Here is a 57,671-nt window from a genome sequence, read left to right on the forward strand (position 1 = left end):
GCGCCCGGACAGGTACCGCACCACCCCGGCCGGGTCCACCTGCGAGTCGCCGCAGTCGACGACGTCGGCGACCGCCTCCAGCGCGCGGCGCCGCCCGGGGTCCGCCCCGGTGGTGGTGAAGACAAGGGGGCGGACCGGCGCCGCGGAAAAGACGCCGGATTCGGGGTCAAGGCCGAGCGAACCGGAGATCAGCGCGATGGCGGGATGGTCCGCCCGGCCCGCGGCCCGGCGCGCGGCCTGGGCTCCGGGATCGATGAGCTCGCCCTCGTAGCCTTCCGCCCGGACGGTGCCAGCACCGACGACGATGACGTCGGCGAGCCGCCGCAGGAGGGCGAAGATCCGCCGGTCGCCGTCGTTGCCCAGCCCTCCGGAGCGGCCGGCGGAGGCGGCGGCACCGTCGGCCGAGGCGATGAAATTGAACCGCACGACGGGCCTTCCGGACGGCGGGTAGGCGTACGCGGCCAGCAGGTCCGCCTCCGTCAGCGGGTCCGGGGCGCCGGGGAGCAGCGAGGTGATCATCGCCCGTCGGGTCCGTTCCGCTCACCCATGTTGTGCCGCAGGTATGCCGGGGCCCGGAAACCCAGGACGGCCTCGGTGAGGCGCAGGGCCGACCGGGCCGCGGCGACGTCGTGCATCCGCACGATCCTCGCCCCGCCCAGGATGCAGATCACCGCCGCCGCCAGGGAGCCCTCGGTCCGGGCGTCCCTGGGCAGGTCGAGGGTCTCGCCGATGAAGTCCTTGTTCGAGACGGCGGCCAGGGTGGGGAAACCGAGCCCGGCGATCTCGGCGAAGCGCCGGGTGATCTCCAGGGACTGCAGGGTGTTCTTATTGAGGTCGTGCCCGGGGTCGAGGAGGATGCGCTCCTCGGGGATGCCCCGGGACACGGCCGTGTCCACCCGGCGCAGCAGGAAGTCGGCGACCTCCCGGGCGACGTCGGCGTAGCGGGGCCGGGGGTAGTTCGTGCGGGGTTCGGCGAGGCTGTGGGTGATGATGAGGTGGGCGCCGGCCTCCGCAACCACCGCCGCGAGGTCGGGATTCCGCAGGCCCGTCGTGTCGTTGACGACGTTGGCGCCGGCCGCCAGGGCCGCGGCCGCCACCGAGGGGTGGAACGTGTCCGCGGAGATGATCACATCGCTTGCCTCCCGCACCGCCTCGATCACCGGGACGATCCGCCCGGCCTCCTCCGCCTCCGGGATCGGTTCCCCCGGTGCGAAGGGCGCACCGCCGATGTCGATCCAGTCGGCGCCCTCGGCCACCGCCGCGAGGGAGGCGTCGATGGCTGCGCCGAGGCCGAAGGTCCGGCCCGCGTCGTAGAACGAATCGGGGGTCCGGTTGATGATGGCCATGAGGGCCACCTGCCGGTCGAAGTCCACGGTGCGGGACCCGAAGGCGTGGACCGGATGCCGGAAGGCCGGCACGAAGATTCCCGGTGGCTCCGAGGCCACGGCAGTTCTGTCCACGTGCTATTTCTACCAGACCCACTCCCGGCCCGGGCGGGGCGGGAGGCGCCCTGTGCCGGGCGGGCCGGGACCGGCCCGGCCGCGGCGCCGCCGGCGGGGTACCCGCAGCCTTTGCTGAGCCGGAAAAGGGAACCCCTGCGGCCTCCTAATTGCCCGGCGGATTCGTTGCCGAAATGTCACCGAATTGGCGCATGCTTTTTACCGTGTTCCGCAGGATTCCCCCTCGGCGGTCCATTTATGCTTGGCGGAATTCGGGCCCGTTCACGGTCCGCTGGTATTACAATTCCAATGGGGGAAATAAATGGCTGTACTCCGCCGCGCGGTTTTTCCGGTCGCCTGGCTTCTCATCTTCCTGATAATCGCCGCGGCGCTTGTCAAAATTGCTTTCTTTTCGGGTGCCGAACCTCCCTCGTCGGGTGAATTCCCGGCGGCGGAGGTGCTGACGCCCACGGTCCCCGTCACGGTGGGGACGGTCGCCAACACGGTGGAGCTCACCGGCACGGTGGCAGCCGACGACGGGGTACCCATCCGGTCGACGGCGGCCGGTGAGGTTGTCTTCCTGTTCGTCGGGGAAGGGGAGGACGTGGCAGAGGGCGATCCGCTGTTCCAGGTCCGCACCCCCGCCGAGGTGCAGCCCGCAGCGCGCACGGAAGCCGAGCCCGAGGGGGAGGAGCCGGAATCCCGCACCCCGGTCCAGGCCCCCGAGCCGGTCTACGAGTATTTCGACGTCGCCGCGCCGGCGTCGGGCACCGTGACGTCCTTTCCGCCGCTGATCGGCGAGGCCGTCTCGATCGGACAGTCGCTCGGCTCGGTTCGCCCGGGCACCTACCACGTCAGCGGTACCCTGACCGCGGCGCAGCAGTTCCGGCTGCTCGACCGGCCCTCCTCCGCCGTGATCACCATCGCGGGAGGATCGGCTCCCTTCACGTGCAAGGACCCGCAGATCGGGGACCCGGCGCCGGCGGCCGGCGGTGCTCCGCCCGCCTCGGAGCGCACCGCCATGGCCGGACCGATGGGCGAAGGAGGTCCCCCGGCGGCCGGCGACGACGGCTCCGCCCCCGCGGGGGAGCTGACGTGCGGCATCCCGGTGGAGGTGCCGTCGTTCGCTGGGCTCTCCGCAACGATCAAGCTCAGCGCCGGCGTCGCAGAGAACGTTCTGACCGTGCCGACGACCGCCGTGCAGGGCTCCATCGCCAAGGGCATCGTGTGGGTGCTGGGGACCGAAGGCGGGCAGGAGGAACGCGAGGTCGAGCTCGGGCTCAATGACGGCTCCATCGTCGAAATCGTCTCGGGCCTCACCGAGGGCGAGAGCGTCCTCGAATTCGTGCCGGGGGCCGAGGCCCCCCTCCAGCCCGGCCCGCAGCCGGCCCAGATGGGCGGTTGAGGATGCCGGGAACAGAACACACCCCCGCGGCAGGCGCCTGGGTGCCGCTTGTATCCCTCCGACAGGTGACGCGGACCGTGCGCATCGCCGGCACGGAGGAACTCCACGTGCTGTGCGGTGTCGACCTCGACATCCACCCGTCGGACTCCCTGTCCATCGTTGGCCGGTCCGGGTCGGGGAAGTCGACCCTCCTGAACCTGCTCGGGCTGCTCGACCTGCCGACGGAGGGCACGCTGTCCTTCCGGGGAATGGATGTGCGCACGCTGGGGGGCGATGCCCGGGCACGGCTGCGCGGGGGCGCCATCGGGTTCATCTTCCAGCAGTTCAACCTGCTGCCCGGCCGGACCGCCCTCGAGAACGTCATGACCCCCCTGCTGTATGCCGAGGGACGGCAGTTCTGGAAGCGCGAAAAGCTCGCCGCGGCCATGCTCGGCCGGGTGGGCCTGGGCGACCGGATGGGGGAGGTCCCCTCGAACCTCTCCGGAGGCGAACAGCAGCGCGTGGCCATCGCCCGGGCCCTGGTCCGCACCCCCGAACTGATCCTCGCCGATGAACCGACCGGGGCCCTCGATATCGAGACGGGCACCTCCGTGATGGAACTTTTGGACGAGGTCGCAGCTGAGTCTGGCGCCGCGCTTGTCACCATCACCCACGATGCCAACGTGGCGGTCCGGGCGCGAAGCCACTACCGGCTGGACGCCGGAGTGCTCCAACCCGAGGCGGCGGCGGCATGACCGCCCTGGTCGGGGCGGTCATCGAGGCGTTCTCGGAACTGCGCATCCACAAGACGCGGGTCCTGCTGGCCCTGCTGGGGGTGATGCTCTCGGTTGCGGCCCTCACCTCGGTCGTGGCCCTGGGAAATATGGCCTCGGCCGGCATGATCCAGTCCTCCGAACGGATGAGCGGGAGGGCCGCGACCCTGGGCGTCTCCGCGTCCGCGCCCGGGTCCGACCAGTCGGCCGTCGTGGCCGCCTACGCCGAGGTGGTGGAGCGTTACAGCATCGAGTTCAGCTCGGTGCGGGTCGACACCCTGCTGGGGATCCGCACCCCCGCCGGCCGCATCGACGCCCCTGGCACGCTGGTCGAGCCCGACTACGGGACGATGCGGCGCATGAACGTTGTTGACGGACGCTGGTTTACCGACGCGGACGCGCAGCGCCTCGCCCCCGTGGTGATCGTCAATGAAGCCTTCCACACGATGATGGGCTCGCCGGATATCGCCGCCGACCCCGGCGTGGAGCTGCTGGGGGAGCGGCCCGTCCGGGCGGTCGTCATCGGGATCCTCGCCAACGACTACCCGGAAGCGCAGCCGCAGGCCTACCTCCTGAAGGACCAGGCCGATCGGTGGGATGTCGGGGCCGCGCAGGGGTCGACGCCGATGCTCGAGGCCTGGGTGCCCACCGTCATGGCCGATGAACTGACGGCACGGATCACCGCCGACCTGCAGGCGGAGTTCGGACCCGGCGCCGGGGTGTACCGCCAGGACTACGCCGCGCAGGGCGATCCCTTCGGCGGCATCACCCTCGTCATCGGCGGGGTCGCGGGACTCGTGCTGCTGCTGGGAGCCGTGGGACTGCTCAACATCTCGATGGTGACCGTGAAGTACAGGGTGCGGGAGATCGGGATCCGGCGGAGTTTCGGCGCCACATCGGGCCGCATCTTCTTCGGCGTGCTGATGGAGTCGGTCGTCGCGACCTTCGTCGCGGGCGTGGCCGGGGTGATGCTCGCCGTCGCCGTGGTCAAGCATCCGCGGGTCGCCTCGCTCCTGGCGGGGGGCGCGACCGACCTGCCGGCCTTTCCGGTCGGGGCAGCGCTGCTGGGGGTCGGCTCGGCCATCGCCGTCGGCGCCCTCGCCGGGCTGATCCCGGCGCTCGTCGCCGTCCGGGTCAAGGTGATCGACGCCATCCGGTACTGAGGAATCCGCCTCCCGGCCCGTCCGCCCGGCAGCCGCCGGACGGGCGGGCCGGCGCCCTCCGCCGCGCCGCCGAATCGGCGGATGCGGGGTCCGCCGCTAGAATCGGTGTATGCCCGTGTACCTCGATCACGCGGCGACCACGCCCATTTCGGCGCCAGCGCTCGCCGCATTGACCCTCGAACTCAGCCGCAGCGGCAACCCCTCCTCGCTGCACGGCTCCGGCCGGCGTGCCCGCCGGGGCGTGGAGGACGCCCGCGAAAGCCTCGCCCGCGCCGCCGGCGCCCACCCCTCCGAGGTGATCTTCACCTCAGGCGGAACGGAGGCGGACAACCTGGCCGTCAAGGGCCTCTACTGGGCCCGCACCTCCGAGGACCCCCGCCGCACCCGGATCCTCGCCTCGCCTGTTGAACACCACGCGGTGCAGGACACCGTCGAATGGCTCGAGCGCCATGAGGGGGCGCAGGTGACGTGGCTGCCCGTCGACGGCGCCGGCGTCGTCTCCCTGGAGGCGCTGCGCAGCGAACTGGCGGCGCACGCGGACACCACGGCCCTCGTCACGGTCATGTGGGCCAACAACGAGGTGGGCACCGTCCAGCCCATTCCCGAGATCACCGCCCTCGCCGCCGAGCACGGGGTGCCGGTCCACTCCGACGCCGTCCAGGCCTTCGGCTCCCTCCCGGTCTCGTTCGCCGGCTCAGGCCTGGCCACCATGGCCGTCAGCGCCCACAAGATGGGAGGGCCGGTGGGGGTGGGCGCGCTGTTCGTCGGACGGGCGGTGAAGCTCACACCCGTCCAGCACGGGGGCGGGCAGGAGCGCGATATCCGCTCCGGTACCCTCGATGCTCCGGGGATCGCGGCGTTCGCGGCGGCCGCCGACTCCGCGGTCGCGGGCCTGCCGGAGGAGTCGGCGCGGCTGTCCGCCCTGCGGGACCGCCTGATCGAGGGCGTCCAGCACGCGGTGCCCGAGGCCGTCCTGCGCGGGGTCCGCCATCCGGCGCCGGCCGGTGCGCGGCTGCCGGGCAACGCCCACTTCACCTTCCCCGGCTGCGAAGGGGACTCCCTGCTGTTCCTGCTCGACCTGGCCGGCATCGAATCCTCGACCGGCGCGGCGTGCACCGCAGGGGTGCCCCGGCCTTCCCACGTGCTCCTCGCCATGGGGCTGACCGAGGACGAGGCCCGCGGCGCCCAACGCTTCACGCTGGGGCACACCTCCACCGCGGAGGACGTCGACGCCCTCCTTGCAGCACTTCCCGAGGCCTACGCGCGCGCCCGCAGGGCGGGCATGGCAGGCTCCGCATCATCAATCCAAACGGCAGGAACAGGTTTTTCACTATGAAGGTACTTGCAGCTATGAGCGGCGGGGTCGATTCGGCGGTCGCCGCGGCGCGGGCCGTCGAGGCGGGGCACGACGTTGTCGGGGTACACCTTGCACTCTCCCGGATGCCGGGGACGCTGCGCACCGGCAGCCGGGGCTGCTGCACCATCGAGGACTCCCGGGACGCCTGGCGCGCCTGCGACATCCTCGGCATCCCCTACTACGTCTGGGATTTCTCCGAGCGGTTCAAGGAGGACGTGGTCGATGACTTCATCGCCGAGTACGCCGCCGGGCGCACCCCCAACCCGTGCATGCGGTGCAACGAGCGGATCAAGTTCGCCGCGCTCCTCGAGAAGGCGCTGGCGCTGGGCTTCGATGCGGTGTGCACAGGGCACTACGCCAAGGTCATCGAGGACGCCGACGGCAACCGCGAACTCCACCGCGCGGCGGACTGGGCCAAGGACCAGTCCTACGTGCTCGGCGTGCTGACCCACGAACAGCTGAAGCACTCGATGTTCCCGCTGGCCGAGACGCCCTCGAAGGCGGAGGTGCGCGCCGAGGCCGAACGCCGGGGACTGTCGGTGGCCAACAAGCCCGACAGCCACGATATCTGCTTCATTCCCGACGGCGACACCCGCGGTTGGCTCGGGGAGCGGATCGAGCTCACGGAGGGCGACATCCTCGACGTCGACGGAACGAAGCTCGGAACCCACCCCGGCGCCAACGCGTTCACCGTCGGCCAGCGCAAGGGCCTGAAGCTGGGCCGGCCCGCCCCCGACGGCAAGCCGCGCTTCGTCCTGGAGATCCGGCCCAAGGACAACACGGTGGTGGTCGGCCCGGAGCAGCTGCTTGCCATCGACTCGATGCGCGGCATCAAGGTCTCGTGGGCGGGGAAGCCCATCGCCGAGGTCGCAACCGGTGAGGAGTTCGAGTGCATGGCGCAGGTGCGCGCCCACGGCGACCCGGTGGATGCCCGCGCGCGCGTCGAGGCGGGCCCCGGGGGCCGTCCCGAGCTTCTCGTGCAGCTGGTCGAGCCGATGCGCGGGGTGGCCCCCGGGCAGACGGTCGTGCTGTACCAGGGCAGCCGCGTGCTGGGGCAGGCCACGATCGATTCGGCCCGCTCCGCACTCCGCCCCGAACTGGCCGGCGCCGCCGGCTGAGGTTCCGGCGGGCCGGGCCGACGCAGTTCAGGGTGCCCGCGGAAGTCTGCTTAACTGGGTTCATGAGCGAAGAGACAAGTGGGTTCGACCCCGGGGCGAGTTCCCTGGCCGGAGCGGTGAACCCCGAGGTGATGGCCGAGTTGTTGTCGGTGCGCAGCAGCATCGACAATATCGACGCGACCCTTGTGTACCTGCTGGCCGAGCGCTTCAAGGCCACGCAGCGGGTCGGGCACCTGAAGGCCGAACACCGCCTCCCGGCCGGCGACCCGGCCCGCGAAGCGGCGCAGATCGCGCGCCTGCGGGCCCTCGCAGCGGAGGCGCACCTCGACCCGGCCTTCGCCGAGAAGTTCCTGAACTTCATCATCTCCGAGGTCATCCGCCACCACCAGGCGATCTCGGAGACCCGCAACGGGGAATCCCCGGCCCCGGAGGGCTCCGGTGGCGCCTGAGCCCTCCGCGCAGGCCCCCGCCGGTGCATCCGCCGGGAACCCCGCGGAAGCCCCGTCCGGCGGCCCCGCCGGAGACCCCGCCGCGCAGGTCACGGCCACGGCCCCCGGTGAATGGCCCGGCACCGACCCGCTGGAGGCCCACCGCGCGGTGCGCGGTGAGCTCGGCGGCCCGCACCTGCCGTTCCTGGCCTCGCTGCCGCAGCGGGGGCCCGGAAGCGACGCCGTCGGACGCACCCTCGGCATGCTCGTTGAACTGCCCTTCGATCTCCAGCCCCACGGCTGGCGCCTCGTGGCCCGCCCGGGGAAGGACCAGCGCCGGGCCGAGTCCGCGCTCTCCTCGGACCTGAACGCGCTCGGGGATGTCGCCGGGGCGGAGGAGGTGCCCGCGGAACGGGTCAAGGTGCACCTGCGCGGCCCCCTCTCGGTCGCCGCCAACGTCCACCTCCACTCGGGGGAGCGGGCACTGCTCGACGCCGGCGCCCGGCGCGAGATCTACGCCTCCCTGGCGGCCGGAGCCGCCGACCTGGTCCGGCGGACCGCCGCGGTCGCCCGGGGCGCCGCCGTCGAGGTGCAGCTCGATGAGCCCGAGGTCGACGCGGTGCTGGCCGGGCGGATCCCGACGGCCAGCGGCTACCGGACCCTGCGCGCCGTGCCCCGGCAGGAGGCCGCCGACGCGTGGGCCGGCCTGCACGCCGCCGTCCGGGATGCCGGCGCCCACCGCCTGGTGCTGCGCGTGCCCGGCGGGGACGCGGTGCTCGAGGCCGCCCTCTCAAGCCCCGCGGAGACGCTCGGGCTTCCCTTCGGCGCGCTGACGGACGCGCAGTGGGAACGGCTGGCCGAGGCGGTGGAGTCCGGGCGCCGGCTCTGGGCCGAAGTCCTGGCCCCCGGCAACACGGTGCCGCAGGTCTCGGCCCTGGTGGCGGCGGTCTCCCGGCCCTGGCAGCGCGTCGGCCTCCCACCGGCACGCCTGGGTGCCGTGACAGTGGCGCCGTCGGACGGGCTGGCGGGGCTCACCCCCGCCGCCGCGCGGCAGACCCTGGCGCGGCTCGTGGCGGCCGCCGATGCCCTGAACCAGCTCGCGGCGGACGACTAGGTCCGCTCCTCCCACCGCCGCGGCCGGGCGTCCGCGGGCAGCACGCCGTCGAAGGCCTGCAGCTCATAGTCGAACGCCCCGGCGTACACGAGCAGCGTGCCGAGCTGGCGGTGCACCACGCGGGTCTGGATGCGGAAGCGCTGCCCGTCCCACCACTGTTCCATGTAGGCGCGGGCTCCGAGGGCGTCGGGCAGGGGAAGCCGGATTCCCGCGAAGACGCGCGTCCGGGTCGAGAGCATGCGCATGTGCCCCTCCGGGGTCACCGAACAGGCCAGGGCGGTCGCCATGCGGCGCCGCGAGCCCACGTAGTCGGTGAGCCGCCCGTCCTGCAGCGCGGTGGTGTCCTCGAACACCCGGTCCGCCGTGCTGAACCGGATCACCCGCCGGGCGGTGAGCGCCGGGCGCCCGAACGGATCGACATGCGGGTAGTTCGCGATGGTGAACGGCACCCCGGTCCCGTATTCGGGGAAGAAGGCGTTGTCGAGGGCGGTGAGCCGGAACGCCGGCCGGGCGAACCACGCCGGGCAGCCGGCGACGTCGAACACCCCGGTCCCCACCCCCGCCAGCCCGCTGCCGGCGTGCAGCCCGAAGTACTCCCGCAGTTCGGGTTGGAGCCGGTCGAAGTCCCGGCCGAGGACCTCCTGGTAGATGGATCTCATGATGGTGTTCCTCCCTGGTGGACTCCGTCCGCGGGTGGTGCCGCGGCCGCGGGGCATGCCCCGGTGCGGGGCTTCACAGCCGGCCCGCCGCCTTGAGCCGGATGTAGGCGTCGGCGAGTCTCGGCGGAAGATCCAGCGGCTGCTCGTCGACCACCTCGGCCCCGAGCTGCTTCAACCGCGCGCTCACGGCCTCCCGGTCCAGGAGCGCCCGCTCGGCGGCGGCCGCCCGGTAGGTGTCGGCGGCCGTGCCGCGCTCCGCCCGGAGCTCTTCGAGCCGCGGATCACGCACGGAGGCGATGACGACCAGGTGCTGCGCCGTGAGGCCGGGAAGCACCGGCAGCAGCCCTTCCTCCACGGCGCCGGAGTCGAGCGAGGTCAGCAGCACCACCAGCGACCGGTGGGGGGAGACCGAGCGGATCTGCGCCGGGATGCGGGAAAAATCGGCTTCGATCAGTTCCGGCGAAAGCGGCGCCATCGCCGTCACGAGGGAATTGAGGAGGTTCGCCTTGGCCCCGGAGTCGACCCGGGCCCGGAGGCGGCGGTCGAAGGCGAGGAAGTCGACCTTGTCACCGCCGTGCTGGGCGAGGACGGCCAGCAGCAGGGCCGCCTCGATGCCTGTGTCCAGGCGCGGTTCGTCGGCGATCCGCGCGGCGGAGGTCCGCGAGGTGTCGAGGACAATCACGACCCGGCGGTCCCGCTCTGGGCGCCAGGTGCGCACGACGGTGTCCCGCCGGCGGGCGCTGGCACGCCAGTCGATGGACCGCACGTCGTCGCCGCGCACATAGTCGCGCAGGGAGTCGAACTCCGTGCCGGCGCCGCGGATCTGCACCGCCGCCCGCCCGTCGAGCTCCCTCAGCCGCCGCAGCTTCGAGGGGAGATGGCGCTTGGACAGGAACGGCGGGAGGACGCGCAGCTCGGCCGGCGCCGGAAGCGTCACCTGCCGCGCCGCGAGGCCGAGCGGACCGTGGCTGCGGAGGGTGACCGAGCCGGTGGTGAGGATGCCGCGGCGCGCCGGCAGGAGCGGGACCTCCATGCGGTGCACCCGGCCGGCCGCCACCTGCAGGCGCTGTTCGGGGTCCGCCGCGCCGGCGGAGGGCTGCCAGGGGTCCCGCACCGTCGCCCGCAGCGTCCGCCCCGTCCCGTTGTGCAGCAGGACGGTGCCGACGCAGCCCTCGCCGAGGCGGACGGAGGCCGGAAGCCTCCGGCTCACCCCGACTTTGCGGGGGGAGGCGGCGAGCAGCAGGTCGGCGGCGACGCCGACCGCCAGCAGGCCGGCCCAGATCAGTGCCGGCAGGATGCCGGGGAACAGGACGATCGGCACCGCGCCAAACAGGGCCAGCAGCACCAGGCGTCCGCTAACGGCCACTGCCGGCCTCCCCCGGGGGAGGCCCGACGCGCCAGTAGGGCGCGGCGGGGCGGCGGCGGCTCACCGGGGAACCGGAACGACGGCGAGGATACCGGCCAGGACCTCATCCACGCTGACGCCGTCCATCTGGGCCTCCGGGCGCATGGCCACGCGGTGGCGCAGGGCGGGCATGGCCAGGGTCTTCACGTCGTCGGGGGTGACGTAGTTGCGCCCGGAAAGCCACGCCCAGGCCCGCGAGGTGGTCAGCAGCGCCGTCGCTCCGCGCGGGGAGACCCCCAGCTGGAACGACGGTGCCGCGCGGGTGGCACGGACCAGGTCGACGATGTAGGCGATCACCTCCGGGGCGATGGACACCCGGCCGACCGCCTGGCGGGCCGCGGCGAGGTCGGAGACCCCCGCGACGGCCCGGACCCCGGCGCCGCCGAGGTTGCGCGGGTCGAAGCCCTCGCTGTGCCGGCGGATCACCTCGATCTCGTCCTCGCGCCCGGGCAGGGGAAGCACGAGCTTGAGCAGGAAGCGGTCGAGCTGGGCCTCGGGCAGCGGGTAGGTGCCCTCGTACTCGACGGGGTTCTGGGTGGCGGCGACGATGAAGGGGTCGGGAAGGGCGCGGGAGACCCCGTCCACCGACACCTGGCGTTCCTCCATCGCCTCCAGCAGGGACGCCTGGGTTTTCGGCGGGGTCCGGTTGATCTCGTCCGCGAGCAGGATGTTCGTGAAGACCGGCCCTTCGCGGAAGGTGAATTCCGAGGTCCGGGCTTCGTAGATGAGCGAGCCGGTGACGTCGCCGGGCATCAGGTCGGGGGTGAACTGGACCCGCTTGGTGTCGAGGCTGAGCGCCGCCGACAGGGTGCGGATCAGCAGGGTCTTGGCCACCCCGGGTACGCCCTCGAGGAGCACGTGCCCGTTGGCGAGCAGGGCGATGAGCAGCCCGGTCACCGCCGCGTCCTGCCCCACGATGGCCTTGCCCACCTCGGCGCGCACGTCAAGGAGCGCGCGGCGGGGGGAGTCGTCGGCCGGCCGCCCCGGGGGTGCCTGCTCGGGTACCGTCCCAACAGCCCGGTGCGCCGCGTGCGCGCCGGAACCCTCCTGCTGCCATCCACTCGATCGGTTCATGAGTTGTGAATCTCCTTTTCAAGGTCCAGAAGTCGGTGCGCCCAGCGCGCGAGGTCCTTCTCGGTGGAGGGGGCGGGGCCGTCCAGGAGGGCCCGGACCTCTCCGGCCGGGCGGCCGGTCTTCCGCGCCACGGCCTCCACGACGGCGCCCCGCGGGCCCGACGGCGGGAGGCGCAGCCGGACCGCGGCGCGGCTGAGTGCGGCCGCTCGCAGGTTCTCCGCGGCGTGCGGGACGGACCGTGCCCCCTGGTAGAGGCGCGCCCGGCCCTCGGCGGTCTCGGCGGCGCTGACGGCGACCGGAAGGGGCTCGACGGCGAGCGGGCCCATCCGCCGGCCCCGCCAGAACATGCCCAGGACGGCGCACCCGAGCAGCCAGAGCATGAGGGCGTTGACCCAGTCCGGAAGCAGCTCCAGCGGGTTGGCCGGCGGGCCGGTGGCGCCGGCGAGGTCCGCGGTGGTCGGCTGGTACCAGATGAGCGATTCGCCCGCGCCCAGGGTGGACAGCGCGAGTGAGGCGTTGCCGGCTTCGTCGATCGTTCCGTTGGAGAGGATTCCCGGGTTGCCCAGGACGACCGTCCCGTCGACGGCGGCGTACGAGGCGCCCATCCTGCCGTCGGAGGCGGGGGAGCTGAAGCATTCGACGGGCGCCATGTAGAGCTGGCCGCCGCCGGTGATTTCGCCGGCGGTCCGGGCCTCCTCCCGGGCGCAGCCGGCGCGCACGGTTCCGCCCGCGTCCTCGGCGGGTCCTGCGGCCAGGATCTCCGGGGCCAGCACCCGCAGCTGGCGCTCGGAGGGTGCGGCGAGGACTCTGCTCGGGAACGAGCGGTTCAGCGACGACAGCTGTTCCTCATTGAGCCACCCGTTGGGATCGGCGAGGAACAGCGTGGTTTCGCCGGCGCCGGCCCGCGCGGCCTCCGCCTCGGCCAGGGTGCGCGCATGGACCACCTCGACTCCCTCGTCCTCGAGGACCTGCGCCAGGGCGCGCGCCCCCGTAGGGGAGGCATTGCCCGGCGAAAGGGGCATGGCGTCGGCGTCGGCGCGCGTCAGGAGGCCGAGGACGACGGCGGCGGCGATGACTCCGGCGAGCAGGAGCGCCGGCGCCGCCCGCCGCAGCCTCCGGCGGCCGGTCGCGGTGGCGCTCCCGCCGTCGCCGGTGACCTCCGGGCTCCCCGCCCGGTCCGCAGGCGCTCCGGGCCGGTCAGGGGACGCCACTGCGGCGGCCGGCGGAGTCTCCGCCGGGCCCGTCGACGCTGCGGCCGGCGGTCCCGCCGGGGCCCGGCGGGGCCCGGAGTGCCGGCTCATGGCGTGGCTCCGGGCACGCCGGCACGCGCGGGAACACCCCGGGCGAGGGCCGCGTCGAGGGCGGCGGCCCGCGCCGCGTCGGCCTCGTCGGCTTCCGCGGCGGCGCCGCGGCCGTACTGGACCTCGTTGAACCTTTCCCCCAGCCAGTGGATTTCCCCGGTGGATCCCGGGAAGGCCGGTGCGAGGCCGTCGGCGGCCTCGGTGGCGGTGCGGCTGGGCCGTTCGTCGAGGACCCCGCGTTCCTCGGCGTCCCGCACCACCGCGCGGAGGCGTTCGGCCAGGGCCTCGTTCCACCGGCCGGCGTCGGCGGCGGCCCCCGCCCGGAGGCGGTGTTCAGCGGCAGACAGGGTGGCTCCGGCGGTGAACACAGCGCGCGCCGTCCGGGCTGCACGGGCGTTGAGGCGGGGCCGGATCAACAGAACCGCCACCACGATGAGAACCACCGCCCCTGCGGCGAGGAGCAGCGTGCCGGGTCCGGCCCCCACCGACCGGATGCCCGAGAGTGCCTCGACCACCCAGTCCACGGCGGCCTGAAACGCGCGTTCGAGCAGGGACGGCTGGGCCTCCTGGTAGACGGGCTTGGCCAGCTCGTCCACCAACCGCTCCCGGGCCTCATCCCGGTCGAGCAGCTCCTGCCGGATCACCGGCGGCACGCCGGAACGGGGGGCGTCACCGCGGGCCCTGGAGGGGTCCGGATCCGTAGGGCGGGGTTCCCGAACCCGCGGACTTCTCGTGTTCCGCAAGGAGCACGACGTCGAAGCCCTCCCGGCGGATCCGCAGGTCGATGTACAGCAGCGAGGTCACGCCGGACTGGAAGGCGTAGCCGATGGCGGCGAAGAACGCCGAGACTCCCTGCGTAATGAACAGGATGGGGAGGGAGTCGAGCGCATCCGCGGTGCCGGCCGCCGGTGCGTCGGAGAAGCTGAACAGCAGCGTCACGAGGAAGCTGATGGGTGTGGCCACCACCGAGGTGATGATCGAGACCATGAGGCTGGTCAGCAGGAGAATGCCGAAGGTGCGCCACCAGTTGCGTCCGGTGAGGACCCAGGACCGGCGCGCCGACTGCACCGGCCCGGTTCCTTCAAGCATGAGCGCCGCAGGGGCCAGGACAAGCTTGACGCTGATCCAGGTGAAGACCGCGAACACGGCGAAGAGCAGCGGAACAATAATGAACAACGACGTTTCCTGCAGGGCCGCGACCAGGGCCACGGCGATGAGGACGACAACGCCGAAGCCCACGACGGCCGCGCCGGCGAGCATCAGCCCGAGCAGCAGCAGCGGCGGGATGCGGCGGGCCGAGAGCCGCCACAGCTCGGCGAACCCGGTCTTCTGGTTGAGCACCGCACGGGCGACCGGAACCACGAGCACGCCCTGGAGGATGAGCAGGGCCCCGCCCGCCACCACCGTGACGACGGAGGCGAAGGAGGCCACCGAGGCCAGGGTGCCGCCCAGCTGGTCCTGCTCAACCGTGCCCATGGCGAGCTGGTCGAGGCTGGTGAGCAGCCCGGCCGACATCAGGACCGTCACCACGGCGACGATCGACTGGAAGAGGATGGCCGTGCCGAAGGTGGCCAGCGGATTCCGGCGGCAGGCCTGGAAGGCGCCGTCGAGGATCTCGCCAAGGCCCAGCGGGCGGAGCGGGATCACCCCCGGCTTCGGCGGGGCCGCGTAGGCCGGGCCGCCCCATCCCGGCGGAACGCCCCAGGGGTTGGGGTCCGCGTGACCCTGCACGCCGTAGGGGGCGGGCCCGCCCGGGGCGGTGCCATAGGGGCCGGGGTCCGCCCAGCCGGCAGCATTCCCGGCGGGGGAGGAGGCCTCCGGCGCGGCGCCGGACGGCGGCAGGAAGGCCGGGTACTGCTCGGGTGCGGGGCCCGTGGGAGGGTGCCAGGCGGGGCCCGGCCGGGACCCGTCGGATGGATCGTTGCTCATGCTGTCCTTCTCCAAGCGGGCGCCGTTGCGGTGATGTCACGTTGAACTATAGTTACCGCCGCCTCCGGAAGGCAGTATGCGCGCAGGCGGGTGTTTCCTCCGGTGTCCACGGCCGGAAAAACGTCCAACCGGCGGGCCCCGGGCCGGGGCGGCGCGCTGACGGATCGCCCAATGGGACATTAGAGACCGGATGGGAGATTATTGAGCTATGAAGGCACGCATCCTGGTGATTGACGACGACGAAGCCCTTTCCGAGATGATCGGCATTGTGCTGCGCAACGACGGGTTCGATCCCGTGTTCTGCGCCGACGGCGCGGCGGCACTCGGGGTGTTCAAGTCGGCCCAGCCGGATCTCGTGCTGCTCGACCTCATGCTTCCCGGCCTCGACGGCATCGAGGTGTGCCGGCAGATCCGGGCCGAGTCCGATGTCCCAATCGTGATGCTGACCGCCAAGTCCGACACCTCCGACGTCGTGCGGGGGCTCGAATCCGGTGCGGACGACTACGTGCCCAAGCCCTTCAAACCGGCCGAACTCGTGGCGCGGGTGCGTGCACGGCTGCGCCCGGGCGACACCCGGGCCCCGGAGACGCTGAGGATCGGCGAGGTGAGCATCGACGTCGCCGGCCACGCGGTGACGCGCGGCAACGACAAGGTCTCCCTGACGCCGCTTGAATTCGACCTGCTCGTGGCGCTGGCCCGCAAGCCATGGCAGGTCTTCACCCGGGAGCTGCTCCTGGAGCAGGTCTGGGGTTACCGCCACGCCGCGGACACCCGGCTGGTCAACGTCCATGTGCAGCGGCTGCGCTCGAAGATCGAACGCGACCCCGAGGCACCCGAGATTATCCTGACGGTCCGCGGCGTCGGATATAAGGCGGGTCAAGGCTGAGGTGAACACCCGGGCAGCCCGCGCCGCCGAATCGACGATCCAGGGTGCAGGACAAGCGCTGCGGCAGGTGCGCCGGGCGGCGTCCTTCGTCGCCGGGCGCTGGCGCCGCTCCCTGCAGTTCCGCACCGTCGTCGCATCGCTGCTGCTGACCTCCCTTGCCCTGGTGGCGGTGGGCGGATTCCTCTCCAACCAGATCGCCAACGGGCTGTACAAGGAGCGGTTCGGGCAGTTCCAGAGCGAGGCGAGCAACGGCCTGCGCGACATCAAGGAAATCTTCCGGGACACCACCGCCACCGACCGGGATTCGACCGACCGGCTGGCCCGTGACACCCTCGACCGGCTGGGAGCGCGCGGCGCCGACGCCCCGCGGCAGTGGCTGCTCAGCCCGCTGCCCGGCCAGCAGGGCTACTGGGTGCCCGCCCGGGCCAGCAATGCGGCGATGACCGAGTCGGCCCTGATCCCCGCCGACCTTCGGGCCGCCGTCGCCGAGGGCGACGACCAGTACTGGGCCCCCATCACGATTCCCCGCTCCGAGACCACCGGCGACCTGCGCGCCCCCGGCGTCGCCTTCGCCACCAAGGTCACCCTGCCGCCGGACAGCACCGCCTACGCCGTCTACATCATCTACGACCTCTCCTCCATGCAGCAGACCCTCGACTACATCCACCGGGTGCTGTGGATCGCCGGGACGGTGCTGCTGGCGATCATCGGAGCCATCGCCTGGTTCGTGACGCGCAGCGTCGTGCGGCCGGTCAGCCACGCCGCGCTCGTTTCGGAGAAGCTCGCCGCCGGAGAGCTGCAGGAGCGGATGGAGGTCAGGGGCGAAGACGAGGTGGCACGGCTGGGGGCGTCCTTCAACCACATGGCCACGAGCCTCCAGGACCAGATCACCCAGCTGGCGGAGCTCTCGAAGATGCAGCAGCGGTTTGTCTCGGACGTCTCCCACGAGCTGCGGACCCCGCTGACGACGGTCCGCATGGCCGCACAGATCCTGCACGATGCGCGGAACGACTTCGACCCGGTGAACAAGCGCTCGGCGGAGATCCTCTACGACCAGGTGGAGCGGTTCCAGTCGCTCCTGGCCGACCTCCTCGAAATCTCCCGCTTCGACGCCGGTGCGGCCGTGCTCGAGTCCGAGCCGACCGACATCTTCCAGGTGGTCAAGCACGTGATCGACGGCGCCCAGCCGCTCGCGGACAACTTCGGCTCCGACCTTCGGATCCTCTCAACGGAGACCAGCTGCATTGTCGACGCCGACCCGCGCCGGATCGGACGGATCCTGCGCAACCTGGTCGTCAACGCCCTGGAACACGGCAAGGGAAAGCCCGTGCACATCCACATCGCCTCGAGCCCCGACGCCGTGGCGGTCGCGGTGCGCGACTACGGCATGGGCATGACCGAAGACGAGGCCTCGAGGGTGTTCGACCGCTTCTGGCGTGCGGACCCGGCCCGGGCCCGCACCACCGGCGGCAGCGGGCTGGGACTGTCGATCGCCGTCGAGGACGCACGCCTCCACTCGGCCTGGCTCGAGGCCTGGGGCGAACCCGAGAAGGGCTCGTGCTTCCGCCTCACCCTGCCCAAGCAGCGCGGCGGGGAGCTCAAGGTCTCCCCGCTGTCCCTGCCCCCGCGCATGCGGCTGCCCCTTCCCCTTGCAGCGGGGACGTCCGACGCCGGGCCGTCCGGGGCGGCGCCCGCCGGCGCCACCGCGCTGCCGGCGGCCCCCGGGCGCGCCCCGGCCGTCGGGGACGGGCACCCCGGCGAGCAGCTGAAGGAGACAAGTGAAATCCAGTAGGCCGGCGCGGCCGCGGGCTGCCTTCGCTGCGGCGCTCGCGGCCCTGCTCCTGATCGTCCCGGGCTGCTCCGCCATCCCTCGGAGTGGACCGGTGGCCACCATCCCGGCGCCCGCCGCCGAGGAGGACACGGTGTCCCAGGTCTTCTCCCCCGAGGGCCCGCAGCCGGATGCCTCCCCCGAGGTGCTGCTGCAGGAGTTCATCACCGCAGGCACCGGAGCAGCCGACGGGTACAAGGTGGCACGCCAGTTCCTGACCCCCGAACTCGCGAAGACCTGGCAGCCCGAGGAGCGCATCGTGATCTTCCGGGCGGATCCGAGGATCATCCAGCGGGAGGCCGAGGGCGCCCTGCAGGTCCAGCTCGAGATCACCGGCATCATCGACTCCCAGGGCATCCGGACCGACCCGCCGAACCCGACCACCGAAAGCGTCCGCGCCGAGATGGTGAAGATCAACGGTCAGTGGCGGATCAGTGAAATCCCCAACGGCATCATGGTCACCGAGAGCAACGCCTCCCTGCTGGCCACGGCCCACCACCTGTACTTCTACAGCAGCGGCTACCGGTACTGGGTGCCCGACGTCCGCTGGTTCGTCCGGCGCCCCGGCATCGCCGCCCGGGTGGTGCAGGCACTGCTCGCCGGTCCCGCCCCCTACCTCCAGGGCGCCGTCACCAGCGCCTTCCCCGAAGGAGTCACCCTGGCCCAGGAATCGGTGCCCATCACCTCCGGCGTGGCCTCCGTCGAACTGTCCGAGGAGGTCCTCCAGGACGCCACGGATCTCCGCCTGCAGCAGATGGAGCAGCAGCTGCGCGTCAACCTGACGACCCTCAACGACGTCACCTCGGTGGAGATGAGCGCAGGGCAGCCGATCGACCTCGGCAGCCCCGACCCGGCGCTCATCATCCCCGACTTCAACCCGCCGGTGGGCAATGAGCAGGTCGTCATCGCCAACAACGAGGTGCGCATCGTGCGGGACCTCAGTGTGCTGCCGGTCGAGGGGCTGCCCTCGGCGGCCGGCTACGACCCGAAGGACCCGGCACGATCCCTTGAGGGGAGCAACTTCGCCTTCCTCAACGGCAGGGCGACGGCGCTGCTCGCCACCGCACCCGGCAGCGAGGTCCGCACCGCCGTCGAAGGCGCCGGCCTCACGGCCCCGAGCTTCGACCCCAGCAACTGGCTCTGGACCACGCGGAGCGTGCCCGGTGGCCCGAGCGGCCGGGGGACCGAGGTTGTCGCTGTTCCGCCGGGCGGCATGACGCGCAACGCCGTCGTGGTTGCGGCGTCGTGGCTCGCGGACCGGACGGTGACGGAATTCCAGGTCTCCCGGGACGGGGCCAGGGCCCTGCTCGTCGTGGATGAGGCGGGGGTCTCGGAAGTGCTGCTCGCCGGCATCACCCGCAGCGCCCAGGGCATTCCGCAGAGCCTGGGGAACCCCATCGCCCTGAACGCCGGGGAAAACATCGGCACGGCCAAGTGGGCCGGAGAGAGCACTGTGGTCGCCTCCCCGGTGTCGGAAACAGCCGAGGTGACCCCCCTCATCGTCGAACTGAGCGGGGAGACCGAAACGCTGAAGGCGCAGAAGGGCGTGCTGAACATCAGCGCCGGAAGCGATCCGCAGGAGGACTTCTACATTCAGACCGCCGAGGCCCTGTTCGCCCGGGTGGGATCCAGTTGGATCCGGAGCATCGAAGGAGTACGGGACCCGGCCTTCCCGGGGTGAGGCCGGCTCGGGACGTCCGGTTCCCGTCGGCTTATCCACTTGTCCGCCCGCCCGCGTCCGGCCGGGACCGCGCCGGGGCACCCTGACTCCATGGCGGACACGGTTCGCGGGCTCCCGGACGGGGGCGGAGACCGGGGAGGCCAGGGTGGTGCGGTCCGGGCCTCGGCCCTTCGAAGTTTCTGCGCGCTCGTCCTGCCGACCTCCTGCGTGGGGTGTGGCAGGGACGACGCCTCCCTGTGCCCGCCGTGCCGGCGCGCCTTCCGGCGTGCCACCGTGCGGCCCTTCCGCGCCGAGGCCGCCGCCGAGGCCCTCCCGGAGCGCGATCCCGCCGGCCCGGCACCCGTTCGGGGCAGTCCGGGATCCGAGGCCGGTGCCGGGTTCGAGCCCCTGCCCGTTGTCGCCGCCGGCGTCTACGGGGGAGTGGTGGCCCGTGCCGTGCTCGCCTTCAAGAACACCGGCCACACCGACCTCGACCGGCACCTCGCCGCGGCCCTGGGCGGAGCCCTGCTCGCGGCGCGCGGTTCGCTGCTCGGGCGGGAGGATCCCTGCCTGCTGGTGCCCGTTCCCACCCGCGGACGTTCCCTCCGCCGGCGCGGCTACGACCCGCTCGGGCTGCTGCTGGGCGGGCTCCGCCGGCGCGGCGGGCTGCCCGCAGGCTCCCGGCTGGCCGAGCCCGTGGGGCACCGGCCGCCGGTGCTGCGCCCGGTCGCCCGGCTCGCCGGCTTTCCCCGGCCCGCCGCGTCCCGGAGGGGTGGACAGAAGGGACTTGGGCGGCGGGGCCGGCAGGAAAACGTCACCGGTTCAATGCAGGTCCGGCGGCGGTACCGGGGCCGGCTCGACGGTGTTCCCTGCCTGGTCGTCGACGACGTCCTGACCACCGGAGCGACGATTTCCGAGGTCGTCCGGGCGCTGCGCGCCGAGGGCGCCGTGGTGGCCGGGGCTGTCGTTTTGGCGGCCACTCCTCCGCCGGCCAGGAGGTAGTTGGCTTACAGCGAATATCGGAGAAATTGGCCCGGGGAGGGATGAATTACGGGGTGCCGTGATCTACCGTGAGGTATGGGTGTTAGAAAGCAGACAGGCACCCATCGGCAGCGGACCGGGGCAGCCTGACCGGCCGTTGTTGTGTCACCTTAGCGATTTGGAGGGCACCATGGAATTTGTGATTAACGGCCGGAACCTTGCAGTATCGGATCGGTTCCGCGAGTACGCCGCAGAGAAGATCGACAAGATCGAACAGCTCGGCGATAAGGTCCAGCGGGTGGACGCCAAGATCACCAAGGAAACAAGTGCCAGGGACGCCGACACGGCTCTGACAGTCGAGCTGACCGTGCTGTGCAAAGGCCCGGTCATCCGGGCGGAGGCCTCGGCCGGCGACAAGTTCGCCGCCTTCGACCTCGCCTACAACAAGCTCCTCGAACGCCTCCGCCGGGCCCGGGACCGCCGCAAGGTCCACCACGGACGGCACACCCCCGTAGCGGTCGGCGCAGCCACCGCCGGGCTCGAACCGGTCAGCACCTCCCAGCCGATCTACGCCGCGCTTGCCGCGGATTCCGCCAACGGGACGACGGCGCCCGCCGCCTCTGCGGACCCCTATGAATCCCCGGACGACGTTCCCGCAGGGGACTCCCCGGTCCTCATCCGGCGGAAGGTCTTCTCCGGCGAACCGATCACCCTCGACGATGCCGTCGACAATATGGAACTGGTCGGCCACGACTTCTACCTCTTCGTCGACTCAGCCACCGGCGCGCCCTCTGTCGTCTACCGGCGCCAGGGCTGGACCTACGGGGTCATCACCCTCGATTCGAAGTGCGCCGAAGGAACGCAGGACCCCCAGGAGGAGCTCCTCGCGTACCGGGCGAAGGAAGCCGCCGCAACCCAGTGACACTCCGACCCACCGGCCCCCGGGTCCGCGCCATCGGGTGCGGGCCCGGCGGGCCGCATCCGGCCCGTCCCCTGCCCCCGGCAGGGCCATGACCGTTAACCTCACACCGTCCCAGGCCCGCAGGGCCGCCCTGCTGGCCCAGGGACTCTCGAAGACCCGGCCCACGGACCCGCCCACCGCGCGGTCCGTGGGCCGGATCCTTGATCGGCTCCACCTGCTCCAGATCGACTCGGTGAATGTGCTGGTGCGCTCCCACTACCTCCCGGTCTTCTCCCGGCTGGGGGCGTACGATCCGGCGGTCCTCGACCGGTTCGCCGGCAGGCATCCGCGCCGGTTGACGGAGTACTGGGCCCACGAAGCGAGCTTCATCGACCCGTCGCTGTTTCCGTACCTGCGCCCCTGGCAGCGGCGCACCTGGAGCGGGGCGTCGGGGATGGACCCGGTGCTCCGCTCCTCCCTCGAGGACCGGATCCTCACCCTCCTCGCCTCGAGCCGGGCACTGACCGCCGGGCAGGTGCAGGAGCGCCTGGGCCACGCCGAACAGCGCAGCACCGACAGCTGGGGGTGGAACTGGAGCGCCGTCAAACGGGTCCTGGAGGACCTCTTCGCCCGGGGGGAGATCAGCTCGGCGGCCCGGACCGCCTCCTTCGAACGCCGGTACGCCCCCTCGGCGCGGGTGCTGCCGCGCTCCGGGCTCGCCGCCGAAGAGGCGGACCCCCGGGAGGCGATCCTCGTGCTGACCGAACGCGCCGCCGCGGCGCTCGGCATCGGCACGGTGCGCAGCCTCGCCGACTACTTCCGCACCCCCGTCCGCGACACCGCCGAGGCGGTGCGGACCCTCGAATCACGCGGGGTCCTGGTCCGTGCCCAGGTGGGCTCCCTGAGCCGGCCGGCCTATCTGCACCGGGACGCCGTGATCCCGCGCCGGGCCGCCGGGCGGGCCCTGCTGAGTCCGTTCGACTCCCTGGTCTTCGACCGCCCGCGGCTGGAGGAACTCTTCGGGTTCCACTACCGGATCGAGATCTACACCCCGGCGGCGGCACGGCGCTACGGGTACTACGTGCTGCCCTTCCTGCTCGGAGAGGTCATGGCGGCCCGGGTCGACCTCAAGGCCGACCGGGCCGCCGGGCGCCTGCTGGTGCGCGGCAGCTACGCCGAGCCCGGCGCGCCCGCGGGCACCGCCGACGAACTCGCGGCTGAACTGGGTACCATGGCCGGATGGCTCGGCCTGCAGCAGGTCGTCGTCGAACCCGTGGGGGACCTCGCAGCACCGCTCGCCGCGGCGCTGGAGCGGAATTGAGCCCTGCGGGAACTAAAACGGGAGACCAGGCGTCTTCCCGTAGACTGATCACGCCATGTTTGGGCAGCCTTAGATTGGGAGCAGATACCAGTGCCATCACTTCTTGAACGAGTTCTCCGCACCGGCGATAAGAAGACACTGAAGAAACTCCGGAACTACGCCGATGCCATCAACATCATCGAAGACGACTTCCGAGCGATGTCCGACGCCGAACTCCGCGGGGAAACCGACAAGCTGAAGAAGCGCCACGCGGACGGCGAGAGCCTCGATGACCTCCTGCCGGAGGCCTTCGCCGCCGTGCGTGAGGCATCACGGCGCACCCTGGGCCTGCGCCACTTCGACGTCCAGCTCATGGGCGGGGCGGCACTGCACCTCGGCAACATCGCCGAGATGAAGACCGGTGAGGGCAAGACCCTCGTCGCCACCGCCCCGGCCTACCTCAACGCCCTCAGCGGCAAGGGCGTGCACATCGTCACGGTCAACGACTACCTGGCCGAATACCAGTCGGACCTGATGGGCCGCGTCTTCCGTTTCCTGGGCATGACCAGCGGCTGCATCCTCTCCAAGCAGGACCCGGCGACCCGCCGTGAGCAGTACGCCGCGGACATCACCTACGGCACGAACAATGAGTTCGGCTTCGACTACCTGCGCGACAACATGGCCTGGAGCGCCTCGGAGCTCGTCCAGCGCGGACACAACTTCGCCATCGTCGACGAGGTCGACTCCATCCTGATCGACGAGGCGCGGACCCCGCTGATCATCTCCGGCCAGGCCTCCGGCGACGTCAACCGGTGGTACAACGAGTTCGCGAAGGTCGTCAAGAAGCTGCACGCCGACACCGACTACGAGGTCGACGAAAAGAAGCGCACGGTCGGCGTGCTCGAGTCGGGCATCGAGAAGGTCGAGGACTACCTCGGCATCTCCAACCTCTACGAGTCGGCGAACACGCCGCTGATCGGCTTCCTCAACAACGCCATCAAGGCCAAGGAACTGTTCAAGCGCGACAAGGACTACGTCGTGCTCAACGGCGAGGTCATGATCGTCGATGAGCACACCGGACGCATCCTCGCCGGCCGCCGGTACAACGAAGGCATGCATCAGGCGATCGAGGCCAAGGAAGGCGTCGAGATCAAGGCGGAGAACCAGACCCTGGCCACCGTCACCCTGCAGAACTACTTCCGGCTCTACGAAAAGCTCTCCGGCATGACCGGCACCGCCGAGACCGAGGCGGCCGAGTTCATGTCCACCTACAAGCTCGGCGTCGTGCCCATCCCCACGAACAAGGAGATGGCCCGCAAGGACCTCGCGGACCTGATCTACAAGAACGAGGTCGCGAAGTTCGACGCCGTCGTGAAGGACATCGTCGAGCGCCACGAAACCGGCCAGCCCGTCCTGGTCGGCACCACCAGCGTCGAGAAGAGCGAATACCTCTCCAAGCAGCTGGCGAAGGCCGGTGTCCGCCACGAGGTCCTCAACGCCAAGAACCACGCCCGCGAGGCCGCGATCGTCGCCCAGGCCGGGCGCAAGGGCGCCGTCACCGTCGCCACCAACATGGCCGGCCGCGGCACCGACATCATGCTCGGCGGCAACGCCGAATTCAACGCGGTCGCCGCGCTCGAGAAGCGCGGACTCGACCCGGCGAAGAACCCCGAGGAGTACGAGGCCCAGTGGCCCGCGGCCCTCGAGTCGGCCAAGAAGGCCGTCGAGGCCGAGCAGGAGGAGGTCCGCGAACTCGGCGGACTCTACGTGCTGGGCACCGAGCGCCACGAGTCGCGCCGGATCGACAACCAGCTGCGCGGGCGCTCCGGCCGTCAGGGCGACCCCGGCCGCTCCCGGTTCTACCTCTCGCTCACCGACGACCTCATGCGGCTGTTCAACTCCGGCGGCGCCGAGCGGATCATGAACAGCTCGAGCATGCCCGACGACGTGGCGCTGGAGTCCCGGCTTGTCTCGAAGGCGATCGAGAACGCCCAGGGCCAGGTCGAGGGGCGCAACGCCGAACAGCGCAAGAACGTCCTGAAGTACGACGACGTCCTGAACCGCCAGCGCGAAGCCATCTACGGCGACCGCCGGCGCATCCTCGAAGGCGGCGACCTCAAGGAAAAGGTGGGGTACTTCCTGGAGGATGTCGTCACGGCCATGGTCGATGAAGCCACGGCGCAGGGCCACGGCGACGACTGGGACTACGAGCTGCTGTGGACCAACCTCAAGACGCTCTACCCGATCACCCTGACCATCGACGAGGTGGTCGAGGAGGCCGGCGGAAAGTCGAAGATCACCCGCGACTTCCTCCACGCGGAGATCCTCTCCGATGCCAAGCTCGCCTACCAGGCGAGGGAGGACGCCCTCGGCGAGCAGACGATGCGCGAGCTCGAACGCCGCGTCGTCCTGTCGGTCATCGGGCGGAAGTGGCAGGAGCACCTCTACGAGATGGACTACCTGAAGGAGGGGATCGGGCTGCGTGCCATGGCCCAGCGCGACCCCCTGGTGGAGTACCAGCGTGAGGGGTTCATCCTCTTCCAGGCCATGATGGAGGCCATCCGCGAGGAAACCATCGGGTACCTGTTCAACCTCGAGGTCGAGGTCGCCGCTCCGGCGCCGGCGTCGAACGGGCTGGGGGTGCAGGACGGCCGGGGCCTGGTGCAGGTGCCTTCGATCCGCGCCGCGGGCCTCGAGGCACCGCAGCGTCCCGCGAGCCTCAACTTCTCGGCGCCGAACGCCCAGGGCGAGGCCGAGACGCACGTGGAACGGCTCAAGACGGCCGTCGCCGAGACGAAGGCGCGGGCCGCCGCAGAGCGCAACGGCGCCAAGCGGCCCAAGAAGTAACCGGGAAACGGGCTCAGCCGATTTCCAGCGCGGTGACCTTCCAGTCGCCGCGCTGGTGCTCCACCCGCAGGGCGACAGCGCGCGCCCTCCTGCGGTCCAGGACGACAAGCGCCGCTTCGAAGGCGGTCTCCGACACGCGGCAGAGCCGGGCGCTGCGCACCGTCACGCTGCGCGCGGCCCGCAGGTCCGGCGGGCTCCCCGGGCACCTCCCGGTGGCGGTGGCGGTGCCGGTGGGCACCGTCACGCTGCGCATGAGGCAGGCCCGCAGATGCAGCTTCTCGTAACTTGCCGCGTCGAGCCACCGGGACATCTGCGAGGCCGGCCGGCTGCCGCCGAGGACCTCGACCGCACCCTGCGCCACGGCCCGTGCGATGCCGCCGACGCGCGCCTCCTGGGCCTCCGCTTCCACCACCGGTGGCTCAGTGCAGGGCGGGCGGTCGCGGACCGAGGGGGCCCGGGCGGTGGCTTGCTGGATGCCTTGCCGGGTGAGGGTGGCCATGTCGATCCTTCCGGAAGCGTCGGTTGCGGGTGGTGTCGGGCCTGCGTGAGCCGGAGCCTCAGGGCGGATCCGGCGCAACCAGGATCTGGCCGGGGGTGAGCCGATCGGGCTCCGGGCCGATGACCGAGGCGTTCCGGGAGTACCAGCGGGGCCAACTGCCGGCGACCTCGGTGTCGGTGGCCAGGGGGCCGAGCCGCGCGGCCGCGATGGACCACAGCGAGTCGCCGCTGCGGACGACGACCCCTGCGGCCGGACTGCCCGCAGTAGCGTCCTCCTGCCGTGGCGGCCGCGCCAGCAGGCCCGGGTTGCAGGGGAGCGGCAGGGGTTTCCAGTTCGGGCTCACCCTCTCCTCCTCGTCGGCCGGCGCCGTCGATCCGGCCGCGGCCGGGATGGCCGGGACCGATACCGCGCCGACCGGCACGGCGAGGACTGGCACTGCGAGGACTGCCTCTGTTCGCCCCGGCCCTGCGAGGGCCGGCACGGCGGCGCCCGAGGAAGCCTGGCCGGGCACCCCAAGGCCCGGCGCGGATGCCGGTTGGGCCCCGGCGGCACCCGGGGGCGCCGCCGGGGCTGCCGTCGTCCCGGCCAGGAGGTTCAGGCCGAGCAGCGCCGCGGCCAGCCGGCGCATTGAGCCGGGGGTGAGGGCGGCCAGCCTGCGGGCCGCAGCCTCCTGGCCCTGCCGCCGCAGCACCTCCGTGCCCAGGGCCAGGGCCAGGGCCGTGATCCACCAGGCAAGGATCCCGAGGCCGCCGGCGGCCGCCGCGGCACCGATGCCCGCCTCCGGCGTACGGGCACCGGACGTGGCGGCCCCCGAGACGGTGAGGACCGCCCCAAGGACAAGGACGACGGCCGGATAGGCCCCTGACGCCCGGTGCTCGTTCACGGTGCTCCTTCCCCGCGTTTGTATCCATTTGATGCGGTTTAATTGCATTTGTATACGGATGGGGCTACTCGAATTCATTGACCCGGACTACCTGCCTCCCTACCGTTGGACCATGCGGTGGGACGCCCTCTTCGACGACATGGAGGCACAGCTGGCCGCCGCGCGCGCGGCGGAGGAGGAAGCGGTAACGGCCGACCTCTCGCGGGCGGAGCAGGGGCGGGTGTTCCTTGCGGACCGGCTCTCCGGCTCGATGGGGCAGGGGCTGAAGGTAAGGACCTGCAACGGGCAGGGGTTTTCAGGCCGGTTGGCCTACCTCGGCGCCGAATGGCTCGTGCTGGCCGAGGGCACCCGGTCGGTGCTCCTGCCGTTCACCGCAGTCCTGAGCGTCGAAGGCCTTGGGCGCACCGTGGGGTCACGCCCGGCAGGAGTGCACGCCCGCCTCGGCCTTGCCTCGGCCTACCGGGCCCTTGCCCGCGACCGGGCCTATGTCAGCGTCCACGCCGGGTCGCCGCCCACCGTTCACGAGGGCATGATGGACAGGGTAGGGGCGGATTTCTTCGAGCTGGCCCTGGTGCCACCGGGCGAACACCGCAGGATGGCGAACGTCCGGGGCGTCTTGGCGCTGCCCTTCGCTGCGGTCTCCGCGGTGGCCTCGGACCCCTGACCCACGGACCCTCAGGCGTTGTTGACCGGATCGGCACTTCCGCGCAGGGAGGCAGCGGACCTCTTGTAGGCCTCGGCGATATAGTCCTCGAGGACCCGCGCCTCCACGCGCCACTGCCCGCGCCCGCCCACCTGGATGGCCGGAAGCTCCCCCGAGCGGACGAGGGCGTAGGTCTGCGAGGAGCTGATGTTGAGCACCTCCGCAACGTCGGCGAGGGTCAGGAACCGTTTCTCAGCCACACACACCTCTTCCTCTGCCCTGTCCAACCTCCACGAACGCTCCGTCCGCACTCCGCCGGCCCTCGGCCGGACGTGCCTCAATTCTGTCACTCCGCGGGCGCTGGTGAACGGGTTGTCCACAGATTCGGCCCGGCCCGAAAACGGATGGTTTATTTTGCGTCCCGCCTGCACAACAATGGCAGGACCACCGGCGTCCCTTCCGCCGGTGCCCGGGAGTACTCCGACGTACGGAGGAAGCTTCATGAGCGTAGACGCCAGCCGGACGGTTCCGAATGCCCCCGCGCCGCGGATCGGCAGGCCGTCCTGGCGGGACCCGAGGCTACTGGTCGGGCTGCTGCTCGTCCTCGCATCGACCGCCGGAGTGGTGGCCCTGGTCGGCAGCCTGGACCGCACCACCGAGGTCCTGGCCGCCCGCACCGAGCTTCCCGTGGGCGCCCGCCTGGAGTCCGGGGACCTCGTCACGGTCGCCGTGCGGCTGGGCAGTTCGGAGAAGGAGTATCTCAGGGCCTCCGCCGACCTGCCCGAGGATGCGGTGATCACCCGGCTCGTCCGGGAGGGCGAACTGGTGCCCGCGGCCGCCGTCGGCCGCCCGGATGAACTCGACCGGAAACCCGTGGGCCTTCCGGTGGAGGACCCGCTCCCGGCGGGCACCGAGGCCGGCGCCCGGGTGGATGTCTGGGTGGCACTGCCGGGGGCCGCCCCCGGGCAGGGGTCCCGGTTCGAGCCGCCGCGGCTCCTGCTTGAGGGAGCGGAGGTCTCCGAAATCGTGGTCGGCGAATCCGCCCTGGGTGCCGGCTCCCCATCCCGGGTCTATGTGCTGGTGGCCGACGGGGCCATGCCGGACCTCCTGAACGCACTGTCGAACGAAGCGAAGATCGCCGTGGTGCTGAACCCCCGGGGAGGACCGTGAGTGGCGCGGTCATTCCCGTTATCACCGTCGGCCCGGCGGCGGGGGAGTACGTCACCGGATTGGAGGAGCTCCACGGTCCGGTGACCGTGGTGCGCCGGTGCGAAGGGATGGCCGAACTGCTGGCGGCGGGCCAGGCCGGACTTGCCCGGGCGGCGATCCTCTCGCCTGGGACGGGAGACCTGACGGTCTCCCTGCTGGAGCGGCTGCGGGGGGCCGGCATCGCCGTCGTGGTGCTCGCAGGGGAGGCGGAGCCGGCCGCGGACGCCGGGATGCCCGGTGTGCTCAACGCGCCTCCCGGCATCGCCGCGGCCCCGCTGGCCGACCTTCTGGTGGCGGCCGTTCACAGCCTGACCGAGGCGGCAGGCCGGCCCGGTCCGGGCGCCTACGCGGATCCGGCCGCCGCCCTGCGGCCGGTCGAGGCTTCCCCGGAGCCGGCTCCCCGGCGTCCCGGCGGCGGAACCGTCACCGCCGTGTGGGGACCGACGGGCGCCCCGGGCCGCACCACGGTCGCGGTGAACATGGCGGCGGAACTGGCCGCGGCCGGCTCCAGCGTCCTGCTGATCGACGCCGACACCTACGGGGCCAGCGTGGCGGCCTTCCTGGGCCTCCTCGATGAATCCGCCGGCCTGGCGCAGGCCTGCCGGCTTGCCGATCAGGGCAGCCTCGACCCGGAAAGCCTCCACCGGGCGGTGTCCACGGTCGCCGTCGGGGGCGGGAGGCTGGGGGTCCTGACGGGGCTGACGCGGCCCGACCGCTGGCCCGAGATCCGGCCGGCGGCCCTGGCCCGGGTTCTCGACTGCGCCCGCGCGGCTGCGGACGTCACGATCGTCGACTGCGGGTTCTGCCTCGAGGCGGATGAGGAGCTCAGCTTCGACACCGTGGCGCCCCGCCGCAATGGAGCGGCACTGCGCTGCCTCGCAACAGCCGACTCGGTTTTCGCCGTCGGCGCGGCGGACGCCATCGGTGTCCCGCGGCTCGTGCGCTCCCTGGCGGTCCTCGCGGAGGCCGTGCCCACGGCCACGCCGAAGGTTGTGCTCAACAAGGTCCGTGCCGGGGCCGTCGGGCGCTCGCCGGAGGACCAGCTGCGGGAGGCCTGGGAGCGGTTCGGGCCCGGTACCCCCATCGGCGCCTTCCTGCCCGCCGATTTCGAGGCGGCGGACGAGGCGCTGCTGGCGGGTTCGGTGCTTGCGGAAACCGCCCCCGCGTCGGCCCTGCGGAGGGCGATCGCGGGCCTTGTCGATGTGGCGGTTGAACAACGTCCGCGCCGGAGGATTGGACGGAGCTCCAACGAAGTGAAGTTTTCGTGGATGCCCGTTAGGCTTCCAAGGTAAGGGGCCGCGAAGGGGCGGTCTTTCATCTCGTTACGGAGGCGTTTTTCATGTCGTCTGGATCCAGCGTCACGGATCAGTCCAGTTCAGACACGTCGCTCGAGGACTTCATTGAGCACTACTATGAACACCTCGCAGGGGAGGACGCCGACGCCTACAGCGGTTCAGTACTGCATGACCGCGCGCTGACCCACCGCCGGCTCGCCGAGGTGCGGCCCGCCGGGATGCCCGTGATCGAGGTCTTCGACCAGGGCGATGTCAGCATCGTCGCCATCGTCACCGACGACATGCCTTTCCTCGTCGATTCAGTCACCGCCGAACTGGTCCGGCAGGAGTGCGCCATCCGCCTGGTGGTCCACCCCACCTTCGTGGCAGCGCGCGATGACGCATCCCACGCCCTGCTCGGCCTCCAACGGGTCCCCTCCACCGCCGGATCCTCCAGCGGAGACACCGCGGCGCTTCCCGACATCTCGCACCTGATTCCCGGTGCCTCATCCATCGAATCCTGGATGTCGATCGAGATCAGCAGGGTCCCCGATGAGCGGGCGCGCGGCGCACTCGTTGGCGGCCTCCACAAGGTCCTCGCCGACGTCCGTGCCGCCGTTCACGACTGGCCAGCCATGCGCGGCAAGGTCCAGGGCATCGCCGATTCCCTGGACGAGGTCGCCGACCCATCGTCGATTCCGGACCTGCGCCAGGCCCAGGAACTGCTGAGGTGGCTCGACGACGGCAACTTCACTTTCCTCGGCTACAAGGAGTACGACCTCGTCGTCGAGGACGGCCTCGACGCCCTCGCCGTCCGCCGCGGCAGCGGCCTCGGACTGCTCCGTGACACCGATGCGGACCGGCGGATCCAGCACCTCACCACGGCGGGCCGTGCCAAGGCGCGCGAGAAGCGCGCCCTGGTGATCACCAAGGCCAACTCGCGCTCCACCGTGCACCGCGCCGCCTACCTTGACTACATCGGAATCAAGAGCTTCGACGCCCAGGGCAACGTCAACGGGGAGCGCCGCTTCATCGGGCTCTTCGCGACCAGCGCGTACACGGGGTCGGTCAAGAACGTGCCGATCGTCCGGGACAAGGTCACCGAGATGCTCGGGCTCTGCGGGTTCCCCTCCGACTCCCACTCCGGCAAGGACCTGCTCTCGATCGCCGAGACCTACCCGCGCGATGAGCTGTTCCAGATCGAGGTCCAGGACCTGGTTCACACGGCCATGGGAATCCTCCGCCTCCAGGAACGCCGCAAGACCCGGCTGTTCCTCCGCCCCGACGTCTACGGACGGTTCATGTCGGCGCTGGTCTACCTTCCCCGCGACCGGTACACCACGAGCGTCCGGCTCCGGATCGAGGAGGAGCTGCGCACCACCTTCCACGCCGACTCGATCGACTTCGAAGCCCGCGTCAGTGAGTCCGCCCTCGCGAGGCTGTTCTTCCGCATCCGGCTGGCCCGCGGCGGGGAGGTCCAAGAGGTCGACAGTGCGGAGCTGGAGGAGCGGCTCGTGCGGGCCGCCCGGTCCTGGGCCGAGGGCATCGCCGAGGTCGCCCGGGACACGTTCGACCATGAGGAAGCCGAACGCCTGTCCGGGCTCTGGGGCGAGGCGTTCCCGGCCGGCTACCGGGTCGACTACGAGGTGGAGGATGCCCTCGAGGACATCGGCCGCTTCGAGGCCCTCGACCCCGGCTCCGGTGCGCCCGGCATGCATGTCTACGTTCCCCAGCGCCCCGGCGCCGAGGAGGACGCACGGCTGAAGCTCTACCTCACCGAACCGAAGAGCCTCACCCAGATCCTGCCGTTCCTCCACAACCTCGGCCTCGAGGTCCTCGACGAGCGGCCCTTCGAGATCGAACGCGCCGACGGGCAGCAGTACTTCCTGTACGACCTCGGCCTGAGGTACCCGGCCGGCATCAGTCCACTCGACACGGCCGACCTGCTCAAGGACGCTTTCGCGGCCGCGGTCGTGGGCGCCAGCGAGTCCGACACCTTCGACCGCCTCGTGGTGCGCGAGCATTTCAGCTGGCGCCAGGTGCTGATCCTGCGCAGCTACGCCAAGTACATGCGCCAGCTCGGCAACGCCAACTCCTACGGCTTCGTCGCGGACACGCTGCTGCGCAACGCCGCCGTGGCCCGCGCGCTCGTCGCGCTGTTTGAAGCCCGGTTCGACCCGGATCTCGACTCCGACCGGGAGGCGGCGGCCGAGGCCGCCCGCGGAGCCCTCACCGAGGGACTCGAACGCGTCGTCACCCTCGATGCCGACCGGGTCCTGCGGACCTTCGCCAACCTCATCGGTGCGACCCTGCGCACGAACTACTTCCAGAACAAGCGGCACGTCAGCTTCAAGCTCGACACCCCCTCGATCGATGGGGCGCCGTTCCCCCGGCCGAAGTTCGAAATCTGGGTGTACTCCCCGCAGGTGGAGGGCGTCCACCTGCGCTTCGGCGAGATTGCCCGCGGGGGGCTCCGCTGGTCCGACCGCCGCGAGGACTTCCGCACCGAGGTGCTCGGGCTGGTGAAGGCCCAGACCGTCAAGAACGCCGTGATCGTGCCCACCGGGGCCAAGGGTGGCTTCTTCCCCAAGCAGCTTCCCGACCCCACGGTGGACCGGGCCGCCTGGCTGGCCGAGGGGACGGAGAGCTACCGCACCTTCATCCGCGCCCTCCTGGACATCACCGACAACCTCGTCACCGTCGATGGCAGGGAGACGGTGGTGACCCCCGAGCGGGTGGTGCGCCACGACGGCGATGACTCCTACCTCGTGGTGGCGGCGGACAAGGGCACGGCGTCCTTCTCCGACATCGCCAACGGGCTGTCGGCCGAGTACGGATTCTGGCTCGGCGACGCGTTCGCCTCGGGCGGCTCGGTGGGTTACGACCACAAGGCGATGGGCATCACGGCCCGCGGCGCGTGGGAGTCGGTCAAGCGGCACTTCAGCGAATTCGACCTCGACACCCAGACGCAGGACTTCACGGTCGTCGGGGTCGGCGACATGAGCGGCGACGTCTTCGGCAACGGGATGCTCCTCTCCGAGCACATCAAGCTCGTGGCGGCGTTCGACCACCGGCACATCTTCCTCGACCCCAACCCGGATCCGGCGGCCTCCCACGCCGAGCGCCGGCGGCTCTTCGAGCTGCCGCGCTCCAGCTGGGAGGACTACGACGCCTCGCTGCTCAGCGCGGGCGGCGGGATCTACCCGCGGCAGTCCAAGTCGATCCCGGTGTCCCAGCAGGTCCGGGCCGTCCTGGGCCTCGAGGACTCCGTGACCACCCTGAGCCCGCCCGAACTGCTCAAGGCCATCCTCAGCGCGCCGGTCGACCTGCTCTACAACGGCGGCATCGGCACCTACGTGAAGTCCTCGGCCGAGACCAACGCCGAGGTCGGGGACCGCGCCAACGACGCGATCCGGATCAACGGCAGCGATCTGCGGGTCAAGGTGGTCGGGGAGGGCGGCAACCTCGGCATGACCCAGCGCGGACGGATCGAGGCCGCGCTGAACGGCGTGGTGCTCAACACCGACGCGATCGACAACTCGGCCGGGGTGGACTGCTCCGACCACGAGGTCAACATCAAGATCTTCGTGGACCGCATGGTGAAACTGGGAAGGATGACGGCGGAAGAGCGCCCCGGCTTCCTGCACTCCATGACAGATGAGGTCAGCGAGCTCGTGCTGCGCGACAACATCGACCAGAATGTGCTGCTGCTCAACGACCGGCAGCGGATCATCGAATGGAGCCCCAGCTTCGAGCGCCTGATGGACTGGCTCGAAACCCACGCCGACCTGGACCGGGGCCTTGAGGCCCTGCCCACCACGAAGGCGCTGCGGGCGCGCATCGACACCGGAAAGGGATTGACCTCCCCCGAGCTGTCGGTGCTCGCGGCCTACGCCAAGATCGAGCTGGCCAAGGCGCTCACCCGCAGCGACCTGCCCGATGACCCCTGGTTCTCCGGAACCCTGCGCCGGTACTTCCCCCACCAGCTGGTGGAGCGCTTCGGGGACCTGCTTGACACCCACCCGCTGCGCCGGGAGATCATCGCGACGACGGTCGCGAACGACATGGTCAACATGGGTGGGATCACCTTCGCGTTCCGCGTCATGGAGGAAACCTCGGTCTCCGAATCCGACGTCGCCCGCGCCTTCGTCGCCCTGCGCGAGATCTACGAGCTCGATTCGATTGTCACCGCGCTTGAGGCGCTTCCCGCCGACTTCCCGACCGAGCACTGGTGCGAGGTCCACCTCGACCTGCGGCGCCTGCTCGACCGGGCCGTGCGCTGGTTCGTGAACCACGTCGAAGCCGGAACCACTGTCGAAGAGAGCGTCGCGGCGTTCAAGCCCCTCATCGACCCGCTGCGGTCCCGGCTCTCGTCCTTCGTCCGCGGCGGGGACCTGGAGCGCGTCCGGAAGTGGGCGGACGTCGCCCACGAGCGGGGGCTGCCCGAGTCCATCGTCTCGACCTGGGCCGAGCAGTTCGAATCGTTTGCCCTGCTCGATATCGCGTTCAGCACCCGGCGGGTCGACGAGCCGGTGGAGGACATCGCCCGCGTGTACTACGCCGTCTACGACTACTTCGACGTGGACAACCTCCTTGAGCGGATCACCCACCTTCCCCGTAAGGACCGCTGGCAGGCGCTGGCCCGGGCCGCACTGCGTGACGATCTCTACTCCACCGTTGCCGACATCACCGTGGCGGTGCTCAAAGCCTCGGAGATGCTCCGCGGAGGCGAGCCGATGGCCCGCCTGCAGGAATGGGAGGCCCAGAACGCCGACCAGCTGGCCCGGGCCCGGAACATGTTCGACGAGGTCAACAGCCTCGAACAGGACGATATTTCCTCGCTGTCGGTGGCGCTTCGCCTGCTGCGCTCCATCGTGCGCTGACGAAGAAGGACGTTCATGGCGATCTTCACGGACCCGATCCGGGACTACAAGGGCTTCGCGCCGGGGGACGCGGAGTGGCTGCACCTTCTGGTGGGGGACTGGCAGATGGTCGCGGACCTCGCGTTCGCCGACCTGGCCCTGTGGTTTCCGCTCGACGACGGAGGCTACGTTGCGCTCGCGCATGCCCGCCCGTCCACCTCGCACACCGTCTTCCACACCGATTTCGTGGGGGAACGGATCCGGGCCGACCTGCTTCCGCTGGTGAACCGGGCATGGGAAAGCCAGCGCATCGAACGCACCCCGGACGCCGAGCGCGGCGCGGAGGTTTCGAGGCGCGTTGAGGCGGTTCCGATGGTGCGCAACGGCCGGACCCTTGCCATTGTCACGACCCATATGGATACCTCAACCCCGCGGATGCCCTCCCGGCTCGAGCTCACCTACCGGCAGTGTGCGCAGGATCTGCTGCGGATGGGAACCCTTGGTCTCTGGCCGGACTTCGCGACGCCGACGGGCTCCCGGCGTGGCGCTCCCCGCGTCGGTGACGGCCTGATCCGCCTCGACGTCGACGGGGTCGTCGAATATGCGAGCCCCAACGGGGTGTCGGCGTTCCGGCGCCTCGGAGACGTCGAAACCCTCGAGGGGCGGTCCCTTGCCGAGATCACGACTCCGCTGCTGAAGGACCGCCGGATGGTCGATGAGACCCTGCCGCTCGTTGTGACCGGCCGGATGCCCTGGCGCACGGAGATCAGTTCGCGCGGCGTCAGCCTCTCCCTGCGGGCCATCCCGCTGCGGGACGAAAAGGACCGTTTCGGGGCGCTCGTGCTGGTGCGGGACGTCTCCGAACTGCGGCGGCGGGAGATGGAACTTGTCTCCAAGGACGCCACCATCCGCGAGATCCACCACCGGGTCAAAAACAACCTGCAGACCGTCGCGGCCCTCCTGCGGATGCAGTCGCGCCGGATGGTCAGCGAGGAGGCGAAGCAGGGCCTCGAACAGGCCATGCGCCGCGTCTCGACGATCGCCCTGGTGCATGAAACCCTCTCGCAGGGACTCGCGCAGAGCGTGGACTTCGATGAGCTCATCGCCCGGCAGTTCCGGCTCTCGGCGGAGGTCGCATCGCCGTCGCACGCGGTGCGCACCGAGCGCAGCGGCAGGTTCGGGGAGCTGCCCAGCGATTTCGCCACGCCGCTGGCACTGGTGATCAATGAACTTGTCACAAACGCCGTCGAGCACGGACTGGCCCACCGCAGCGGCACCGTGTGGCTCGAGGCCAACCGGCGGACCGGGCGGGATGGGGAGGAGCTGCTGGATGTCACAATCGCCGACGACGGCGTGGGTCTTCCCCCCGGGGACCACACCCAGGGCCTGGGCCTGCAGATCGTGCGCACGCTGGTGAACAGCGAACTCGGCGGAACCATCGAGTGGAGTGCGCGGGAGGGCGGCGGCACCACGGTGCACCTCGAAATGGGCCTTCGCAGCGACCGAGGCGCCTGAGCCGGCGGTGCCGGCGGAATCCCCGGCACGGCCGGGGATTAAATGCAGGAGGGCCGCCCGCGGGCGGCCCTCCTGCATTTGTGCGGCTGAATGCCTGCCGGTTATGAGGCGCGGCGGGCGCGGGCCGCCCGGCGCTTGAGCGCGCGGCGCTCGTCTTCGCTCAGTCCGCCCCAGACGCCTGCGTCCTGTCCGGACTCGATTGCCCACTGAAGGCAGGTGTCGATGACGGGGCAGCGACGGCAGACGCTCTTGGCCTCTTCGATCTGAAGAAGCGCCGGCCCGGTATTTCCGACCGGGAAGAACAACTCCGGGTCCTTATCCAGACATGCAGCGCGGCTACGCCAATCCATGCTGACCACTTTCTCCTATAGCCCTCATCTTGTGAAAACATTCACGAGAGCCCTCATAGTAAAGGGGCCGTATGCGGCCCCCGCTTTTATCTCAGATCAAGGCTGTCACGTTACGTTCCGGTAAACAAGGGCTGATGCACCGGGAGTTGCTCTGACAGATGAGGTTTAGGTCACAAGAGGGTGCGGGAGGGGTCCGGTCTTGGCCGTACTGGAACTATCTCCGGTAGGGTGCCAGTGTGTCAAGACCTCCCGAGCCAACCCCGTCTGTCCGTCCGCCCGGTGTCACCGTCATCGCAGTCATCCTCCTGCTCCAGGCTCTCGCCTTCCTCGGCCTCGGCGCCATTTTCCTGGGCAGCCTGGCCATGGGGGACCTGGTGTCCGTCGGCGGATCCGTGTTTCTGGCGGTGTTCCTGATCCTGCTGGCGGTGTGGCTGGTGGTGCTGGCCCGTGCGCTGTGGAGGGGATTCCGGTGGCCGCGGTCGGCGGCGCTGGTGATTCAGTTGTTCCTTGTCATCCTCTCGGTGTCGTTCCTCTCCAACGGGTCGGTGCTGATCGGCCTGGCCATGCTGGTGCCGGGCGCGGCAGTGCTGATCACCCTGTTCACCCGTCCCGTGCTCTCCTTTACCGTCCGGGTGACTGGGGACCGAAAGGTCCTGTAGCCGCGGGTTCGGTTTCCGCCGTCGCGCTATTCTCCGAGCGCGTCCTCAATGAGCGCGTAAATCCTCAGGGCACCGCGCCAATTGGACCTCTGTAGCTTCGCCCCGCCCGCAGACAAGTCCCCGTCCCAAGGGGGGTGACTCAGTGATGTCGAACCGTAAGCCAAAAAAGTCTCCGTCGGCAGGCGGGCGCGGCCGAAGGATGATGCCCGTTCCGGTGCTTCGTGCGCGGGCGGCGAGCGGAACTCGCGACAAGAGACTGGGCCCGCCTTGAGCCGTGACGACTGCCGCTGAACCTTGGGCCACCGTATCGACAAGACCCAACTGGACATCGTCCGGCAGATTATCGACATCGTCTATCAGGAGGATATTCCGCTCTGCATCCTGCCGTGCAGATGGTCTCAAGAGGAACGATCGCCAGAACCGGGCGGCGTTTTCGGCGCCCTGGCCTCGGTGGATGACCGCCTGACGCTGGCTTGGGTGGAGACCCGCGGCCCAAGCGAACATCCACACCAGGTTGGTCTTCCCGGATGAACGAGGCCCGAGAGCCAGGAAAGCCGTGCCCGGAGAAAGATCGACGTAGTACTGCTCCAGCTCATCGCCGGAGAGCCCTATCGCAAACCCGGTGGCGTCGGGACCCCTGATGCTTTTTGGGCAGGGCGAGAGTGCGCGCGCCTCAACCAGGGACGGAAGCGGGAGCACGTGGACCGGGGAGGTGGAGGGCTTGTCCGGAACGGGCGGCACCGGGTTCGGATTTACGACGAGCTGGCAAATGGCTCCCGGCCGTGCACCGGCAACAGGCCCCTGTGCAAACCCGCGCCCAGGGACGTTGTCCATCTCAGGCATGGGCGGCCAGGACATGCGGGTTTCCTGCTGAGCGCCGAAGGTCAGGTAGACGCGGTTCGGCAGGAGGGAGAAAAACCGCGACGTGATCAGCTCGCGGTCTCCGGTCAGAATCAGCGCCGCCGGGCTGGGTGTCCGGGCGATTGACTGAAGATCCTCCTCGGCACGGGCGAATCGGCCATTACGGAATCGGTCGGACCAATGACCCCATGCTGACACTGCAAGCAGAATCGTTGGGAGTTGTTGGCCGGTCGGTGCACGGGTTGTCACGAAATTTCCTGCGATGCGTTCAAGGACCCGGGCTGCGCGTTTTGTCTCCCAAGGATGAACATAGGCGCCGACCTGCGGAGCTTGCGAGAGAAATTCCAGGCTTAAGTCTCCGTCGAGTAGATAGACGTGAACGTCTGGGTCCATCAGAAGCAGAGTGCTGACCGTGTGCTGTAGCACCTGAGCACCACCGGATCCGGGAAGTCCAACTACGGCAAGATGGGAGTCGCGGGCGGGCCACCATCGAAGCGGTTGTTGATCCTGATCGGCGGGCAGATCCATCAAACCAAGCGAAATCTCTGGATCCAGTTGTGCACCCCTTCCTTTCCTCCAATTGGATGGACGTGTGGGCAGGAAACGGTCATCCCCGGCCAAGGTCCGGGGAAGTGGAGGCAACACCGGTCTTTGGGGGAGGGCATATCCCTGTGCCCTCGCTCCTTCCGCCAAACGCCCGACGGCCATTCGCAGAGGGGTTTGCTGGGCGTACGTGCGGCCGGGGCCCTCCGGCGTGATGGGGACCTCCGTGCCGGCCGACACCGGTCGGAGGTATCCGCGCAGGTCAGTCCAGCCAATGCGCTCCTCCTGCATTGGCTGTGTCGGGAATGGTGAAATGGAAGTTGACGAGGCCTGAAAGCACACCGGGGGCCGTGAGGCGACCCGGAGGTAGGCGCGACCCGGACGTGACACGGAAATCGCGGCAGCAACAGAAGAATCGAGAAGATCCTGGGATTCGAGAACTGTCTGCACTCGGAAGAGAACGCAGGACGTGATGTTGGCGCGAAGATCCGGTGTGACGGTGCCTTGGGGGCGCTGAGTAGCGAGTACAAGATGGACACCGAATGATCGACCAAGCGAGCCGATCTCTATGAGGCGTCCAATTGCTGAAGGCACTTCATCACTCAGCGCCTTCAGTTCATCGATGACAACGACCAGGCGCGGCGGGCACAACCGGGAGTCCTTTTGGTACAGGGATTGCAGGTCCTCCGCCTGATGCAATGCACAAAGGGCTTCCCTTCGCCGTAGTTCTGCGCGAAGGGAAGTCAGGAAACGGGATGTCGATTCTGCTGACAGATCGGTCAGAGTTCCCGCTGTGTGAGGGAGCCCGCTGAGGTCGGCGAGTCCGGACCCGCCCTTGTAGTCGATAAGAAGGAAGGCCAGTCTTTCCGGGGAGTAGTTTGAGGCCAGTCCAAGGACGAAGCTTCGAAGGAATTCTGACTTGCCCGACCCCGTCGTCCCGGCGACGAGCAGGTGAGGCCCATCTCGAACGAGGTCGAATTCGACCGGATGCCTGCTGGTGGCTCCTATCTGCGTGCGAAGCTGGTTCACCGGTGCGCGGTGATGCCATTTCACACTGTCCGATTCCATCAGCGGCTGATTTTGGCCGGGAGTCGTGACCCAAAAATCCACGCTAGCTGGTGGTTCGTCGAACCGGTCCGCGTCCGCCCTGATCCTCGGTTTCTCGGTCGGCTGAGTCGTGAGCCCCAGTGCCCGGGCCGTCCGCTCGAAGGCCGCACTGCCGACGCCGTCGGGCGAGAAGAACAGTTCCTCCCCCTGAAGTTGAGCCCGTCCGCCCGTGGGAGATACTTCGACGATTTCCCCGGAATCACAATGGGCTCGAGCGAAGCGAAGCACGTTGACCGTGTTGGACTGCACCAATGGGCCCAGGGCACCGAATTGGAAGACTATACGAACTGCATCGTGCTCGATTAGCTCGTCCAATACGTCCTGGTGCTTCACCAGCTTCACATTCGGGAGGAATCTAGCGGGCAGTAGAAGGTCCTGCTCATCTCCCCAGCAAACGATCGGAACGGAGCGGGAGTTGTAGGCCAGCTGCAAGAGGAGTGCCCGTGCAGTCCTCCTGACTGCCGCATCAGTTCCCCTGAAGGAGATGTCCCGCGCCGTGTCGTCCGGCATCCCAGAGATTGGGAGCGCAACAAGGACCGGGGTTCGGCGCAACACCGGTACGGAGGTGGCGTTCGATCCATCCATGGGAGCGATGTGTAAGGGCAGGTCTGCTGTACCGAGCCTTATATGGACGGCGTTGGGCGGGAAGGAGAAGTCTCCCGGTGGAAGCAGGGCGCGTTGCTTCAGGGCATGCACCACGCTGAGGGCAACTTGCCCATTGTCGGGCGCTGCCCGCCGGCGCCGGCTGTGGTCCTCTCTTGCTGCCTCTTCTAGTGCGAGGCTGTATTTCCTCCTTCTTTTTCCCCATCCGACGAGGGGGATCGCCACGCTGACGGCTGTCAGGACTCCAAAGGCGAGGAAAAACCATCTTCCAGTAACGAGCCCCAGGCCCACTGCAAAGATCAAGGAAAAGAGGGCGCTCAGAAGTAGTGCGCCCGGATAGCTGCCGGGTGGATCCGCACCCACAGGGAGTGGTTCGAAGGCCTCGGCCTGCCGGGCAGGGAGCCACTGTGAGCCATCGGGGAGGTGAATCCTGCAGACGCTTGCGCCAAGCAGTATCTCGGAGCGTGTAGTGATGGTGGAGCTCGAAATCCGCTGCCCATCGACGAAGGTCCCGTTCGTCGAATGCTCGTCCCGCAATCGGATGCTGTTCTCGGACACAGCGAGACTGGCATGGCGTCGTGAAAGTTCCGGATCCGACAAGCAGATGTCGGCATTAACTCGGCCAATACAGTAGGTGCCTCGATTCAGGGGGATAACCTGCCCGGAGTCGGGTCCAGTATGGACCACGAAGAACATCCCGGGGTGGTCTGCCGCAGGTCTTGGGACGTGAGCGCCAAATGTGATCACCGCCCCGTCCTTGAGAGGGAAGGCATGAGGAGTCAGCGCCGAGAGGGGCGTACCTCCAACCATCATCGGGCCGGGCACTCCATCTGCCAGGAGTCTTCGTTGAAGCGCGGCGCCGGTAGGAATTTCCTCAGTGTCGACAACAATCTCCCGGGCTGGGATTGTTGGCAGGGTCGCTGAGGCCAGTGTGATATGCAACTCCATTGAACGCCTTCTGGAAGCTCGGTTTGGACCCGGTCAAACACTAGGCTGCCTGCCGGTGCGCAGACCGATGCAGCCCGCCGTTGTGAACAACCCGCCAGCAATTGGCTACTGACCGTCCTCCGCCCCGATGGGTGAGCCGCTCGAGAAGATGTCGTCCGAATCCATCCGGTTCCCGCGCACTTCGCCGGCTTTGGAGTCGCCGCGCTGCGCAGGCAGGCATTCCCAGGCAGGTAGAATCTTCGAACGTGTCTATCGTGAGAGCCGGAGCGTCTGTTGTTGAGACGGATTTAGTCAACGACATGCTGGAATGCGTTGAAAAACATAGGGCGGATGCCGCGGAGTGCAAAACACCCTCACGTCAGGTCGGAGTGAAGGGTGAGGTGTCTCTCATCGAACGGATACCAGCACTGCTTCCGGGCATGGGGACAATGAGTCGCAGTGGGGACCACTTCATGAATGCAACGGCATGGTGAGGTACAGGGCGGCCCTAGCGCGCACGCGTGCAGCAAACGAGCGAGTCGCTCAATGAGCGGCGCGTTCCTGCTGACCGGAACGGCAAAAGTCCCCGAGCCGCGCTCTGGAAGAACCGAAGACCGCCGATTCAGACCGGAAGTGCAGGGCCTTCGGGCCATCGCAGTACTCATGGTGGTGGCCTACCACATCTGGTTCGGCCGCGTCTCGGGCGGGGTGGACATCTTCCTCCTGATTTCCGCCTTCCTCCTGACTCTCTCCTTCAGCCGCAAGGTCGACACAGGTCGACCGCTGGACTTGACGCGGCACTGGCTGCACCAATTCAAACGGCTTCTTCCCCCGGCCGTGGTAGTGATTCTCGCAACCCTGGCCCTTAGTGCGGTCATCGTTCCGCAGTCCCGGTGGATCGCGGTACTCGACCAGGCCTGGGCGTCGCTCCTGTACTACGAAAACTGGCTCCTTGCCTTCGAGGCAGTTGACTACTACGCCACTGATGACAGTCTCGCCAGCCCGTTCCAGCATTTCTGGTCGCTCTCGGTCCAGGGCCAGGTGTTCATCCTCTGGCCACTCCTCTTCGCGTTCAGCGCCGCGGCTGCAACCGCGCTTCGGCTTCGGTTCCGCGGAGTTGTACTCCTTGTTTTCGGTGGGCTGTTCCTAGGGTCCTTTGGTTTCTCCATCTACGAAACCTCTACAAATCAGGCGTATGCCTACTTTGACACCCGGGCACGCTTGTGGGAGTTCGCCCTCGGTACCCTCATTGCGCTGGCGTTGCCCTACGTCAAGCTGCACCGGAAGATCCGCGTGGTTGCCGGCTGGGCGGGCATGGCCGCGATGCTCAGCGGTGGATTCATCCTCGACGTCCAGGGTCAGTTCCCCGGCTACGTCGCCCTGTGGCCGCTTGCCGCGGCGGCGCTTATCATCCTCGCAGGGCAAACAGGCAGCCCTGTGGGCGTCGACCGCCTCCTGTCCTGGAAGCCGCTCATGCGTATGGGGGATCTCTCCTATGCCCTTTACCTCTGGCATTGGCCCGTTCTGGTCCTGTGGCTGATCTGGTGGGACCGGCCAAGCGCTGGCTTCTGGGGTGGCCTCGCCATCATCGCCATCTCGCTCCTTCTGGCAACTGGGACGACGCGGTTCGTCGAGCGACCGATGCGGGCATTGGCCTGGGCGGATAAACGGCGGCGCCGTGCTGTTCTCGTCCTCATGGCCTGCATCGGATTGGTCGCTGCGCCCGTGGCTCTTTGGGAGCGCAGCCTGCAGGCGAGGGCTGCGCAACTGCAGTCGCAGGCGGACACGAACAATCCAGGAGCGATGACCCTTGTCCCGGGTTTCGTCAACAGGGCCGATCCGGCGGCTCCCGTCATCCCGGCCATTTCCTCCCTGCAGGACGAGTGGGCCACCCTACCCGATGCGTGCGATCCAGCTTCTTCGATGGCTGCTCAGATTCAGGACGAGTGCCGTCAGCAGGTCACAGAGGGGGCAGACCGGGACATAGTCGTGGTGGGTGACTCACATGCCCAGCAGTGGCTCGCTGCGATAGGCCCGTTGGCGAAGGAGGAGGGATGGAACGTCCGCTCGTTCCTCCTGGGGGCCTGTTCATTCGGCTTCGGAGGAGTGCGGACCGCTGAGTGCGAGGACTTCAACATGCACGTCCGGGAGCACGTACTCGCTACAAAGCCTGATCTGGTATTCGTGATGGCTACCAATGCCTCTCCGACGGATCCCCAGGACAAGGCCGTTCCCGGACTCGCCGGGGTCGCCGAGGAATTTTCCCGCGCAGGCATCAAGGTAATTGGGGTACGCGACAATCCGCGGTTCGAGGTCAACATGGCGGTGTGCAGTGAGAAGGCGAATGACGCTCCGGGCTCCTGTGCTCCGCCGCGGAAGGAAACCCTCAGCGACACTCCGCCGTTTGAAGTGCTCCAAGCCGAAGCGCCGAACATCCGCCTGATGGACTTCACCGATCTGATCTGTGGCCCCGAGACCTGTCCGGCAGTTGTCGGGGGAGTCCGCGTGTACATCGACGACAACCACGTGTCAGCTTCCTACATGCGCAGCCTTCTGCCGGAGTTCCGCAGTCGATTTTTGGCCGCTGCCGGCTGGTAGGGCGCTGCGGGGTGTCCTCATGGATAGCCGGACAGTGCAGCCTGAACCGCCGTGATGCTTGGCGGGCGGAAGGGCCCGAGCTAGCGGTACGGAAGCGTTGCACGACCACGGCACGGGCGGCGCTCCCTAACCCCGTCCATGCCCCAATACGGTCGGCAGGGGCCGGTTCGGGTAGCCTAGAGTCGGCGCGGAAGCAGCCTTCACCGCCAAAAAACTAACCCAGGAGACTTTGTGAACGTTGACCTTGTCGTCGTTGGGTCGGGCTTCTTCGGCCTGACCATTGCTGAACGAGCGGCCACCGAGCTCGGCCTCAAGGTGGCCGTTCTTGACCGGCGGCACCACATCGGTGGCAACGCATACAGCGAGCGCGACGCCGAAACCGGCATCGAGGTCCACAAGTACGGCGCCCATCTCTTCCACACCTCGAACGAGCGCGTCTGGGAGTATGTCAACCGGTTCACCACCTTCACCAACTACGTCCACAAGGTCTACGGGGTGCACAACGGCGAGGTGTTCTCCCTGCCGATCAACCTTGCGACGATCAACCAGTTCTTCCGGGCCAACTTCACCCCGGACGAGGCGCGGGCCCTGATCCAGGAACAGGCCGGGGAGCTTGCCGGATCCGACCCGCAGAACCTCAACGACAAGGGCATTCAGCTGATCGGGCGGCCCCTCTACGAGGCGTTCATCAAGCACTACACCGGCAAGCAGTGGCAGACCGACCCGAAGGACCTGCCCGCCGGCATCATCTCCCGGCTGCCGGTGCGCTACAACTACGACAACCGCTACTTCAACGACAAGTACGAGGGCCTTCCCACCGACGGGTACACCGCGTGGATCGAGCGCATGGCGGACCACCCGAACATCACGGTGCACCTCGACACCGACTTCTTCGACGAGTCGCAGCCGCTCAATAAGAAGGCACTCGTCGGCAAGGTGCCCGTCATCTACACCGGGCCCGTCGACAGGTACTTCGACTACGCCGAGGGCGAGCTGTCCTGGCGCACCATCGACTTCGAGCAGGAGATCCTCGATACGGGCGACTTCCAGGGAACCTCCGTCGTCAACTACAACGACGCCGACACACCCTTCACCCGGATCATCGAACCCCGCCACTTCCACCCGGAGCGCAACTACCAGACGGGGAAGACGCTTATCATGCGCGAATTCTCCCGGTTCGCCGAGACCGGCGATGAGCCGTACTACCCGGTCAACACGGCGGACGACCGGCTCAAGATGCTCGCCTACCGTGACCTGGCCAAGGCCGAGGACTCGGTGCTGTTCGGCGGGCGCCTCGGAACCTACAAGTATCTCGACATGCACATGGCCATCGGATCGGCCCTGACCATGTTCGACAATAAGATCAAGCCGCACTTCACCAGCGGGGAAACGCTTGAAAGCGGAGGAGTTGACGCATGAGCATTGCACCGGCAGTAGATCGATCAGCCACGGACGAAGCGGACCAGACAGCGTGGCGGACAGTCCACCGGGTCGTGTTTCCCACCGACGGTGACACCGACACCCTTCCGCTCTACGTCGACTTCAACGCCGCCCAGCGGGTTGTCGAGGAGCAGAGCCGCAACGAGCGGTCCGGCGCCGGAACCACCTCCATCGTCGCCCAGCACAGCACGATGCGCTCGGACTTCATCGTCGACCGCCGCCAGCTGCGCCTTCCGGCCCACCGGCGCATCTCGCTGGGCACCTACTTCAACGCCTTCCCGGCCAGCTACTGGCGGGCGCACACGGACGTCAAGACGGTGCGCCTGATCGTCGAGGTCGAAGGCGACGCGACCGTCGTGGTGTACCGTTCGAGCGCCAGGGGCAGCTCCAACCGCGTGAAGAGTGTCCAGGCCGGCTCGGGATCCCCGGTCAATGTGGATCTTCCGATCACCGCCTTCGGCGACGGCGGCTGGTACTGGTTCGACCTCGTCGCCTCCGACGAGGACCTGACGCTCAAGCGCGCGGAGTGGGCGGTTCCCGAGCCCGAGGGCTTCGTCCCGGGCACGATGTCCGTCGCCGTGACCACCTTCAACCGGCCCGACTACTGCGTCCGCCACCTCAAGACCTTCGCCGAGTCGGAGGAGTTGCTCGCATCCCTCGACCGGCTGATCATCACGGACCAGGGCACGCAGAAGGTCCGCGACGAGGCGGGCTTCGATGAGGCGGCCGCACGCCTCGGCGACAAGTTCCAGCTGCTCGAACAGGGCAACCTCGGCGGCTCGGGTGGTTTCGCCCGCGGTATGCACGAGACGGTCAAGGACGGCCGCAGCAAGTACGTCATGCTCCTCGACGACGACGTGCTCGTGGAGACCGAAGGCGTCCTGCGGGCCGCGAACTTCGCCGACTTCACCCGCAATCCCACCATTGTCGGTGGGCATATGTTCAATCTGTACGAGCGCTCCGTCCTCCACAGCTTCGGCGAGGAGATCAACGAGTACAGGTACTTCTGGGGCCCGGTCTCCACCACGCGGGAGGCACACGACTTCTCGTCGAGCAACCTGCGGACCACCCCCTGGATGCACCGCCGGGTCGATGTGGACTACAACGGCTGGTGGATGTGCCTGATCCCCACCAGCATCGTCCGGGAGATCGGCCTTGCCCTCCCCGTTTTCATCAAGTGGGATGACGCGGAATACGGCGTCCGGGCCAAAGCGAACGGCTACCGTACGGTCTCCCTGCCCGGCGCCGCGGTGTGGCACATGCCGTGGACCGACAAGGACGACACGATCGACTGGCAGGCCTACTTCCACCAGCGCAACCGGTGGGTCGCGGCGATGCTCTACTCGCCCTACAAGCATGGCGGGAAGATGCCCCGCGAAAGCTTCATGGTCGACGTCCGTCACCTGCTCTCCATGCAGTACTCCGCGGTCGAGCTGCGCCTGGACGCCCTTGAGGACGTCCTGAGCGGCCCGTCGCACCTGCACCGCACCATCGGTACGAAGCTGCCGGAGATCCGGATGCGCCGGGCCGCCTTCGACGACGCCCGGGTCAGCAAGGACATTGCCACCTTCCCCGGCGTCCGGCGGGTCAAGCCTCCCAAGCGGGGCGTCAAGCCGGCACCGCCGAAGAACATGAACGCGGCGCTCGTCAAGGCGGCAACCGGTGCCCTCCGGCAGCTGCGCAAGCCGCGCCCGGGTGCCCTCGAGAGCCCCGAGGCAACCGTCGCAGCGATGGATGCCCGGTGGTGGCGGCTCTCCCAGCTCGACTCCGCGCTCGTCTCATCGGCCGACGGGTCGGGGGCGTCCTGGTACAAGCGGGACAACGAGCAGTTCAGGTCGATGCTGGCCCGCAGCATGGCGCTGCACCAGAAGCTGCTCAGCCGGTGGGATGAGCTGTCGGAGGAATACCGGGACGCACTTCCCGAGTTCACTTCGCCCGAGGCATGGAGCAAGACCTTCGACGCGATGTCCCCGGGGGCCAGCGGGCAGGACACAAAGGCCTAGTGAGTGCGGCAACCGACAATTCCGACACTGCGGGCATGAGCGCCGAACTTGTCACCCCCGGATACGGTCACGGCCTGCGTGATGTCGTGCAGTCCCGGTTCCTCCTGAAACTCCTCGTCCAGAAGGAACTGCGGGTGCGCTACCGCGGTTCGGTCCTCGGGCTCCTGTGGTCGTACGTCAAGCCCGGAATCCAGTTCATCGTCTTCTACATTGCGTTGGGCGTGTTCCTCGGCCTCGAGCAGTCCCCCCGCAACCCGGGGGGCCTGCCGAACTACGCGATCTACCTGTTCGCTGGCATCGTCCTGATCAACTACTTCAACGAGGCCCTGGGCAACGCGTCCCGGGCCATCGTCTCCAACGGTGGACTGATCAAGAAGATCTACCTGCCGCGGGAGCTGTTCCCGGTCGCCTCGATCTGGGTGTCCGGGGTTCACTTCCTGCCGCAGATCGTGATCCTCGTCGTCGCCTGCCTCTTCACGGGCTGGTCCCCGTCGATCCTCCAGCTCGCGGCGGCCGCCGCGGGGTTCGTCATCGTGACGATGCTGGCGATCGGGCTGGGGCTGCTGTTCGGCGCGGTCAACGTCTACTTCCGCGACGCGGAGAACATCGTGGACATGCTGCTGATGGTGGCGACCTGGGCCTCGCCGGTGCTGTACTCCTGGATGATGGTCCGCGACAAGCTCGGGGAAACCTTCTTCTCGATCTACCAGTTGAACCCCATCACCGTGGGGGTCGAAACTTTCCATTTCGCCTTCTGGCTTCCGACGACGGACGGCGCGGAGCCGATCCCGCCGCACCTTTTGTCACTGTGGATCCCCGTGGCACTCGGTATCTCCGCCCTGACCCTGATTGCGGGCCAGCTTGTCTTCCGGCGGCTTGAAGGCCGCTTCGCCCAGGAGCTGTAACTGTGTCAACGGCCATTGAAATACGCGGCATCAACAAGGAATTCGTGTTGCGCCATACCCGCTCCATGAAGGAGGCGTTTGTTTGGCTCATGAAAGGCCGCAAGGGCGACCTCTCGGAGAAATTCCATGCCCTGACCGACGTCTCCCTGACGGTCAAGGAGGGCGAAGCGGTCGCACTCCTCGGCTTCAACGGGTCGGGAAAGTCAACGCTGCTCAAGCACATCTCCGGGGTGATGCGTCCCGACACCGGCAGCGTCAGGACGCGGGGGCGGGTCGCCGGGCTGATCGAGGTCGGTGCCGGGTTCCACCACGATCTCAGCGGCCGTGACAACGTCTACCTCAATGGGGCGATCCTCGGCATGACCGAGGCCGAAATCGAGGCGAAGTTCGACTCAATCGTGGAGTTTTCCGAGATCGGACAGTTCATCGATACCGAGGTGAAGTTCTACTCCTCGGGGATGTACCTGCGGCTGGCCTTTTCGGTCGCGGTGCACACGAACCCCGAGGTGTTCCTGATCGACGAGATCCTAGCAGTCGGTGATGAACCGTTCCAGAAGAAGTGCCTGGCGAAGATCCGGGAGCTGGCCGACGAGGGCAAGACCCTTGTCGTCGTCAGCCACGATCTCGATATGGTTGCGAAAATCTGCGAACGCGGAGTCCTGCTCGAGCACGGGCGTATCGTGATGGACGGCCCGGTCGACGCCGTCGTCGAACGCCTGAGGCAGGGCTAGACCCCGCCCACCCCGGACCGGCCGCGCGCGCCGCTCCGCCCCGCCCCGGCGCCGCGGAGGCGTCATTGTCTTCTGCCGCTTTTTGGAGCCTTTGTGTCCAGGTGGACTACCGCTCCCGTGCTGGCTACGACGACAGCGCTCATGGTCGGTCCCGGCGCCGTCATCGCCCTGGCACTCGGATTCCGCCGGCTGACCGTGCTGGGCCTGGCGCCCGCGTTCTCCGTGGGCATCGCCGGCGTGGCAGCCGTGACCGGATCGGCCGCCTGACTTGAATGGAACCTCTGGCTGCTGCTCGGTGTCACCGCCGTCGCGGCTGCCGTCATCTGCCCGCTGGCGGCGCTTCTCATGGCCCGGGTCGCGGTGGGGCCGCGCATGGTCGGTCTTCTGGAGGCCGGCGTCCTGTCCGCGGGCTACATGGCCTCCTTCAATCTGCTGCTGGTCTGGGGTCCGCTGTTTCCCTACACACTGTCGGTCGTGCTCCTCCCCGCGGCGCTGGCGGTCGTGGTACTTGCCTGCCGGATGGGCGCCTCGATCGTCGGAGCCCCGGCACGGGTCTACGTCGGCCTGCTCGGAGCCCTGGCGAGGCTCACCTCGTCGCAGATGAGCAGTGCCAACACACTCCTCGTGTTGAGCCTGCCGGTGGTTCTGCGGGCACTGGTTGGAAAGTTCAGGGCGCTGTTGCGGGAGAAGGCGGCCTGATCGGCCTCATCAGCGCGGCCCGTTCCCGTCGGTCGTCATGGTTGACCGTCAGTTTGGTGATTATCGGCTACTTGTACCTTGCGGATGCCAGTCTGGAGCGCGGACCCTTGCGGGTCGTCCTCGCGGGGATCTGGTACCCCGATACCAACCGGCTTGCCGCGCTGCTTCCCCTCGTCTCGCTTGCGCTTGCCCGCCATGGAAGCCGTGGCCGTGACCGCCGCCCTCCTGACGGCCACCTCCCAGCCCGGGGCGGTGCGGGAATACGTGTCCCGGGCGAAGATCCACTACGTGTGGGATTCACCGAGCTCGATCCTGTCCACCGACGATCTCCGGCTCATCGACGGCCTGGATGAGCAGGTTCCGAAAGACGCGGTCATCGCAAACAGCCCGTGGAAAGGCAGTTCGCTCGGCTACGCGCGAACGGGCCGCGATGTGCTCGTCCACCATCTGGTCGGGACTTCGACGCCGGACGCGCTGGCGCTTGCCAAGAGCCTCGATGACGCTGCGTAGTCGGAGAAGGCCTGTGAGTCGATCCATGCTGAACGGGTCTCCTACGCCTTGGACTTTGGAACCCAGTACCTCACCGAGAGCGAAGCGACCGATGACTATCCGGGCCTCGCCGACCTCGCCACGTCGGAAGCCGTCGAGCTCCTGGATGAAGAGGGCGCAGCGAAGCTGTACAAGCTGCGGGTGTGGCAGCCGTCCGAGTAAGGATCCGGTGACGGCCCGCCGGCTGCCGGTGGTCCGGCGGGCCAAGAGCAAAGAGCGCCTGCCGTCGGAGACGGCAGGCGCTCTTTGCTGTTCGACCGGATTTCCCGGTTGGCGAGGAATCCTTCCCGGCAGGTCCTACTTGCCCCGGGCCAGGAGCTCCAGGAGGTAGCGTCCGTAGCCGCTTTTGAGGAGGGGCTCGGCGCGGCGCCGGAGGTCGTCGTCGCTCAGGAACCCCTGGCGCCAGGCGATCTCCTCAGGGGCACCGATTTTCAGGCCCTGCCGGTGCTCAACGGTTCGGATGAAGTTCGACGCGTCGCTGAGGGATTCGAATGTTCCGGTATCGAGCCAGGCGGTGCCGCGCGGGAGGATCTCCACCTGGAGGCGTCCGGCCTCGAGGTAGGCCTTGTTGATATCGGTGATTTCGAGCTCGCCGCGGGGTGAGGGCTTGAGCCCCTTGGCGATCGAAATGACGTCGTTGTCGTAGAAGTAGAGGCCCGGTACGGCGTAGTTGCTCTTAGGGTTCTCCGGCTTCTCCTCGAGGGATAAGGCAGTACCGTCGCCGTCGAATTCGACGACACCGTAGGCCGAGGGCTCGGCGACCCAGTAGCCGAACACGGCGCCGCCTTCGACGTTCGCGAAACGGCGGAGCTGGGTGCCCATGCCCTGTCCATAGAAGATGTTGTCGCCAAGGACGAGGGCAACGGTTTCCTGCCCGATGTGGTCGGCGCCGAGGATGAACGCCTGGGCCAGGCCGTCCGGGGAGGGCTGCTGGACGTAGGTCAGCGAGACCCCGAACTGGCTGCCGTCACCGAGCAGGTGCCGGAACTGCTCGGCATCCTGGGGCGTGGTGATGATGAGGATGTCGCGGATGCCCGCCAGGATGAGCGTGGACAGCGGATAGTAGATCATCGGCTTGTCGTACACGGGCATCAGCTGCTTGCTGATACCGAGGGTAATTGGATGGAGTCGTGAGCCGGTTCCACCGGCAAGAATTATCCCGCGCATAGTTTATCTTCCCGAAAAGTGAGGTGTGAGCAAAATCTTGCGGTTATTAGCCGCGGTGGACGCTTCGCTTGAGCCTTCGGATTATCTCCGCCGGTGCGCCTACAACGAACTCTCCCGCGCAACCTGGAGCAACGGCACCACTCCGTACGCCCTGCAGCAGCGCCATGGAGGTTGAACCGCGCCTGCCGGCAGAAGCGAAGGCAGAGCGGGCACCCCAATCAGATGCACCATCCGAAGGGAGTCGTTCCTCCAGTGCAGCGAGCATTGCGAATCGCCAGCCATAGCTCATCCGGTGGTAAAAGTTGAGTGCAGACCGAACGGTGAAGTTTTTCTCGTACCTTGTGACGAGCCCGCGTACCCGGCGGAACGATGAGGTGATACTCCAGCGCCCGCCCACCTCGCCTAGGGCGTTCTGCGTATGCTGCACATAATCTTGCAGCACCTCGTCGACAATATGCGCTGACCCTACTGCCGCAGCGCAGACGGCTAACCAGTGATCGTGAACCTGACTCAGGGTATCGAAGCGCGGGAATGGGAGTGCAAGTTTCAGGAGTTCGGGCCTGAATACAGTCTGTCCGCCGGTGAATTGATTTTGGATGATCAAGTGATCCAAGGGGACATTCTTCCTTCGGGTCACGCTTATTGCTACCTCGGGAGCGGCGCTGCTCACGACACGTGCCTGACCCGCGACCAGCACATGGTCCCTGAGGTGGGGAAGGAGCCTTTCGAGTTTCTCCGGGTACCAGTAGTCATCCTGGTCCGAGAGGGAAACCCACGCTGCATCATCAGGAACCCGGCCGAGAACGCGCTCGAAATTTCCATAAAATCCAAGTCGGTTGTCGAACCCGATGACCTGAAACCGTGGATCACTGCCGACTGAATCCCGCACCATCCTTCTCACGTCCTCCTGATCCCCATCCGCCGATATCAGGCAGACGAAGTTGGGCACGGTTTGATTCTGGATGGAGGTCAGTTGACGGAGGAACAGGTCCGCTTGTGGTTTGTACGCGGCCATGGCGATGACCCCTGGCTGGGCCGGACCAAACGCGGTATTCACTACAGACTCCTTTCGTCCTCGCCGGGGACTCCGGCGGAAGCTTTGCGGAAGTAACGTGCCAGGACCAGCACCTGATATCCCGCAACGATGAGTTCCGCGAACGCAACTGACCAAGCGATAGCGGTTATCCCGTAAAGCGGTCCAAAGAGCACAATTAGCGGAATGGTCGCACAAGCGCCGGCAACGCTTGATCGTGCAAGTTCGGCACCTTTGTTAATCGGTATGAGGCAGGCAAGCCCGATGATCTGCGCGACAACTACCGCAGCGAAAATCACCCCGAAGGGGATGGTGAGCGCGTATTCAACGCTGATTGAGTTCCTCGAGAGCACGAGCGCCGCCCAGGGAGCGACAGCAGCAAGGACACAGCCGCCGGCGACTCCAAGAAGTGGGGCAAGTGAACCGACAAGCTTGATCCGCCCGTCTTGGAGATCTTTCCCCCCTTCTGGTATCCAGCCCTGTATCACCTGAAGGACGGGACCGAATCCAGCGATCGCATACCGGAACAGCCTATCCATGAGGGCGTAGGGCTCTTGTAGGGACGGAACAATGATCGTGACAGCGATGAGAGGTCCATTGCTGTTGATACTTCCGGCAGCGGCGGCGATGACCCCATGACGCTGACCCCCAAGCCGTTTCAGTGCATCCTTTAGGCCGAGGTTGAGCCGAACTTCGCCGTCACCGTCCCGGACGACGATGCACAAGTATCCCGCCAACACCGCTAGCGCGTTGAACCCAAGAATTGAGAGAACAAAGGTCCAGGCCGTCGGAAAGAAGAAGGTTGCCATGGTGCCGACAATCACTCCCGTGCCCTGCGGGAGTACATCCAGCACGAAAAGTCGCTGGGGTCGGGCCTCGCCGATATAGAACCAGGCCGCCCCGAGGAACGGTAGGAGATATGCGATCCCAGCGACGGCCATCGCTGGCGATGAGGACCGGGATAGCAAGAGGATGGATACGAAAAGCAGGGGAGCAGCCCCAATGAACAGGTAGCCTCGTGAAACCAGGGAATCCGCAAACAGACGGGGTCTCTCACTCTTCGGCGTGCTGGCGGTGATCGCCGATCCGACGGTACCCCATCCAAAAGCAACAGCGATGCCGAAAATTGCAGCTGCGGCTTGAGAGAAGGCTAGGTCGGCCCATGCCGCTCCTCCCAGATTTCTGATGAGGACGGGGATGGAGAGCAGACTAACCGCCGTAGAGAACGCTAGTGACACAGCAAACCCACTAAGACGCACAGCTATGGCGTTCGCTTGTTTTTTGAGCACGGAGTCCCTTAGCTTCTAGCATTGCTTGTTGTACATCACTCACGCCGGGCGGGCCGCGACTCCGGAGGTGGCTCCCACAGTTTAGTTCACGATCCTGGCCGGAGGGCCGAGGCAGACCCGCGGTGAGGCGTCGTGTGAGATCACTCACGTGTCCCTGGGCGGGCTACGCTGCGCCGGGAACAGGGGTTTTGGTTGAGAGTTGTGCGAGAGTTTGTCTGGCACGTGAGAAGTTCGTGCACAGAGGGAAGGTTGAGGCATTGACGACTGAGGTGGGGTTCTACATACCCTTCTGGGGTTCACTCACTTATCTGCGCGAGGCAGTCGACAGCGTAATCAACCAGGCCGACGGCCGGTGGATGTTGACTGTCGTCAACGACGCGCACCCGGACCCTTCGGTCGATCAGTACTTCGAGGGGCTGAAGGACCATCGGATCCGGTATATCCGGAACGAGGCCAACGTCGGCATCACCGGTAATTTTCGTCGCAGCGTAGAACTGGCGACAGAGCCACTCGTGGTCATTCTCGGATACGACGATAAGCTGCTGCCCAACTATGTGGGCCTTGTGCTCGCTGCCGCCCAGGATTATCCGGAGGCAGGAATCATTCAGCCCGGGGTAGAGGTGATCGATTCCGAAGGCGCGGTGGTCAGGACGCTGGTCGACAGTGTGAAAACCAAGGTGCTGCGGCCTTCGGTCAGGCAGCCAACCATCCTCGAAGGTGATCGGCTCGCCGCCCACCTCATGCACGGGAACTGGCTGTACTGGCCCTCGCTGGCCTTCCGGCGGGACATCCTCAAGCGGCATGACTTCCGGGACGACTTTTCCGTTATCCAGGATCTCGCCCTCGTCCTGGATCTCCTGCTTGCGGGCGAGAAATTGCTTTTCGTCCCCGAGGTGGCTTTCCACTACCGCCGGCATCTCGCGAGTGCTTCATCGGAGGAACTGGTCGATGGCGCCCGGTTCGCGGGAGAGCGGGCCTTCTTCAGGCTCGCTGCGGCCCTGAGCTCACAGGCCGGCTGGCGGCGCACCCGGCTTGCCGCTCGCCTCCACCTGACATCCAGGCTTCACGCGGCAGTCTTGCTGCCCCGCGCGCTGTTCAAGAAGGACCTGCCAGGCATTGCCGCGCTGACACGCCACGTCCTAGGGACCTGACGGCGCCAGGCAGGGTCCCACGCGCAACCGTTGGTGGACGGCCCTACCCCGCACCCGGGCTCCCACGCCGCTTGCTGCCTTCCGCGTGCAGTCCCCGAACTCAGCAGCCAATGAACTTGAACAACTTGGCCGAGCCCTGCGCGGTGACGAGCTCGAAGTCTCGGTCGTTCTCCAGGTTTTCGATGCCGGGATAGCGGTGGTTGCCGCCATGCACCTCCTGTACCCCGAAATCCAGGACATACTCGACCTCTTCTTCGTCGGCGGCCTCGCACACGCCGGGTGTTTCAAGACCGTCCTTGAGGTGGTTATCTATCAGCTTGTTTTCATCGCTGCTGTTCGACAAGGTGTGCTTGTACGTCGTGTCGCGTCCGGACAGAGCGTAAGCCACCGCGCCCCCCGTCCAAGGATTGACTGCAATTGTTGCGTCCGCGGGCACGTGCTCGTCGAGTTCCTCGATCAGGGCAAGCTCGTCCGAAGAGACGAGCGCGGATTCAGCACTGACCTCATAGGCCAGTCGGGCGCTGTCCACGGCTACCGCCATAGCCCGGTTCTGCACCACCCCGGGAATGAGGAGCAGGAGGAGAACCAGGCCCACCCCGGCGGCTGCAGAATGGGATGCCAGGGCGCCGCGCCGGTTGGCGGGTATCAAAGGGGAGATTCGGTGGAACAGGGCGGACCCTGCGGCGCCCAGCCCAAGCACCGCGAGTGGTGCCGCCACGATGGGAAGGACCGCGGCCAACCGGTAGGGGTCGTTGTACCAGACTCCCGTGATGTAGCTCCGGAGCGGGCTGAATTCGAAACCTGCCGCGACGATGAAGACCCCAACGGCTACGCCGAACGAACCGGCAAGCCACCGCAACGTCGGTCGACGGACGGCGGCGACCACACCTACCACAACGAGAATGCTGACCACCCAGGCAGCGGGCCGTTCGAAGGGGGCATTCAACAGGGCCTCACCCAACGCTTGGGAGGACGTTTCAACCCGATCCCACAAAGCAGCGGCGGCCGGAGGGCGCACGACGGCCCAGATTTTGGACACCACCCAGAGGAAAATTGCCAGCCCAGCGGTGTAAGCCAGCGCGCGAAGCCACGCTCGCTGGTGGAAGGCCTTAGACATCAGTCCTGCGTACAGGGAGGCAACCACCGGGAGGCCGAGGACAAGGAGAGTCAGGGCTCCGTTCGGGTGAGCGACCGCAATGCCGGGTAACGCCAGCACCGAGAGCACGACGACGGTCCTCCGGGGGAGAGTGCTGTGCGGTGCCTGCCCGAGGACGGCCGCGAACAACGCCAAACCAGCGGGAACCATGGCGAGGGACAAAAGGTTCGGATAAAGGACTCCGAAATCGAGCAGCAGGATGGGAAAGGCGCTGAATCCGGCAAGCACCGCACCGGCCCCCAGTATCGCCGGCCGGGTGAGGCGAGCGAGCTGCCGGACGGCAAAGAGGCAGCTCAATGGCCAGATTAGGGCGGCCACGAGCAGGTTTGCACTCGTGACCCCGACCGTCACCGGCACACTACTGGCCTGGATGATGAGGGCGACGAAGCCGTGCCATGCTGCCGGGTAAAAGTAAGGGGGCTGTCCGGCCGTCGTCATTGAGGTCAGGGTGAGCGATGATGCGTCGCCAGTGTCGAGTACATACCGGACCGCGTTCAGGTGGAAAATGTTGTCGAATGTTTGGGAGAAGCTGTCCGGCGAGCCGAAGATGCGAATGACTTGCGTGCCGATGATGAGGAACGCAACGAGAGCCGTGGCGAAGTAGTAGACGGCGGCCCCTCGAGGCTCCGCCGCATTGTCAGCCTGAACGGTCCGACGGCCTCTTGTGGGGAGCTGGTGCAATGCAGCCACCGACTGCGGGTCAGCTGTACCGCGCGCTCGGAGGACGCCCCGAAGATTCACCGAAAGCAGGTAGCGGCCAGCGAACGCCACCACCCAGAGCACAAGGACGCCAAGGGCGAAGGTCAGCGGGGACCACGAGAGCCCGGCGCGGGGACCGATGATCGCGGCGAGGCTGATGACGGTGACCGAAAGGAGCGGCGACAGGGCGATGGCGTCGAAGACCTTGACCCGCAGGAAGAGTCCCGCAACCGTTCCGGGGAGGAAAAGTATCAGGACCCCGACCAGGATGCTCGGAGCCGCTTCGAACCATTCCACTACAGTGCCGTCGATCTTGATCAGTCCCATTCTACTTTCCGGCCGAACCATCCTTGAGTCGAAGGATCACATGAGGTTCCGCATTGGCAAATTGGCAGGAGGATTTGGTGTTCTGTAGCTTTGGTGATTATGCACAGCACCGCCCGTCCGCCGGGCTTTCCCCCAGTTGAGAAGTCTAACTGTGCCGCCGTGATCTCTTCGCATCGCCCCTCGCCCGATCTCCTTGCCCACTGCCGCGTGATGCTTGAGCACTTTGGCCACGTCGTGGTAGTCGATGACGGGAGCGACGACGGGGGCGAGGTCGTGGAGAGTTGCCGGGAAGCGGGGGCGGAAGTGATCTTCCTCCCCGAGAACGTCGGGATCGGGGCTGCGCTGAACCAAGGGGCCCACTGGATCCAGCAGAACCTCCCGCGGCTGGAGCACCTTGTCACGTTCGATCAGGACTCCGAACCCCTCCCGGGCTTTCTTGCCG

General features: G+C 68.2%; 46 protein-coding genes and 2 pseudogenes (2 of these 48 cut by a window edge). 30 read left to right on the forward strand and 18 right to left on the reverse strand.

What is annotated here, in order from left to right:
- Together ACX80W_RS04855 and folP are read right to left on the reverse strand one after the other, a co-directional pair.
- On the reverse strand, positions 1 to 519 hold the 5' portion of the coding sequence (locus ACX80W_RS04855; protein ID WP_459280947.1) for a pyrimidine reductase family protein. 222 nt of this gene lie to the left of the window's left edge; only the first 519 of its 741 coding nucleotides appear in the window; it begins with the start codon at positions 517 to 519; the stop codon falls past the left edge of the window.
- Entirely contained in the window at positions 516 to 1,460 is a 945-nt protein-coding gene (gene folP, locus ACX80W_RS04860; RefSeq protein WP_459280949.1) for a dihydropteroate synthase, read from the reverse strand. Before folP ends, ACX80W_RS04855 begins: the two co-directional genes overlap by 4 nt.
- Before the next feature lie 301 nt (positions 1,461 to 1,761).
- Here folP and ACX80W_RS04865 point away from each other — a divergent pair, with 301 nt between their 5' ends.
- The 7 genes from ACX80W_RS04865 to ACX80W_RS04895 all read left to right on the forward strand — a co-directional run bounded on the left by ACX80W_RS04865 (position 1,762) and on the right by ACX80W_RS04895 (position 8,776).
- Positions 1,762 to 2,844 carry an efflux RND transporter periplasmic adaptor subunit gene (locus ACX80W_RS04865; protein ID WP_459280951.1) on the forward strand — a complete coding sequence of 361 codons (1,083 nt, stop codon included), beginning with the start codon at positions 1,762 to 1,764 and terminating at the stop codon, positions 2,842 to 2,844.
- A gap of 41 nt (positions 2,845 to 2,885) precedes the next feature.
- Positions 2,886 to 3,578 (forward strand): ABC transporter ATP-binding protein, encoded by a 693-nt coding sequence (locus ACX80W_RS04870; RefSeq protein ID WP_459280952.1) that lies wholly within the window; start codon positions 2,886 to 2,888, stop codon positions 3,576 to 3,578.
- Positions 3,575 to 4,759 carry an ABC transporter permease gene (locus ACX80W_RS04875; protein WP_459280954.1) on the forward strand — a complete coding sequence of 395 codons (1,185 nt, stop codon included), beginning with the start codon at positions 3,575 to 3,577 and terminating at the stop codon, positions 4,757 to 4,759. The genes ACX80W_RS04870 and ACX80W_RS04875 overlap by 4 nt, the downstream gene beginning before the upstream one ends.
- Positions 4,760 to 4,868: 109 nt before the next feature.
- Positions 4,869 to 6,095, forward strand: coding sequence for a cysteine desulfurase family protein (locus ACX80W_RS04880; RefSeq protein ID WP_459280956.1), 1,227 nt, complete (start codon positions 4,869 to 4,871; stop codon positions 6,093 to 6,095).
- Entirely contained in the window at positions 6,092 to 7,234 is a 1,143-nt protein-coding gene (mnmA, locus tag ACX80W_RS04885) for a tRNA 2-thiouridine(34) synthase MnmA (RefSeq protein ID WP_459280958.1), read from the forward strand. The genes ACX80W_RS04880 and mnmA overlap by 4 nt, the downstream gene beginning before the upstream one ends.
- Positions 7,235 to 7,296: 62 nt before the next feature.
- Positions 7,297 to 7,683 carry a chorismate mutase gene (locus ACX80W_RS04890; RefSeq protein ID WP_459280960.1) on the forward strand — a complete coding sequence of 129 codons (387 nt, stop codon included), beginning with the start codon at positions 7,297 to 7,299 and terminating at the stop codon, positions 7,681 to 7,683.
- The gene (locus ACX80W_RS04895) at positions 7,673 to 8,776 is read left to right on the forward strand and encodes a uroporphyrinogen decarboxylase/cobalamine-independent methonine synthase family protein (protein WP_459280962.1); all 1,104 of its coding nucleotides are present in this window, start codon (positions 7,673 to 7,675) and stop codon (positions 8,774 to 8,776) included. Before ACX80W_RS04890 ends, ACX80W_RS04895 begins: the two co-directional genes overlap by 11 nt.
- On the opposite strand, the gene ACX80W_RS04900 is transcribed toward ACX80W_RS04895, so the two are convergent.
- The 6 genes from ACX80W_RS04900 to ACX80W_RS04925 all read right to left on the reverse strand — a co-directional run bounded on the left by ACX80W_RS04900 (position 8,773) and on the right by ACX80W_RS04925 (position 15,144).
- Positions 8,773 to 9,435 carry a DUF4166 domain-containing protein gene (locus ACX80W_RS04900; protein ID WP_459280964.1) on the reverse strand — a complete coding sequence of 221 codons (663 nt, stop codon included), beginning with the start codon at positions 9,433 to 9,435 and terminating at the stop codon, positions 8,773 to 8,775. The two genes, ACX80W_RS04895 and ACX80W_RS04900, sit on opposite strands and share 4 nt — an antisense overlap.
- Positions 9,436 to 9,508: 73 nt before the next feature.
- On the reverse strand, positions 9,509 to 10,801 hold the full coding sequence (locus tag ACX80W_RS04905; RefSeq protein ID WP_459280966.1) for a DUF58 domain-containing protein: 1,293 nt from the start codon (positions 10,799 to 10,801) through the stop codon (positions 9,509 to 9,511).
- Between the two features lie 60 nt (positions 10,802 to 10,861).
- Positions 10,862 to 11,914, reverse strand: a complete 1,053-nt coding sequence (locus ACX80W_RS04910) for an AAA family ATPase (RefSeq protein WP_459280968.1) — start codon at positions 11,912 to 11,914, stop codon at positions 10,862 to 10,864.
- Complete coding sequence (locus ACX80W_RS04915; protein WP_459280970.1) at positions 11,911 to 13,215, reverse strand: DUF4350 domain-containing protein; 1,305 nt, start codon at positions 13,213 to 13,215, stop codon at positions 11,911 to 11,913. Before ACX80W_RS04915 ends, ACX80W_RS04910 begins: the two co-directional genes overlap by 4 nt.
- Complete coding sequence (locus ACX80W_RS04920) at positions 13,212 to 13,859, reverse strand: DUF4129 domain-containing protein (RefSeq protein ID WP_459280972.1); 648 nt, start codon at positions 13,857 to 13,859, stop codon at positions 13,212 to 13,214. The genes ACX80W_RS04915 and ACX80W_RS04920 overlap by 4 nt, the downstream gene beginning before the upstream one ends.
- Before the next feature lie 25 nt (positions 13,860 to 13,884).
- The gene (locus ACX80W_RS04925; protein ID WP_459280974.1) at positions 13,885 to 15,144 is read right to left on the reverse strand and encodes a DUF7847 domain-containing protein; all 1,260 of its coding nucleotides are present in this window, start codon (positions 15,142 to 15,144) and stop codon (positions 13,885 to 13,887) included.
- A gap of 208 nt (positions 15,145 to 15,352) precedes the next feature.
- Between ACX80W_RS04925 and mtrA the strand changes: the two genes are divergently transcribed.
- The 7 genes from mtrA to secA all read left to right on the forward strand — a co-directional run bounded on the left by mtrA (position 15,353) and on the right by secA (position 25,547).
- Positions 15,353 to 16,030, forward strand: a complete 678-nt coding sequence (gene mtrA / locus ACX80W_RS04930; protein WP_459280976.1) for an MtrAB system response regulator MtrA — start codon at positions 15,353 to 15,355, stop codon at positions 16,028 to 16,030.
- 1 nt (position 16,031) lies between these two features.
- Positions 16,032 to 17,822, forward strand: coding sequence for an MtrAB system histidine kinase MtrB (mtrB, locus tag ACX80W_RS04935; RefSeq protein ID WP_459280978.1), 1,791 nt, complete (start codon positions 16,032 to 16,034; stop codon positions 17,820 to 17,822).
- Entirely contained in the window at positions 17,809 to 19,539 is a 1,731-nt protein-coding gene (locus ACX80W_RS04940; RefSeq protein WP_459280980.1) for an LpqB family beta-propeller domain-containing protein, read from the forward strand. Before mtrB ends, ACX80W_RS04940 begins: the two co-directional genes overlap by 14 nt.
- A 90-nt stretch (positions 19,540 to 19,629) precedes the next feature.
- Positions 19,630 to 20,520 (forward strand): ComF family protein, encoded by an 891-nt coding sequence (locus tag ACX80W_RS04945; RefSeq protein WP_459280982.1) that lies wholly within the window; start codon positions 19,630 to 19,632, stop codon positions 20,518 to 20,520.
- Positions 20,521 to 20,689: 169 nt separating this feature from the next.
- Entirely contained in the window at positions 20,690 to 21,421 is a 732-nt protein-coding gene (hpf, locus tag ACX80W_RS04950) for a ribosome hibernation-promoting factor, HPF/YfiA family (RefSeq protein ID WP_459280984.1), read from the forward strand.
- 88 nt (positions 21,422 to 21,509) lie between these two features.
- On the forward strand, positions 21,510 to 22,721 hold the full coding sequence (locus tag ACX80W_RS04955; protein WP_459280986.1) for a winged helix-turn-helix domain-containing protein: 1,212 nt from the start codon (positions 21,510 to 21,512) through the stop codon (positions 22,719 to 22,721).
- A gap of 90 nt (positions 22,722 to 22,811) precedes the next feature.
- Positions 22,812 to 25,547: a preprotein translocase subunit SecA gene (gene secA, locus ACX80W_RS04960; protein WP_459280987.1), complete on the forward strand. Its 2,736-nt coding sequence runs from the start codon at positions 22,812 to 22,814 to the stop codon at positions 25,545 to 25,547.
- 13 nt (positions 25,548 to 25,560) lie between these two features.
- On the opposite strand, the gene ACX80W_RS04965 is transcribed toward secA, so the two are convergent.
- Both ACX80W_RS04965 and ACX80W_RS04970 read right to left on the reverse strand, forming a co-directional pair.
- Positions 25,561 to 26,046: an Rv3235 family protein gene (locus ACX80W_RS04965; RefSeq protein ID WP_459280988.1), complete on the reverse strand. Its 486-nt coding sequence runs from the start codon at positions 26,044 to 26,046 to the stop codon at positions 25,561 to 25,563.
- A gap of 58 nt (positions 26,047 to 26,104) precedes the next feature.
- Complete coding sequence (locus ACX80W_RS04970; RefSeq protein WP_459280989.1) at positions 26,105 to 26,929, reverse strand: LysM peptidoglycan-binding domain-containing protein; 825 nt, start codon at positions 26,927 to 26,929, stop codon at positions 26,105 to 26,107.
- A 58-nt stretch (positions 26,930 to 26,987) separates the two neighbouring features.
- Between ACX80W_RS04970 and ACX80W_RS04975 the strand changes: the two genes are divergently transcribed.
- Positions 26,988 to 27,593: a hypothetical protein gene (locus ACX80W_RS04975; protein WP_459280991.1), complete on the forward strand. Its 606-nt coding sequence runs from the start codon at positions 26,988 to 26,990 to the stop codon at positions 27,591 to 27,593.
- A gap of 11 nt (positions 27,594 to 27,604) precedes the next feature.
- On the opposite strand, the gene ACX80W_RS04980 is transcribed toward ACX80W_RS04975, so the two are convergent.
- Positions 27,605 to 27,832, reverse strand: coding sequence for a helix-turn-helix domain-containing protein (locus ACX80W_RS04980; protein WP_459280992.1), 228 nt, complete (start codon positions 27,830 to 27,832; stop codon positions 27,605 to 27,607).
- A gap of 241 nt (positions 27,833 to 28,073) precedes the next feature.
- Here ACX80W_RS04980 and ACX80W_RS04985 point away from each other — a divergent pair, with 241 nt between their 5' ends.
- Genes ACX80W_RS04985 through ACX80W_RS05000 form a run of 4 tightly spaced genes read left to right on the forward strand, consistent with a single transcriptional unit; the run spans position 28,074 to position 36,432 of the window.
- The gene (locus ACX80W_RS04985; RefSeq protein ID WP_459280994.1) at positions 28,074 to 28,742 is read left to right on the forward strand and encodes a hypothetical protein; all 669 of its coding nucleotides are present in this window, start codon (positions 28,074 to 28,076) and stop codon (positions 28,740 to 28,742) included.
- Positions 28,739 to 30,073 (forward strand): CpaE/TadZ family protein, encoded by a 1,335-nt coding sequence (locus tag ACX80W_RS04990; protein ID WP_459280996.1) that lies wholly within the window; start codon positions 28,739 to 28,741, stop codon positions 30,071 to 30,073. The genes ACX80W_RS04985 and ACX80W_RS04990 overlap by 4 nt, the downstream gene beginning before the upstream one ends.
- Positions 30,074 to 30,120: 47 nt before the next feature.
- Complete coding sequence (locus ACX80W_RS04995) at positions 30,121 to 34,938, forward strand: NAD-glutamate dehydrogenase (RefSeq protein WP_459280998.1); 4,818 nt, start codon at positions 30,121 to 30,123, stop codon at positions 34,936 to 34,938.
- Positions 34,939 to 34,953: 15 nt separating this feature from the next.
- Positions 34,954 to 36,432, forward strand: a complete 1,479-nt coding sequence (locus ACX80W_RS05000; protein WP_459281000.1) for a sensor histidine kinase — start codon at positions 34,954 to 34,956, stop codon at positions 36,430 to 36,432.
- 101 nt (positions 36,433 to 36,533) lie between these two features.
- Here the strand turns inward: ACX80W_RS05000 and ACX80W_RS05005 are convergent, their stop codons facing one another.
- Positions 36,534 to 36,782, reverse strand: coding sequence for a WhiB family transcriptional regulator (locus ACX80W_RS05005; RefSeq protein WP_459281356.1), 249 nt, complete (start codon positions 36,780 to 36,782; stop codon positions 36,534 to 36,536).
- Between the two features lie 236 nt (positions 36,783 to 37,018).
- Here ACX80W_RS05005 and ACX80W_RS05010 point away from each other — a divergent pair, with 236 nt between their 5' ends.
- Entirely contained in the window at positions 37,019 to 37,441 is a 423-nt protein-coding gene (locus tag ACX80W_RS05010; RefSeq protein WP_459281002.1) for a hypothetical protein, read from the forward strand.
- A 45-nt stretch (positions 37,442 to 37,486) separates the two neighbouring features.
- Here ACX80W_RS05010 and ACX80W_RS05015 read toward each other — a convergent pair whose 3' ends face one another.
- Both ACX80W_RS05015 and ACX80W_RS05020 read right to left on the reverse strand, forming a co-directional pair.
- Entirely contained in the window at positions 37,487 to 40,294 is a 2,808-nt protein-coding gene (locus ACX80W_RS05015) for an FtsK/SpoIIIE domain-containing protein (RefSeq protein ID WP_459281358.1), read from the reverse strand.
- A gap of 708 nt (positions 40,295 to 41,002) precedes the next feature.
- Positions 41,003 to 41,503: pseudogene (locus ACX80W_RS05020) on the reverse strand (FHA domain-containing protein); the annotation flags it as partial.
- A 525-nt stretch (positions 41,504 to 42,028) separates the two neighbouring features.
- On the opposite strand from ACX80W_RS05020, the gene ACX80W_RS05025 reads away from it, so the two are divergent.
- The 8 genes and pseudogenes from ACX80W_RS05025 to ACX80W_RS05060 all read left to right on the forward strand — a co-directional run bounded on the left by ACX80W_RS05025 (position 42,029) and on the right by ACX80W_RS05060 (position 50,569).
- On the forward strand, positions 42,029 to 44,080 hold the full coding sequence (locus ACX80W_RS05025; protein ID WP_459281004.1) for an acyltransferase family protein: 2,052 nt from the start codon (positions 42,029 to 42,031) through the stop codon (positions 44,078 to 44,080).
- Positions 44,081 to 44,311: 231 nt separating this feature from the next.
- Complete coding sequence (gene glf / locus ACX80W_RS05030) at positions 44,312 to 45,499, forward strand: UDP-galactopyranose mutase (protein WP_459281006.1); 1,188 nt, start codon at positions 44,312 to 44,314, stop codon at positions 45,497 to 45,499.
- Positions 45,496 to 47,523, forward strand: coding sequence for a glycosyltransferase (locus tag ACX80W_RS05035; RefSeq protein WP_459281008.1), 2,028 nt, complete (start codon positions 45,496 to 45,498; stop codon positions 47,521 to 47,523). The genes glf and ACX80W_RS05035 overlap by 4 nt, the downstream gene beginning before the upstream one ends.
- A 35-nt stretch (positions 47,524 to 47,558) precedes the next feature.
- The gene (locus ACX80W_RS05040; protein WP_459281010.1) at positions 47,559 to 48,428 is read left to right on the forward strand and encodes an ABC transporter permease; all 870 of its coding nucleotides are present in this window, start codon (positions 47,559 to 47,561) and stop codon (positions 48,426 to 48,428) included.
- 2 nt (positions 48,429 to 48,430) lie between these two features.
- A complete protein-coding gene (locus ACX80W_RS05045) occupies positions 48,431 to 49,159 on the forward strand; it encodes an ABC transporter ATP-binding protein (protein WP_459281012.1) in 729 nt (242 codons plus the stop codon).
- A 93-nt stretch (positions 49,160 to 49,252) separates the two neighbouring features.
- On the forward strand, positions 49,253 to 49,426 hold the full coding sequence (locus tag ACX80W_RS05050; protein ID WP_459281014.1) for a DUF6541 family protein: 174 nt from the start codon (positions 49,253 to 49,255) through the stop codon (positions 49,424 to 49,426).
- 21 nt (positions 49,427 to 49,447) lie between these two features.
- Positions 49,448 to 49,858 (forward strand): DUF6541 family protein, encoded by a 411-nt coding sequence (locus ACX80W_RS05055; protein ID WP_459281360.1) that lies wholly within the window; start codon positions 49,448 to 49,450, stop codon positions 49,856 to 49,858.
- A gap of 56 nt (positions 49,859 to 49,914) precedes the next feature.
- Positions 49,915 to 50,569: pseudogene (locus ACX80W_RS05060) on the forward strand (DUF6541 family protein).
- A gap of 135 nt (positions 50,570 to 50,704) precedes the next feature.
- On the opposite strand, the gene rfbA reads toward ACX80W_RS05060, so the two are convergent.
- From rfbA to ACX80W_RS05075, 3 genes are read right to left on the reverse strand one after another with little or no spacing between them, the layout of a single operon-like run.
- Entirely contained in the window at positions 50,705 to 51,574 is an 870-nt protein-coding gene (gene rfbA, locus ACX80W_RS05065; protein ID WP_459281016.1) for a glucose-1-phosphate thymidylyltransferase RfbA, read from the reverse strand.
- 46 nt (positions 51,575 to 51,620) lie between these two features.
- Positions 51,621 to 52,631 carry a glycosyltransferase gene (locus tag ACX80W_RS05070; protein WP_459281017.1) on the reverse strand — a complete coding sequence of 337 codons (1,011 nt, stop codon included), beginning with the start codon at positions 52,629 to 52,631 and terminating at the stop codon, positions 51,621 to 51,623.
- Positions 52,631 to 53,896 (reverse strand): polysaccharide biosynthesis protein, encoded by a 1,266-nt coding sequence (locus ACX80W_RS05075; RefSeq protein WP_459281019.1) that lies wholly within the window; start codon positions 53,894 to 53,896, stop codon positions 52,631 to 52,633. The genes ACX80W_RS05070 and ACX80W_RS05075 overlap by 1 nt, the downstream gene beginning before the upstream one ends.
- Before the next feature lie 257 nt (positions 53,897 to 54,153).
- On the opposite strand from ACX80W_RS05075, the gene ACX80W_RS05080 reads away from it, so the two are divergent.
- Positions 54,154 to 55,047: a glycosyltransferase family 2 protein gene (locus ACX80W_RS05080; protein ID WP_459281021.1), complete on the forward strand. Its 894-nt coding sequence runs from the start codon at positions 54,154 to 54,156 to the stop codon at positions 55,045 to 55,047.
- Between the two features lie 100 nt (positions 55,048 to 55,147).
- Here ACX80W_RS05080 and ACX80W_RS05085 read toward each other — a convergent pair whose 3' ends face one another.
- On the reverse strand, positions 55,148 to 57,229 hold the full coding sequence (locus ACX80W_RS05085; protein ID WP_459281023.1) for a DUF6541 family protein: 2,082 nt from the start codon (positions 57,227 to 57,229) through the stop codon (positions 55,148 to 55,150).
- Positions 57,230 to 57,439: 210 nt separating this feature from the next.
- On the opposite strand from ACX80W_RS05085, the gene ACX80W_RS05090 reads away from it, so the two are divergent.
- Positions 57,440 to 57,671, forward strand: partial view of a glycosyltransferase gene (locus tag ACX80W_RS05090; RefSeq protein WP_459281025.1) — the 5' portion only. 596 nt of this gene lie beyond the right edge of the window; only the first 232 of its 828 coding nucleotides appear in the window; the start codon lies at positions 57,440 to 57,442; its stop codon lies off the right edge, out of view.

It is taken from the genome of Arthrobacter melezitosi (assembly GCF_054511055.1).

Coding starts and splice junctions, on each gene's coding strand:
- ACX80W_RS05025 (WP_459281004.1), top strand. CDS start 42,029: ATGAGCGGCGCGTTCCTGCTGACCGGAACGGCAAAAGTCCCCGAGCCG.
- mtrA (WP_459280976.1), top strand. CDS start 15,353: ATGAAGGCACGCATCCTGGTGATTGACGACGACGAAGCCCTTTCCGAG.
- ACX80W_RS05000 (WP_459281000.1), top strand. CDS start 34,954: ATGGCGATCTTCACGGACCCGATCCGGGACTACAAGGGCTTCGCGCCG.
- ACX80W_RS04925 (WP_459280974.1), bottom strand. CDS start 15,144: ATGAGCAACGATCCATCCGACGGGTCCCGGCCGGGCCCCGCCTGGCAC.
- ACX80W_RS04880 (WP_459280956.1), top strand. CDS start 4,869: ATGCCCGTGTACCTCGATCACGCGGCGACCACGCCCATTTCGGCGCCA.
- ACX80W_RS04945 (WP_459280982.1), top strand. CDS start 19,630: ATGGCGGACACGGTTCGCGGGCTCCCGGACGGGGGCGGAGACCGGGGA.
- ACX80W_RS04900 (WP_459280964.1), bottom strand. CDS start 9,435: ATGAGATCCATCTACCAGGAGGTCCTCGGCCGGGACTTCGACCGGCTC.
- ACX80W_RS04890 (WP_459280960.1), top strand. CDS start 7,297: ATGAGCGAAGAGACAAGTGGGTTCGACCCCGGGGCGAGTTCCCTGGCC.
- ACX80W_RS04915 (WP_459280970.1), bottom strand. CDS start 13,215: ATGAGCCGGCACTCCGGGCCCCGCCGGGCCCCGGCGGGACCGCCGGCC.
- ACX80W_RS05035 (WP_459281008.1), top strand. CDS start 45,496: ATGAGCATTGCACCGGCAGTAGATCGATCAGCCACGGACGAAGCGGAC.
- ACX80W_RS04985 (WP_459280994.1), top strand. CDS start 28,074: ATGAGCGTAGACGCCAGCCGGACGGTTCCGAATGCCCCCGCGCCGCGG.
- ACX80W_RS05040 (WP_459281010.1), top strand. CDS start 47,559: ATGAGCGCCGAACTTGTCACCCCCGGATACGGTCACGGCCTGCGTGAT.
- ACX80W_RS05005 (WP_459281356.1), bottom strand. CDS start 36,782: ATGGATTGGCGTAGCCGCGCTGCATGTCTGGATAAGGACCCGGAGTTG.
- ACX80W_RS04995 (WP_459280998.1), top strand. CDS start 30,121: ATGTCGTCTGGATCCAGCGTCACGGATCAGTCCAGTTCAGACACGTCG.
- ACX80W_RS04910 (WP_459280968.1), bottom strand. CDS start 11,914: ATGAACCGATCGAGTGGATGGCAGCAGGAGGGTTCCGGCGCGCACGCG.
- ACX80W_RS04975 (WP_459280991.1), top strand. CDS start 26,988: ATGGGGCTACTCGAATTCATTGACCCGGACTACCTGCCTCCCTACCGT.
- hpf (WP_459280984.1), top strand. CDS start 20,690: ATGGAATTTGTGATTAACGGCCGGAACCTTGCAGTATCGGATCGGTTC.
- ACX80W_RS04865 (WP_459280951.1), top strand. CDS start 1,762: ATGGCTGTACTCCGCCGCGCGGTTTTTCCGGTCGCCTGGCTTCTCATC.
- ACX80W_RS04965 (WP_459280988.1), bottom strand. CDS start 26,046: ATGGCCACCCTCACCCGGCAAGGCATCCAGCAAGCCACCGCCCGGGCC.
- ACX80W_RS05085 (WP_459281023.1), bottom strand. CDS start 57,229: ATGGGACTGATCAAGATCGACGGCACTGTAGTGGAATGGTTCGAAGCG.
- ACX80W_RS04875 (WP_459280954.1), top strand. CDS start 3,575: ATGACCGCCCTGGTCGGGGCGGTCATCGAGGCGTTCTCGGAACTGCGC.
- mnmA (WP_459280958.1), top strand. CDS start 6,092: ATGAAGGTACTTGCAGCTATGAGCGGCGGGGTCGATTCGGCGGTCGCC.
- ACX80W_RS04955 (WP_459280986.1), top strand. CDS start 21,510: ATGACCGTTAACCTCACACCGTCCCAGGCCCGCAGGGCCGCCCTGCTG.
- rfbA (WP_459281016.1), bottom strand. CDS start 51,574: ATGCGCGGGATAATTCTTGCCGGTGGAACCGGCTCACGACTCCATCCA.